General features: G+C 50.7%; 55 protein-coding genes, 1 other RNA gene and 1 pseudogene (2 of these 57 cut by a window edge). 43 read left to right on the top strand and 14 right to left on the bottom strand.

What is annotated here, in order from left to right; translation table 11 throughout:
* Nucleotides 1–582: the 3' portion of an ABC transporter ATP-binding protein gene (locus AC0YOB_RS34005; protein ID WP_475786001.1), read on the top strand. Its footprint begins 300 nt before the window's first position; the window shows 582 of its 882 coding nt (coding positions 301–882); the start codon falls outside the window, past its left edge; the stop codon is at nucleotides 580–582.
* Nucleotides 583–703: 121 nt separating this feature from the next.
* Here the strand turns inward: AC0YOB_RS34005 and pepF are convergent, their stop codons facing one another.
* From pepF to AC0YOB_RS33990, 3 genes are all read right to left on the bottom strand, one after another.
* On the bottom strand, nucleotides 704–2,494 hold the full coding sequence (gene pepF / locus AC0YOB_RS34000; protein ID WP_475796568.1) for an oligoendopeptidase F: 1,791 nt from the start codon (nucleotides 2,492–2,494) through the stop codon (nucleotides 704–706).
* Nucleotides 2,495–2,673: 179 nt separating this feature from the next.
* Complete coding sequence (locus AC0YOB_RS33995; protein WP_210046916.1) at nucleotides 2,674–2,853, bottom strand: hypothetical protein; 180 nt, start codon at nucleotides 2,851–2,853, stop codon at nucleotides 2,674–2,676.
* A 130-nt stretch (nucleotides 2,854–2,983) separates the two neighbouring features.
* Entirely contained in the window at nucleotides 2,984–3,217 is a 234-nt protein-coding gene (locus AC0YOB_RS33990; protein WP_210046917.1) for a hypothetical protein, read from the bottom strand.
* A gap of 193 nt (nucleotides 3,218–3,410) precedes the next feature.
* Here AC0YOB_RS33990 and AC0YOB_RS33985 point away from each other — a divergent pair, with 193 nt between their 5' ends.
* The 4 genes from AC0YOB_RS33985 (at nucleotide 3,411) to AC0YOB_RS33970 (ending at nucleotide 6,025) form a co-directional block, all read left to right on the top strand.
* Nucleotides 3,411–4,112 carry a methyltransferase domain-containing protein gene (locus AC0YOB_RS33985; protein ID WP_475796547.1) on the top strand — a complete coding sequence of 234 codons (702 nt, stop codon included), beginning with the start codon at nucleotides 3,411–3,413 and terminating at the stop codon, nucleotides 4,110–4,112.
* A 74-nt stretch (nucleotides 4,113–4,186) separates the two neighbouring features.
* A complete protein-coding gene (locus AC0YOB_RS33980) occupies nucleotides 4,187–4,384 on the top strand; it encodes a cold shock domain-containing protein (RefSeq protein ID WP_188993153.1) in 198 nt (65 codons plus the stop codon).
* Between the two features lie 190 nt (nucleotides 4,385–4,574).
* Nucleotides 4,575–5,300, top strand: coding sequence for a YebC/PmpR family DNA-binding transcriptional regulator (locus AC0YOB_RS33975; protein WP_210046919.1), 726 nt, complete (start codon nucleotides 4,575–4,577; stop codon nucleotides 5,298–5,300).
* Between the two features lie 218 nt (nucleotides 5,301–5,518).
* Entirely contained in the window at nucleotides 5,519–6,025 is a 507-nt protein-coding gene (locus AC0YOB_RS33970; RefSeq protein WP_475796546.1) for a hypothetical protein, read from the top strand.
* An 85-nt stretch (nucleotides 6,026–6,110) separates the two neighbouring features.
* Here the strand turns inward: AC0YOB_RS33970 and AC0YOB_RS33965 are convergent, their stop codons facing one another.
* Complete coding sequence (locus AC0YOB_RS33965) at nucleotides 6,111–7,304, bottom strand: MFS transporter (RefSeq protein ID WP_475796545.1); 1,194 nt, start codon at nucleotides 7,302–7,304, stop codon at nucleotides 6,111–6,113.
* Between the two features lie 10 nt (nucleotides 7,305–7,314).
* Nucleotides 7,315–8,643, bottom strand: a complete 1,329-nt coding sequence (locus AC0YOB_RS33960) for a multi antimicrobial extrusion protein MatE (RefSeq protein ID WP_475796544.1) — start codon at nucleotides 8,641–8,643, stop codon at nucleotides 7,315–7,317.
* A 211-nt stretch (nucleotides 8,644–8,854) separates the two neighbouring features.
* Between AC0YOB_RS33960 and AC0YOB_RS33955 the strand changes: the two genes are divergently transcribed.
* From AC0YOB_RS33955 to AC0YOB_RS33940, 4 genes are read left to right on the top strand one after another with little or no spacing between them, the layout of a single operon-like run.
* Nucleotides 8,855–9,172, top strand: coding sequence for a hypothetical protein (locus tag AC0YOB_RS33955; protein ID WP_475768803.1), 318 nt, complete (start codon nucleotides 8,855–8,857; stop codon nucleotides 9,170–9,172).
* 26 nt (nucleotides 9,173–9,198) lie between these two features.
* Entirely contained in the window at nucleotides 9,199–10,278 is a 1,080-nt protein-coding gene (locus tag AC0YOB_RS33950) for a tetraprenyl-beta-curcumene synthase family protein (RefSeq protein WP_475796543.1), read from the top strand.
* 31 nt (nucleotides 10,279–10,309) lie between these two features.
* Nucleotides 10,310–11,278, top strand: a complete 969-nt coding sequence (gene pfkA / locus AC0YOB_RS33945) for a 6-phosphofructokinase (RefSeq protein WP_210046924.1) — start codon at nucleotides 10,310–10,312, stop codon at nucleotides 11,276–11,278.
* A gap of 41 nt (nucleotides 11,279–11,319) precedes the next feature.
* The gene (locus AC0YOB_RS33940) at nucleotides 11,320–11,856 is read left to right on the top strand and encodes an NADPH-dependent FMN reductase (RefSeq protein ID WP_475796542.1); all 537 of its coding nucleotides are present in this window, start codon (nucleotides 11,320–11,322) and stop codon (nucleotides 11,854–11,856) included.
* Nucleotides 11,857–12,045: 189 nt separating this feature from the next.
* Here AC0YOB_RS33940 and AC0YOB_RS33935 read toward each other — a convergent pair whose 3' ends face one another.
* The 3 genes from AC0YOB_RS33935 to AC0YOB_RS33925 form a co-directional block, all read right to left on the bottom strand.
* Nucleotides 12,046–13,269 carry a putative glycoside hydrolase gene (locus AC0YOB_RS33935; RefSeq protein WP_210046926.1) on the bottom strand — a complete coding sequence of 408 codons (1,224 nt, stop codon included), beginning with the start codon at nucleotides 13,267–13,269 and terminating at the stop codon, nucleotides 12,046–12,048.
* A 160-nt stretch (nucleotides 13,270–13,429) separates the two neighbouring features.
* Nucleotides 13,430–13,624: a hypothetical protein gene (locus AC0YOB_RS33930; RefSeq protein WP_210046927.1), complete on the bottom strand. Its 195-nt coding sequence runs from the start codon at nucleotides 13,622–13,624 to the stop codon at nucleotides 13,430–13,432.
* A gap of 166 nt (nucleotides 13,625–13,790) precedes the next feature.
* Nucleotides 13,791–14,609, bottom strand: a complete 819-nt coding sequence (locus tag AC0YOB_RS33925) for a YitT family protein (protein WP_475796541.1) — start codon at nucleotides 14,607–14,609, stop codon at nucleotides 13,791–13,793.
* A gap of 179 nt (nucleotides 14,610–14,788) precedes the next feature.
* Here AC0YOB_RS33925 and cshA point away from each other — a divergent pair, with 179 nt between their 5' ends.
* From cshA to AC0YOB_RS33905, 4 genes are all read left to right on the top strand, one after another.
* Entirely contained in the window at nucleotides 14,789–16,402 is a 1,614-nt protein-coding gene (gene cshA, locus AC0YOB_RS33920) for a degradosome RNA helicase CshA (protein WP_210046929.1), read from the top strand.
* 251 nt (nucleotides 16,403–16,653) lie between these two features.
* Nucleotides 16,654–17,421, top strand: coding sequence for a YesL family protein (locus AC0YOB_RS33915; protein WP_210046930.1), 768 nt, complete (start codon nucleotides 16,654–16,656; stop codon nucleotides 17,419–17,421).
* A 67-nt stretch (nucleotides 17,422–17,488) separates the two neighbouring features.
* Nucleotides 17,489–17,672: non-coding RNA, 6S RNA (gene ssrS, locus AC0YOB_RS33910), on the top strand.
* 199 nt (nucleotides 17,673–17,871) lie between these two features.
* Entirely contained in the window at nucleotides 17,872–18,264 is a 393-nt protein-coding gene (locus AC0YOB_RS33905; protein WP_210046931.1) for a DUF1499 domain-containing protein, read from the top strand.
* 85 nt (nucleotides 18,265–18,349) lie between these two features.
* Here the strand turns inward: AC0YOB_RS33905 and tpx are convergent, their stop codons facing one another.
* Entirely contained in the window at nucleotides 18,350–18,868 is a 519-nt protein-coding gene (gene tpx / locus AC0YOB_RS33900) for a thiol peroxidase (RefSeq protein ID WP_475768809.1), read from the bottom strand.
* A 100-nt stretch (nucleotides 18,869–18,968) separates the two neighbouring features.
* On the opposite strand from tpx, the gene AC0YOB_RS33895 reads away from it, so the two are divergent.
* The 3 genes from AC0YOB_RS33895 (at nucleotide 18,969) to AC0YOB_RS33885 (ending at nucleotide 22,507) form a co-directional block, all read left to right on the top strand.
* Nucleotides 18,969–19,580 carry a rhomboid family intramembrane serine protease gene (locus tag AC0YOB_RS33895; RefSeq protein WP_475768810.1) on the top strand — a complete coding sequence of 204 codons (612 nt, stop codon included), beginning with the start codon at nucleotides 18,969–18,971 and terminating at the stop codon, nucleotides 19,578–19,580.
* 35 nt (nucleotides 19,581–19,615) lie between these two features.
* Complete coding sequence (gene gltC, locus AC0YOB_RS33890; protein ID WP_475796540.1) at nucleotides 19,616–20,515, top strand: glutamate biosynthesis transcriptional regulator GltC; 900 nt, start codon at nucleotides 19,616–19,618, stop codon at nucleotides 20,513–20,515.
* A 171-nt stretch (nucleotides 20,516–20,686) separates the two neighbouring features.
* Nucleotides 20,687–22,507: a peptidoglycan D,D-transpeptidase FtsI family protein gene (locus tag AC0YOB_RS33885; protein WP_475796539.1), complete on the top strand. Its 1,821-nt coding sequence runs from the start codon at nucleotides 20,687–20,689 to the stop codon at nucleotides 22,505–22,507.
* Between the two features lie 918 nt (nucleotides 22,508–23,425).
* On the opposite strand, the gene AC0YOB_RS33880 is transcribed toward AC0YOB_RS33885, so the two are convergent.
* Nucleotides 23,426–24,391, bottom strand: coding sequence for a tyrosine-type recombinase/integrase (locus AC0YOB_RS33880; RefSeq protein ID WP_475796538.1), 966 nt, complete (start codon nucleotides 24,389–24,391; stop codon nucleotides 23,426–23,428).
* Nucleotides 24,392–24,561: 170 nt separating this feature from the next.
* On the opposite strand from AC0YOB_RS33880, the gene AC0YOB_RS33875 reads away from it, so the two are divergent.
* Genes AC0YOB_RS33875 through AC0YOB_RS33855 form a run of 5 tightly spaced genes read left to right on the top strand, consistent with a single transcriptional unit; the run spans nucleotide 24,562 to nucleotide 30,443 of the window.
* On the top strand, nucleotides 24,562–25,194 hold the full coding sequence (locus tag AC0YOB_RS33875; protein WP_475796537.1) for an HD-GYP domain-containing protein: 633 nt from the start codon (nucleotides 24,562–24,564) through the stop codon (nucleotides 25,192–25,194).
* 25 nt (nucleotides 25,195–25,219) lie between these two features.
* Nucleotides 25,220–26,293 carry a protein-glutamate methylesterase/protein-glutamine glutaminase gene (locus AC0YOB_RS33870; protein ID WP_475796536.1) on the top strand — a complete coding sequence of 358 codons (1,074 nt, stop codon included), beginning with the start codon at nucleotides 25,220–25,222 and terminating at the stop codon, nucleotides 26,291–26,293.
* Between the two features lie 28 nt (nucleotides 26,294–26,321).
* Nucleotides 26,322–26,750, top strand: a complete 429-nt coding sequence (locus AC0YOB_RS33865; protein ID WP_475796535.1) for a chemotaxis protein CheW — start codon at nucleotides 26,322–26,324, stop codon at nucleotides 26,748–26,750.
* Nucleotides 26,751–26,787: 37 nt separating this feature from the next.
* Nucleotides 26,788–28,800, top strand: a complete 2,013-nt coding sequence (locus AC0YOB_RS33860) for a chemotaxis protein CheA (RefSeq protein WP_475796534.1) — start codon at nucleotides 26,788–26,790, stop codon at nucleotides 28,798–28,800.
* A 47-nt stretch (nucleotides 28,801–28,847) separates the two neighbouring features.
* Nucleotides 28,848–30,443, top strand: a complete 1,596-nt coding sequence (locus AC0YOB_RS33855) for a methyl-accepting chemotaxis protein (protein WP_475796533.1) — start codon at nucleotides 28,848–28,850, stop codon at nucleotides 30,441–30,443.
* Nucleotides 30,444–30,596: 153 nt separating this feature from the next.
* Here the strand turns inward: AC0YOB_RS33855 and ytvI are convergent, their stop codons facing one another.
* The gene (gene ytvI, locus AC0YOB_RS33850; RefSeq protein ID WP_475796532.1) at nucleotides 30,597–31,715 is read right to left on the bottom strand and encodes a sporulation integral membrane protein YtvI; all 1,119 of its coding nucleotides are present in this window, start codon (nucleotides 31,713–31,715) and stop codon (nucleotides 30,597–30,599) included.
* A gap of 227 nt (nucleotides 31,716–31,942) precedes the next feature.
* On the opposite strand from ytvI, the gene AC0YOB_RS33845 reads away from it, so the two are divergent.
* Nucleotides 31,943–33,358, top strand: coding sequence for a polysaccharide deacetylase family protein (locus tag AC0YOB_RS33845; RefSeq protein ID WP_475796531.1), 1,416 nt, complete (start codon nucleotides 31,943–31,945; stop codon nucleotides 33,356–33,358).
* Between the two features lie 133 nt (nucleotides 33,359–33,491).
* On the opposite strand, the gene ilvD is transcribed toward AC0YOB_RS33845, so the two are convergent.
* Entirely contained in the window at nucleotides 33,492–35,177 is a 1,686-nt protein-coding gene (ilvD, locus tag AC0YOB_RS33840) for a dihydroxy-acid dehydratase (RefSeq protein WP_210038056.1), read from the bottom strand.
* Nucleotides 35,178–35,510: 333 nt separating this feature from the next.
* Here ilvD and AC0YOB_RS33835 point away from each other — a divergent pair, with 333 nt between their 5' ends.
* The 8 genes and pseudogenes from AC0YOB_RS33835 (at nucleotide 35,511) to AC0YOB_RS33800 (ending at nucleotide 42,156) form a co-directional block, all read left to right on the top strand.
* The gene (locus tag AC0YOB_RS33835; RefSeq protein ID WP_475796530.1) at nucleotides 35,511–35,819 is read left to right on the top strand and encodes an urease subunit gamma; all 309 of its coding nucleotides are present in this window, start codon (nucleotides 35,511–35,513) and stop codon (nucleotides 35,817–35,819) included.
* Nucleotides 35,820–35,928: 109 nt separating this feature from the next.
* Complete coding sequence (locus AC0YOB_RS33830; protein ID WP_475796529.1) at nucleotides 35,929–36,297, top strand: urease subunit beta; 369 nt, start codon at nucleotides 35,929–35,931, stop codon at nucleotides 36,295–36,297.
* Nucleotides 36,294–38,012, top strand: coding sequence for an urease subunit alpha (ureC, locus tag AC0YOB_RS33825; protein WP_475796528.1), 1,719 nt, complete (start codon nucleotides 36,294–36,296; stop codon nucleotides 38,010–38,012). The genes AC0YOB_RS33830 and ureC overlap by 4 nt, the downstream gene beginning before the upstream one ends.
* A gap of 12 nt (nucleotides 38,013–38,024) precedes the next feature.
* A complete protein-coding gene (locus AC0YOB_RS33820; protein WP_475796527.1) occupies nucleotides 38,025–38,747 on the top strand; it encodes an urease accessory protein UreF in 723 nt (240 codons plus the stop codon).
* A gap of 64 nt (nucleotides 38,748–38,811) precedes the next feature.
* A pseudogene (ureG, locus tag AC0YOB_RS33815) lies at nucleotides 38,812–39,474 on the top strand (urease accessory protein UreG); the annotation flags it as partial.
* 247 nt (nucleotides 39,475–39,721) lie between these two features.
* Complete coding sequence (locus AC0YOB_RS33810) at nucleotides 39,722–40,600, top strand: urease accessory protein UreD (protein WP_475796526.1); 879 nt, start codon at nucleotides 39,722–39,724, stop codon at nucleotides 40,598–40,600.
* Nucleotides 40,601–40,748: 148 nt separating this feature from the next.
* A complete protein-coding gene (locus AC0YOB_RS33805; protein ID WP_475796525.1) occupies nucleotides 40,749–41,198 on the top strand; it encodes a MarR family winged helix-turn-helix transcriptional regulator in 450 nt (149 codons plus the stop codon).
* Nucleotides 41,199–41,388: 190 nt separating this feature from the next.
* The gene (locus AC0YOB_RS33800) at nucleotides 41,389–42,156 is read left to right on the top strand and encodes a TIM barrel protein (RefSeq protein WP_475796524.1); all 768 of its coding nucleotides are present in this window, start codon (nucleotides 41,389–41,391) and stop codon (nucleotides 42,154–42,156) included.
* 111 nt (nucleotides 42,157–42,267) lie between these two features.
* On the opposite strand, the gene AC0YOB_RS33795 is transcribed toward AC0YOB_RS33800, so the two are convergent.
* Complete coding sequence (locus tag AC0YOB_RS33795; RefSeq protein ID WP_475796523.1) at nucleotides 42,268–42,615, bottom strand: hypothetical protein; 348 nt, start codon at nucleotides 42,613–42,615, stop codon at nucleotides 42,268–42,270.
* Nucleotides 42,616–42,873: 258 nt separating this feature from the next.
* Here AC0YOB_RS33795 and AC0YOB_RS33790 point away from each other — a divergent pair, with 258 nt between their 5' ends.
* The 4 genes from AC0YOB_RS33790 (at nucleotide 42,874) to AC0YOB_RS33775 (ending at nucleotide 45,061) form a co-directional block, all read left to right on the top strand.
* On the top strand, nucleotides 42,874–43,149 hold the full coding sequence (locus AC0YOB_RS33790) for a hypothetical protein (protein ID WP_475796522.1): 276 nt from the start codon (nucleotides 42,874–42,876) through the stop codon (nucleotides 43,147–43,149).
* A gap of 622 nt (nucleotides 43,150–43,771) precedes the next feature.
* Nucleotides 43,772–44,323 carry a hypothetical protein gene (locus AC0YOB_RS33785; protein WP_475796521.1) on the top strand — a complete coding sequence of 184 codons (552 nt, stop codon included), beginning with the start codon at nucleotides 43,772–43,774 and terminating at the stop codon, nucleotides 44,321–44,323.
* Complete coding sequence (locus AC0YOB_RS33780) at nucleotides 44,236–44,826, top strand: reverse transcriptase domain-containing protein (RefSeq protein WP_475796567.1); 591 nt, start codon at nucleotides 44,236–44,238, stop codon at nucleotides 44,824–44,826. Before AC0YOB_RS33785 ends, AC0YOB_RS33780 begins: the two co-directional genes overlap by 88 nt.
* A gap of 1 nt (nucleotide 44,827) precedes the next feature.
* A complete protein-coding gene (locus AC0YOB_RS33775) occupies nucleotides 44,828–45,061 on the top strand; it encodes a group II intron maturase-specific domain-containing protein (RefSeq protein ID WP_475796520.1) in 234 nt (77 codons plus the stop codon).
* A gap of 345 nt (nucleotides 45,062–45,406) precedes the next feature.
* Here AC0YOB_RS33775 and AC0YOB_RS33770 read toward each other — a convergent pair whose 3' ends face one another.
* Nucleotides 45,407–46,408 carry a lipoate--protein ligase gene (locus tag AC0YOB_RS33770; RefSeq protein ID WP_475796566.1) on the bottom strand — a complete coding sequence of 334 codons (1,002 nt, stop codon included), beginning with the start codon at nucleotides 46,406–46,408 and terminating at the stop codon, nucleotides 45,407–45,409.
* A 231-nt stretch (nucleotides 46,409–46,639) separates the two neighbouring features.
* Between AC0YOB_RS33770 and AC0YOB_RS33765 the strand changes: the two genes are divergently transcribed.
* From AC0YOB_RS33765 to AC0YOB_RS33725, 9 genes are all read left to right on the top strand, one after another.
* The gene (locus tag AC0YOB_RS33765) at nucleotides 46,640–47,812 is read left to right on the top strand and encodes a sn-glycerol-1-phosphate dehydrogenase (RefSeq protein ID WP_475796519.1); all 1,173 of its coding nucleotides are present in this window, start codon (nucleotides 46,640–46,642) and stop codon (nucleotides 47,810–47,812) included.
* A gap of 57 nt (nucleotides 47,813–47,869) precedes the next feature.
* Nucleotides 47,870–48,094 (top strand): hypothetical protein, encoded by a 225-nt coding sequence (locus tag AC0YOB_RS33760; RefSeq protein ID WP_475796518.1) that lies wholly within the window; start codon nucleotides 47,870–47,872, stop codon nucleotides 48,092–48,094.
* A gap of 885 nt (nucleotides 48,095–48,979) precedes the next feature.
* A complete protein-coding gene (locus tag AC0YOB_RS33755; protein ID WP_475796517.1) occupies nucleotides 48,980–50,326 on the top strand; it encodes an ABC transporter substrate-binding protein in 1,347 nt (448 codons plus the stop codon).
* 124 nt (nucleotides 50,327–50,450) lie between these two features.
* Complete coding sequence (locus AC0YOB_RS33750) at nucleotides 50,451–51,338, top strand: carbohydrate ABC transporter permease (RefSeq protein WP_475796516.1); 888 nt, start codon at nucleotides 50,451–50,453, stop codon at nucleotides 51,336–51,338.
* Nucleotides 51,338–52,171, top strand: a complete 834-nt coding sequence (locus tag AC0YOB_RS33745; protein ID WP_475796515.1) for a carbohydrate ABC transporter permease — start codon at nucleotides 51,338–51,340, stop codon at nucleotides 52,169–52,171. Before AC0YOB_RS33750 ends, AC0YOB_RS33745 begins: the two co-directional genes overlap by 1 nt.
* A gap of 97 nt (nucleotides 52,172–52,268) precedes the next feature.
* A complete protein-coding gene (locus tag AC0YOB_RS33740) occupies nucleotides 52,269–54,059 on the top strand; it encodes a cache domain-containing sensor histidine kinase (RefSeq protein WP_475796514.1) in 1,791 nt (596 codons plus the stop codon).
* Nucleotides 54,060–54,077: 18 nt separating this feature from the next.
* A complete protein-coding gene (locus AC0YOB_RS33735; RefSeq protein ID WP_475796513.1) occupies nucleotides 54,078–54,860 on the top strand; it encodes a response regulator in 783 nt (260 codons plus the stop codon).
* A gap of 6 nt (nucleotides 54,861–54,866) precedes the next feature.
* Complete coding sequence (locus AC0YOB_RS33730; protein WP_475796512.1) at nucleotides 54,867–56,660, top strand: glycoside hydrolase family 35 protein; 1,794 nt, start codon at nucleotides 54,867–54,869, stop codon at nucleotides 56,658–56,660.
* Nucleotides 56,661–56,689: 29 nt separating this feature from the next.
* Nucleotides 56,690–57,164: the 5' end (the start) of a Gfo/Idh/MocA family protein gene (locus AC0YOB_RS33725; RefSeq protein ID WP_475796511.1), read on the top strand. Its footprint extends 677 nt past the window's final position; the window shows 475 of its 1,152 coding nt (coding positions 1–475); it begins with the start codon at nucleotides 56,690–56,692; the stop codon falls past the right edge of the window.

The raw sequence follows: 57,164 nt of genomic DNA, 5'->3' as shown, positions 1-57,164 counted from the left end.
ACGGCGCTGGAGAACGTGGAGCTTCCCATCCTGCTCAAAGGCCGCCGCAAGCGCCTGCGCGCGTTGGAGCTGCTTGATGCTGTTGGACTCAGCCACCGGATCAAGAACCGGCTGAGCGAGCTCTCAGGCGGCGAGCAGCAGCGGGTGGCAATAGCCATAGCGCTGGCTAATGAACCGAAGCTGCTGCTCGCCGACGAGCCTACGGGCTCGCTGGATACGCGGATGTCGGATCAGATTCTGGATCTGTTCCGGGAGCTGAACCGGAAGATCGGCATTACAATCGTTATTGTCACGCATGACCCGCTGCTTGCCCGGAAGGTTGACCGTGTTGTGGCGATCCGCGACGGCAAGACCTCTTCGGAGATCATCCGCCGCCAATCATACGCGGAGGAGCTGGCGGAGCTTGAGAGGGGCGGGTTATTCAAGCAGGAAGCAAGCCATGTCGAGTATGCCGTGATCGACAAGGCGGGGCGACTGCAGATTCCTGCCAATTACCTGCAGGCGGATGAGTTCAAGGAGAAAAACAAGGTGCGGGTGGAGATGGAGGAAGGACGAATCGTTCTGTATCCGCCGGAGGACTAAGGCCTGCTGTTCATACGTAAGAGTCAATCGTAAACCATAGCACCATCGAAAAGAAGTCCCACCATTAAACGGAGGGACTTCTTTTCGATGAATACGTAATAGATAACACGGTGAGCCGTGCTTATTTCGTCAATTCTTCCATCTGCGCGATAAGCTCTTCAAACACGCTCATCGCCTGCTCAATCGGCTCAGGCGTGGACATGTCGACGCCGGCCTTCTTGAGGATATTGATGGAGAAATCGCTGCCTCCGCTTTTCAGGAAGCCAAGGTAGCGGTCAACGGCAGGTGCGCCCTCTTCGATAATTTGCTTCGAGAAGCTGGTGGCTGCAGAGAAGCCTGTCGCATATTTATAGACATAGAAGCTAGTGTAGAAGTGGGGGATACGGGCCCATTCCATTTCGATATCCTTGTCCACGACCATGTTCGGGCCGTAATACTGCTTGTTGAGCTCATAATAGATTTTGCTGAGCTGATCCGGGGTCAGCGACTCGCCTTGCTCGGCTTTCTCGTGAATAATTTTCTCGAATTCGGCGAACATCGTTTGACGGAAAACCGTTGTCCGGAACTGATCCGCATAATAGGTGAGCAGGTACATTTTTTCCTTCGGATCGGTTGATTTCTTCAGCATATAATCCATTAGAAGCGCCTCGTTGAGCGTTGAAGCGACCTCGGCCAGGAATATTGTATACTGCGCATCGCGGTAATCCTGATTGCCGTCGGAATAATAAGAGTGAAGCGCGTGGCCCATCTCGTGCGTCAACGTGAACATGCTGTTCAGATTGTCTTTATGATTGAGCAGCACATAGGGATGCGTGCCGTAAGCGCCCCAGCTGTAAGCGCCGCTGCGTTTGCCTTCATTCTCGTAAACGTCGATCCATCTGTCCTGGAAGCCCTTATCCAGCACCTGCAGATAGTCCCTGCCCAGCGGCTCAAGACTCTCTTTGACCGTTTCCTTGGCCTGCTCGAAGCTGATGTCCATCTTGAATTCATCGACAAGCGGAGCGAACAGGTCATACATATGAAGCTCATCCACCTTGAGCAGCTTCTTGCGCAGCTCCATGTAGCGGTGCATCAGCGGCAGATGCTTATGCACGGCATCGATGAGGTTGTTGTACACCTCTTTGGGAATGTTGTCGCCATAGAGGGACATTTCCAGAGTAGACGGATATTTGCGGGCGCGGGAGTAGAAAATGTTCTTGGTCACATTCGCGCTGAGCGTCGAAGCGAGCGTGTTTTTCAACTTGCCGTAGGTGTCGTACATAGCTTTAAAGCCGTTTTTGCGAACCTCGCGGTTTTTGCTTTCCAGAAACTGTATGTAACGGCCCTGCGTCAATTCCACTTCTTCGCCATTCTCATCCTTGACCTTGGGGAACTTGAGATCTGCGTTATTCAGCATGCTGAAAATCGTGCCCGGCGCCTGGCTCACATTCCCGACCGCAGCGAGGAGAGCTTCCTCGGATTTGGATAGAATATGGGCTTTCTCCCGGCGCATTTCTTCCAGCGTATGACGGTATTTGGCCAAGTCGGAATTGTTGATCATTGCTTCGAGATCGGCATCGGAGAGACTCAGAATCTCAGGCGTTATAAAGGACAACGCTTCTCCTGTTTCGACGCTGAGCTTCTTGGATTTCTCGGATAAAGCCTGGAATTCGGCCTCAGCCGTGTCTTCATGATGCTTCAAATTGGCATACACATAAAGCCGCTCCACATGCTGCGACAGCTCATCCTCAAGCTCAAAGCAGCTTTTCACTTGTTTGGGGTCGGCAAGCTTGCCTTCGAAGGCATTGACTTTCTTCATCAGTTCCTTCGCGTGCGAATATTCCTTGTCCCATGCAGACTGGCTTTCGAACAAATCTTCCAGCTTCCAGCTGTTCTCAGGCGCGGTTTCGGAACGTTTGGGTACGTGGTTCATCGGAATCCCCCTCGGTTGATTAATAGATGACGGAACTGCGGGTACAGAAGCGGGCAGGTGCAAGGACACGCTGCTGGCGGGCAGCAGGGACAACGACAATACAATGGGAAGCCACTTCATGATTGAGGTTCACGCTCCTAGGTACAGTCTGCACCTAGTCTTGCCCGTGAACAGTCTCGTTATGACCCCATCGTAGTTAAACTATAAACAATCAAGAAAAAAGCAAACGCGATAAATACAATTGCGGCGATTGCGAGGCCTCTTCGCAGGCTCGCGGGTATGTTGTTGCGCTGCATAATGATCAGGATGCCCAGCGAAAAAGCCGCGACGATAAAAATAATCGTAGCTGTCGTATCCAATTTCTTTCAAGCTCCCTCCGCACAACCTATTCAGCCGGCAGGCCGGTTATGACCTGCCCTTGTATGTCTTCGATATGCAGGATGAATTTTCCTTCAATCCTACAGGAAGAAACATGCCCCGGCATCTGCACTAGACAGAGCGGAAGCCTTCCATAATCGCTGCAAGCTCTTCCTCGCGGCCTTCAAAGCTCTCGGGCTTAAAGCGGTTCTCGGCCCAGTGGAGCATTTCCGGGCGGCTGACGAATGTGTGGCATTCCTCGCCCCATTGATCGGAAATTTCACGGACGATCAGCGTTTTCCCCTGAACCTCGACGTTCAGCATATTATACTTGTCCGTTTTATAAATTTGTACTTTCTTAAACATACGGTACATTCCCTCCAGCATAGTGGCGTATCCATCAATCATAGCGAATACAGGGGGTAGAAATCAAATAAGTTTCGTGATAAAATTTGTTCACCTTTTTAGCGGAGTACGTGATACTCCTGGTTTTGAAAGGGGAAGAGAGCATGTAGCCGGGTTTTGAGTTGAGATGAGCCGAGCAGAGGAGAGAAGAGAGATGAAGAAAAGGTATGAACAGGTCGGCGTTGCAGTGACATGCCGGGGATTTGAGGAGTATGTGAGGATGTTTGATTTATCTGAGGATGAGCTTAAGGCAGGAGAAATTCTTGACATTGCATCTGGCGGTTCGTCCTTCACAGCGGATGTAAGCGGCTTGGGCTTCAAGGCGATGGCGGTTGATCCGCGGTATGCGCTTGACCCGGCAGTGTTACTCGCCGAAGCTGAGGCGGAAATATCCCTCTCGACGGCTAAGCTTGAGGGTCTCACAGATCAGTTCGATATGTCCTATTACGGCAATATGAGCAATCACAGAGCCGGGCGCGAGAAGTCGCTTGGACGGTTTGCCGCCCATTACGGTGATCCCGAGGCAAGAGCGCGATGTTATGCGGCTGGAAGTCTTCCCGCACTGCCCTTTGCGGACCGGCGTTTCTCCCTTGTTCTGTGCAGCCACTTTCTGTTTTTATATGAAGAACAATTTGATTTTGCTTTTCATAAGCAAGCGGTTCTGGAGATGATGCGGGTTTGCCGTCCAGGAGGAGGCATCCGCATCTATCCCCTAATGTCTCTAAGCGGTGAGATATACCCGCATCTGGATGCGCTTCTTGAAATGATTCAGGCTGAAGGCGGAAAGGCGGAATTGTTCCGGACCGGACTTCCTTTTATTCCCGGCTCCGAGAGCGGATTGTTTATCGGGATGTAATTGCAACTGCCCCATATTAGGTGTATAATGGAAACACACGTCATTTAATGACGTTATTTTAGGAGGTTGTTCAATTGACAGGAACAGTAAAATGGTTTAACGCAGAGAAAGGCTATGGTTTCATTCAAGTCGAAGGCGGAGAAGATGTATTCGTACATTTTTCGGCAATTCAAGGAGATGGCTTCAAGTCGTTGGATGAAGGTCAGGCTGTAGAATTTGATATCACTGAAGGCAATCGCGGAGCACAAGCTGCCAACGTCGTGAAGTTGTAGGAACGGACACAATCGCACAAACACATGTCCCAACGTATATAAAACCCGACAATTTATTGTCGGGTTTTTCTTATGGGAGGCCTGGAATGTTCGCAGACTGCTTGCGCCAATGCCCCGAGCGCTTTGACCCCGAGGCTTGCATGATGATAAAATGAGGGTTGGAATTCACCTTAAGGGGAGCGATTTGAAAATGAAGTTCAAGTTGTTTAAAGACCGCAAAGGCAAGGCCGACCAGGCTAAAAATAATAAATTTGTCAAACTCGCCCGCGAAATCTATGTACATGCCCGCAAGGGAGGACCTAATCCGGAATCCAATTTTGCTCTCAAAACGGCGATAACCGCGGCAAGGGCCGAGCAGATGCCGGTTGATAATATCGAGCGTGCCATCAAGAAGGCGGCAGGAAGTACAGATGGCGTGGATTACGAAGAAATCATGTACGAAGGTTATGGCCCCGGCGGCGTGGCCATTATGGTGCGCTGTTTGACCGATAACCGCAACCGGACGGCTGCGGATGTCCGCTCCATCTTCAACAAGCGGGGCGGCAACATGGGGGAGTCCGGCTGCGTTGCCTACATGTTTGATCAGAAAGGGCTGATCGTCATTGACCGGGAGCAGAATGACACCGATGAAGATACGATGATTATGATGGCGCTCGAAGGCGGAGCGGAGGATGTTATCGTGAATGACGACAGCTATGAAATTCTCACCGACCCGCAGGAGTTTGAGCGGGTGAAAGGGGCGCTTGAGCATGACGGTTACGGGTTCAGCAGCGCCGCTGTCCGCTGGCTGCCTCAAAACACGATCAAAGCGGAAGGCGAGAATGCCGAGAAGCTGCTCAAGATGATGGACGCTTTTGAAGACAATGAAGACGTGCAGGATGTTTTTGCCAACTTCGAAATTGATGAGGATGAATAGAAGCCTCACGGACGGACTCCGATTGTTCCGATTGTTCAAATACGGCTCGTCTTGTTACTGCTTTTATAGTCCAAACCAGCCCCTTCCGGCTTCGCGGCTTTTGATCGCGAACAGCCGGCAAGGGCTTTTTTTATACTTTGTTTAGAACTTATTTAGAAGGAATTATGAACTGAATCCTACAATGGGAAGCATGCGGGATGAAGGAGATGAATACGGACATGAATCGAATTTCGGGAGGTACAAAGAAGTGGCTGCTGACGCTCCATCTGCTTTTTAGCGCCATTATGCTTGGCGTGACGGTAGCCTTCCTGATCTTGAGTCTGGTTGCGGCTTCCACTTCCGATGAGGGGGTGCTGAAGGCGTGCTACGCCAGCATGCTGCTTCTGGCCGAGACATCGATCCGGGCCTCTACAATCGGTGCAGTTGTCACCGGTGTTCTGCTATCGCTGCTTACTCATTGGGGGCTGTTCAAATATTACTGGATTATCGCGAAGCTGCTGCTGACGGTGGCTTCAATCGGTTTGGGCATGGCAGGCATATATATGTGGTCGCTGAAAGCCGCAGCAATGACCGGTGCAGACGGACTGAATGCTCTTGGCCAGTCAGACTTTCTGGTGAATCGGGCATTTCTGATGAATGGCATCATCATGCAGCTGGTGTCTCTTCTGGCATTGTTTATATTGTCGGTATTCAAACCATGGGGGAAACGCGTCCCAAGAAAATGATTTCAGTGCAGGGGGTAAATCAGAAAATAACCCCGGTTCATCAAGGAACCAGGGGCGCTTCGTTTGAATTTGCAGCAGCTTGGCATTAAACGCTGGAGCGGGAGAAAATATGTTTGGCCAAAAAGCTAGCTGCCGCGACCAAGGCCAGTATCATCGCCATATGAAAAAAGGCGCCTTTTCCGTAATGATCAAAGATCGGGCCGCCCACCGTGCCGCTGATAATGCCGGCGATGCCAGCCCATACCACGGTAAATACGGCTTGTCCTGAAGAGCGGTACTCATCGGGAATGATCGTGGAGAGGTATCTGAGCGCCGTCGTAAAATAGATGCCAAAGGTGATGCTGTGCATCGCCTGCACGGGGATAATCCAGATCGGCGACTGGATCTCACTGACCAGCCAGAAGCGGATCGCGTACATGAGGCTTGCGATTGCGAGCAGCGGAAGCTCCTTGAACTTGTGGCCATATTTGCCGAGCAGGAAGAAAACCGGAATTTCGCTGACCGCCGATATGAGCCAGGCCACGCCGACGAGGGAATCGCTTGCTCCCATCTGCCTGAGCGTCACCGCCAGAAACCCCTCATACATCCGGTGCGAAATGGAAATAACGAGAATCAACACGAAAAAAATAACGATATCGGGTTTTCGCAGAATTTTGAACAAACCGGAGAAATCCATCTTTTTGAGCGAGCCCTGATAATCCTTCAGCCCCAGCGAAAGCAAGAAGGAGACTGTTATCGTACATACGCCGACCAGCAGACTTGCCCAAGATCCCGTAAATCTCAGCAACTGCCCCATACAAAACGCCATGAAGGCAAAGCCCAGCGAACCGAAAATACGGACAAGCGCATAAGGGGTGCCTGTATATTGGCTGGACAACAAAATCAGGCTGTCGCTCAGCGGGTTCATCGGCGTCTGGAAGAAATAGAAGATCAGCATAATGATACAGACTATTGTGAAGGTTTGGGTCGTGAACAGCAGCGAGAGCATCACGAGCTGGCCGAACAGAATGACGGTCATAATCTTTTTGAGCGTACGGTATTTGTCGCTGGCCGCTCCGAACAGAAGAGTGGAAAATATCGAAATAAACGGTCCGATGGAATAGATAATACCGATCTGGGAGGCGTTATAGCCATGATCCAGAAAATAAAGCGGTAAATAAGATACGACAATGGCCTGTGTCATAAACATGGCAAAACTGAACATGCGGAGCATAAGGGTTTCTTTTGCTGCGGATTGCGACCGGCCGGCTGCGGTGAGAACCGGGTTTGATGAATTCATGATGTATGTGTCACTCCATATCCAATACTTTTCCGGCTATAATCCGGTTTGATTTGCGGCCTCGCCTGATCGCCAATGCCACAAAAACGCATTCAGCGGCAAGGCCGGCAGATTGCGCGCAAGCGCCGATTGTTCCGTTCCAGCCGGGCGCAAGCGACACCAGCAGAACAATCGTTGTGACGGTGAACAGCAGATTTGAGGCCTGCGAGCCCAGCATCACCCGCGTATGGCCGCGCACCATGATGATGCCGTTGAACATATCCAGCCAGGGCATGGCCAGGGCGAAGAGAGCGAAGGGCTTTAATGCCCGGAGCGTCTCTTCCTTTAATTTTCCCTGCACCCCCATGATATCGCCGACGATAAAGTCGCCTAAGGGCAGGAAGGCGATGCTGCTTACAAGCGCCAGCGGAATGAAGCCGAAGGCCAGCGTGAAGCGGCGGACCGCATCCCGGTCAATTCGATAGAAATTAAGGACGATTTGATGAAAATAGCTGAAAAAGCTGGTGACCAGCTGCACGAGACTCGCAGCGAGCGCGAAGGAAGCTATGGCCAGCGCAGCATCCGAGGTTTTGCCCAGAAATGCATTAATGGAAGGGCCGATCCACACAGCAAGAAAGGTAGAGAACAGCATCGGACGATAGAAAGAGAACACCTGCCTGCCCGACTTAATGGCGTGTCCTTCCGCTTCATCGGGCATCTGGCGGACCAGCAGGCGTCCTTCCGCGTAACTCATAGCGGCCTCCATGATCATGCCGACCAGAAAAATAACCGCCCCTACCGAGCTGCTGTGCACCCCCGTATGGATAAAATACAACGATAACCCGTACATCCCCAGCAGGCGTACGCTCATCCCGATGGTCAGCCATTTGGTCCGCAGATTATAAATGATGACGCCCTGATACAAGCAGCGGATCCCCGAGAACAAGCTCACAAACATCAGCACTTGATAAACATCTATGATGTCGGGAACCTGCGACTCATCAGCCCCGAACACCCCCTGGAAGATCCAGACGCCAAGCGGCGTATAGCAGATGAGCAGGCCAAGCGCCATAATGGCTCCGAACACGGCTTGCCCGACAAGCAGCATGGACCGGAAGGAACGTTTATCCCTTACAAGAGTAGAGCTTGTCTGCCGCAGCAGTACGGCGGGCCGTTCGGTTATAATGAGCAGGCTCATGGCTATCGCATAGCTGGCAATAATTTGTTCGGGGTTGTCCGCTCGCGATAACGTGCTGTTAATAATGACATGCGACAACGTTACGAGACTTGCTGAAATGCCTAGCGGTAAAAAAAAGCGCCACAGCTGTCCCATCGTAACTGTGCCCGGCTGTTGAATCATTTTTGACTCGTCTCCCTGATGTTATTTATTATGGTAAACAGTATAGCATGGATGAACAGGGCGTAGAGGCCCCAAGCTTGCCGTTCGATTAAAATTGTGGGCGGCTGCAAGATTCCGCCTTGTTCCGGGTGGTGGAAACGGGCTGCACGAACATGTTTTCGCGCTGGATTTGTGCGTAATGAAATGGTACATTAGTGGTTGGAGGTTTTCTATGGTGGATGACATTTTTATATGGAACGAACGCCTCGGGATCGCACTGCCTGAACTGAATCAGGAATGGGAAAGCTATAGTGAACAAGTGCGCTCATCCATAGTTACGCAATGGGAAATTATTCGCGGCACGATCCCGGATCGTGTCTTTGCTTATGAACGGTTAATAAATGTGAAACAGGCGGAATTATACGAGGAAGAAGATTTCGAGACTTCCTGCTGCATTAATTCAGAAATCGCGGAGCTTGCAAGCCGGATTAATGATCTGCATATTTGGTATCGCATCAATCAGGAGATTGAGACGCGGAGCCATTTCTGAAGGAAGGGTTCAAGGAGGGCGCTTGAATGAAAATGTTGGCGCACGCTCGTCATGTACCGAAAACACCCGTTTCGCTTATGTACCGGGTGTATAAATATGTACTTCCCGAGGTTAGGGCCGAGCTTGGACGGCTGAAGATGATTGCCGGGCAGATACCCGATGACGAACTGCGGACACAAGCGCTCGCCAGTATGAGAGACAAGCAATTTCATTGCGAGGGTGGAGGAATCTACGCCGCCGCCAATCTTCAGCAGCGGCATGTACTCGTTCCGCTTATCGTAGCGCTTCAGACGATCAGCGATTATTTGGATAATCTGTGCGACCGCAGCACATCGCAGGACGAGGGCGATTTTCGGCTGCTGCATCAGGCGATGCTGGATGCGGTTGATCCCGGAGCTCCCCTGCGTGATTATTACGCATTGCGCAATGAACGGGAGGATGGTGGGTATTTGCACGGGCTCGTGCAGACCTGTCAGAGCTGCATACGGCAGCTTCCTTCCTATAGCAGCGTTCAGTCGCCTGTCTCCGAGCTGGTCGGCCTCTATGGCGATTTACAGGTGTACAAGCATATTGTCAAAAATCGCCGTGAACCCGAGCTGCTGGGGTGGTGGGAGAAGCACAGCCAGAAGGTACCCCATTTGCAGTGGAACGAGTTTGCTGCTGCAACAGGGTCTACACTCGGGATGTTTGTTCTTTTTCTTGCGGCCTCCGAGGAGGGGCTTGCGAAGCAGGATGCCCTGTTGATCCGGAACGCCTATTTTCCTCATGTATGCGGGATTCACATTATGCTGGACTATTTAATCGACCAGGAAGAAGACCGTATCGGCGGGGATTTGAACTTCTGCAATTATTACGAAGATCAGTCGCAGCTTGTGGAGAGAATCGGCGAGATTGCGGCAAGGGCGCGCAAGGATGTGCAGGCGCTGCCAGGCAGGCAGTTTCATACCATGATTATTGAAGGACTGCTCGCCTTGTACCTGTCGGATCCGAAGGTACGGGAACAGTCGGACGTACGTCGCGTTTCCAAACATCTGATGAGACGAAGTCCTCTTGCACGATTATTTTTTTGGGGGAACAGCGTCTGGATCAGAATGCGGCAAACTTAAGATATAGATAAGAGACAGGGAGTGGATTGAAATGTCAGCAGTCAAGTCGATTGCCGTACTTACAAGCGGCGGAGATTCGCAGGGCATGAATGCGGCGGTGCGCGCCGTGGTAAGAAGTGCGCTGTACCATGGTCTTGAGGTATATGGCGTTCAGCGGGGATATCAGGGGCTGTTAAACAATGATTTGCGGCAAATGGATCTGCGCAGCGTCGGAGATATTATTCAGCGCGGAGGAACGATTCTGCAGACGGCAAGATGCAAGGAATTTTTAAGCCCGGAAGGTCAGCAGCGGGGAGCGGAAGTACTGCGTGACCGCGGGATTGACGGTCTTGTTGTAATCGGAGGCGATGGCTCCTACCAAGGAGCGAACAAATTGAGTAAGCTCGGCATCAAGACGATGGGACTGCCGGGAACGATCGATAATGATATTCCGTTCACCGATTTCACCATCGGCTTCGATACTGCGGTGAGCATCGTGGTTGACGCGATTAACAAGCTCCGTGATACAATGACCTCGCATGAGCGTTCTTCGGTCGTTGAGGTTATGGGCCGGCGCTGCGGCGATATCGCATTGTTCGCCGGACTTGCAAGCGGTGCGGAAACGATCATCGTGCCTGAAGTGCCGTTTGACATCGATCAGGTCGCAAACCGGATGAAGGAAAATTTCCTGTCAGGCAAGCGCCACAGTATTATTGTCGTTGCAGAGGGGGCCAGCACCGGAGAAGAGATCGGCCAGGGGATAAGAGAGCGCTGCGACGTAGATCCGCGCGTTACCGTTCTGGGTCATGTTCAGCGCGGCGGCAACCCGACGCATAATGACCGGATTCTTGCCAGTCAGCTGGGGGACTTTGCGGTACGCATGCTTATGGAAGGCGAATCAGGCAAAGGCTGCGGCATCATTCGCGGAGAACTGACTGTAACCGATATCGATAAAGTGGTAAATACCAAGAAGCCTTTTAACATGGATCTGTACAATCTCGCATTGCGCTTGTCCCAATAAGCAAGCCTTAATGATTTCATTGAATCAAAGGAGATACTTATATGAAAATTGTTATTATTGCGGGAAGCACCAGGGCTGGAGCTTCAAGCACAAAAGCGGCCCGATATGCGGCTGGATTGATGGAAGAACAGGGTCACGAGGTTAATATGGTGGATTTGCATCAGCATCGTCTTCCGATTTATTGCTCGGATGATGCTGTCCAGGTTCCAGAGGTAATATCCTTGCGCCAGGCTGTACTTGAGGCCAATGCAATTGTGCTTAGTACGCCTGAGTATCACGGCAGTATTTCCGGCGCGCTGAAGAATGCTCTTGATTTTCTCAGCGCAGAGCAATTTGACAGCAAACTCGTATTGTCCATCAGCTCGGCAGGCGGTGCGGTAGGAGTCAATTCGCTGCAGCATCTGCAGACGATTGTCCGCAATGTGCACGGAATCAACTGCCCGGAATGGATCTCGGTGGGCGGAGCGCAGCGTGAGTTTGGCCCTGACGGCGCACCTGCTTCAGAGGGTGTCCAGCTTCGCATTCATCACGCCGTAAAGTATTTTCTGGAGCTGGCGCAGAAGCTTCTCAAGGATTAACAGATTAGAGACGGCCCTTATAGTTAAAAAAGCCCTGCAAAAAGTCTGGCACCCTGTGAAATTTCATTTTTCACCGCTGCCGGCTGTGCGGGGCATTCTTACAGAATAAGCACAGGAATGCCAAACTTTGCTTATGTATCAGATGTGAAAAACGGCTCAGCTGCCCTTAGGCAGCTGAGCCGTTTTTTCTTATTTATAATCTACACCAGCCGTATATTTGTTGCCTGCGTTCCAGAGCAGAAATTCATCGATTCCGGAATCATGCAGCGCTTTAATCTGCGCCTGTACCTGTTCCTTGCCGTATTGGATGTAGTGGCCTTTGCCCAGCCAGCTGGCGGTGAAATCCTGAATCCACGGCCGGATAACCGGCTTGTAGGAACCGATCGGATCCAGCTTCTTATGCGTATCGGCCATGGAGCCTTTAATGGTTGCATATGGATCCTTGTCGGGGTCCTTCACGTCGAACCAGCCTGTGCTGTAATGACTGGGATACACCATCGGGCAGATCACATCGACATGCTTGGAAATTTTAACAAAATCCTGACCGATTCCTTCGGCTGCCGGAACCGAGGCGGCGTAGCCGAAAATGTCCACGGATACTCGGACGCCAAGCGGCTCCAGCTGTGACTTGGCATATTTGACGAATGCGGCGATGGTATCGACGCGGCTTTCTTTTGTGTGCTGGAATACGAGGGAATCCGCTTTATTCTCAAAGCCCTCGGGGAAACGCACATAATCAAATTGAATCTCCTTGAAGCCCAGCTTGACGGCTTCCTTGGCGGCCTCGATATTGTAGTCCCATACTTCCTTCATATAAGGATTAACGAAGCTGTCCCCGTTGCCGTTCTTCCAGATGCTCCCGTCCTTTTGGCGAAAGGAAAGCTCCGGATGCTTGGTGGCGAGCACCGTATCCTTGAAAACAACGATCCGGCCGATAGGATAGACATTATGCTGCTTCAAACGATCCATCATGGCGGAGATATCGCGGATATACTTCTTGGGCGAGCCCAGCCTCAGAAGCTCCGGATTTTCCGTGGGGTATGTAATGTTGCCCAGATCATCCTTCAAATCGATAACCATACTGTTCAAATCGGTACTGTCGAGCAGCTTGAGCAGCGTTTCCATCCGCTCGCCGCCGGCACTGTAGGCCGTCACATAGACGCCTTTTACCTTGGGAGCATCCGGCTGAGGGTCTTTCTTCACCAGAATCGAACCGGTGGAGGAGTCCGAAGTGCCTGCACCGCTTGAAGCACCCGTTCCGGTTTGTACTCCCTGACCCGTTTGCGCGGGACCGTGACCGGCAAATAAAGTGCTTAGCAGTTGGGAAGTGGAAGCACTCTCTTGCCCGCTCTGAGCCGTTCCTCCGGATAAAACATGAAACAATAACAGCATAATTGAAATAATGGCATCCATTGTGTTCTCTCCCATTTGGCTCTGTACATTAATTATAATTCAGTTATAGAAAGAGGCACAGAGGTATTTTGTAGGATATTAAAGCAATTGGAGAAGATCTAATCGGCGCCGGGCAAAAAAAAAGGCGGGAACGTATAAATACGTTCCCGCCGCCTTTATTTTAATGCAAGTACACTGCTTTTTGATGCTCAACAATACTGTGCTGCACGATTTCCATCGCATCTCCCGGTTCCAATAATGACAGTCCGTCCCGAAGCACAATATTCAGGTTCAATTCCCGCTCCGTGAGAAAAGGCACTAGCTCTGGAACCAGCTTTTCCACAATCATCAACAGTTTGACCGTTTCCATATCCATCAAGCATCACCCTTTCATCGTAATGGAGGGCAAAAACGTATGGCAAGAACCAAATCTGCGGGGTAGCATTATTATAACAGCAGCGAAGCGAAAAACCTAGGGGTATACGGAAAATTCCATATTTGCCGCGCTTTCTGCAGCAGGAGACAAACAACGCTATCTTAGGTCAGGTTCTGCGGAAGTCCCCCATGATACCCAAGGTTTCGACGATATTCACGAAAGCGGCTGGATCCGTTTTTTGGATAATTCTTTTTAGTTCCGGCAGCTCGAAGCGGGTTGTTACAGTCATAAGCATGTCCCTCTCCGCATCCGTGTATCCGCCGCGGGTTCGGATAACGGTAATGCCGCGCTGCAAAGGCAGCAGCTCCCTGCGCAGCTCCTGGGCGCAGTTGGTGATGATGAAGGCGGTAATCTTGACATAGCGGATGTGGATCAGGTCAATGACTTTGCCGGTTGTGAAGATGGAAAGCAGAGAATAGAGGGCGGCATCCCAGTCGCCAGTCAACAAACCAAGCGCAATAATGATGCTCCCGTTCATGACAAAAATAAGCATGCCGATCGATAAATCCCGTTTACGGGTCAATATGGTCGCAACAATATCGAAGCCTCCCGTTGAAGCGCCTTCGCGAAGCGACAACCCGCTGCCGAAGCCCACCACAACGCCTCCGAAGACAGCTCCAAGCGTGAGATCATTCACGACCGCCTCAGTTGGAATAAGCTGGATGGCAATAGTGGTCGTAATGACAGAGAAGATGCTCCAGCCGACAAAACGAAGGCCAAGGATCTTCCAGCCCCAGATCAAAACAGGGATATTGAGCACAAAATAAAGCCAGCTGATATTGAAGCCCGTGGCATAGCCGATAATCATGGTTATTCCAGATACACCTCCGCTGATCATCTTCAGCGGGATAAGGAGCTGGTTGAAGCCAAAGGCGATCAGGGCCGAGCTCAGAAGCATGACAATCGCCGTGCGGAGTCTCTTCATCTGTTGTGATTCACCTCTTATTTGCATGCGCTTGACATCAAGTCCTTTCGCTGCCGCCGCGGGGATTGTGTGTGTAAATAGTATGCGTACTTTCGACTTACTGGTATTCATGCAAGATGTTGTGCTATAATGAACTGTATATTTTCTGTAGAGTGCAGATAGAAGGAGATTGAAAAAGTTTGAAAACATTTGCTGAATTCGGCTTGGAACCTAAAGTTTTGCAAGCCATCACGGAGCTAGGGTTTGAAGAATCCACTCCCATCCAATCAAAAGCCATTCCAATTGCGCTGACCGGTACCGATTTGATCGGTCAAGCTCAGACAGGAACGGGCAAAACGGCCGCCTTCGGAATCCCGCTCGTTAACAAGATTCCGGTAACCGAAGAGCGTATCGTCGCATTAATCATGACCCCGACCCGCGAGCTTGCCATTCAAGTTTCGGAAGAGATCGGTAAGCTTACCCGTTACAAAGGTCTTCGTTCGCTACCGATATATGGCGGACAAGAGATCGGAAGACAAATTCGCTCCTTGAAAAAGAAGCCGCAAATCATTATCGGAACACCCGGACGGTTGCTTGATCATATTAACCGCAAAACCATTCGACTGGACGATGTACAAACTGTCGTATTGGATGAAGCGGATGAAATGCTCGACATGGGCTTTATGGAGGACATTACCACAATCCTCTCTCTTGTGCCTGAGAATCGCCACACCATGCTGTTCTCGGCTACGATGCCGGCCAACATCCAGAGACTGGCACAGCAATTTCTGAAAAATCCGGAACATGTCTCCGTAGTTCCGACCCAGATCAGTGCGCCTCTGATCGAGCAGGCTTACATTGAAGTTCATGAACGTCAGAAGTTTGACGCACTGAGCCGCTTGCTTGATATGGAATCACCTGAATTGGCGATCATTTTCGGACGCACCAAGCGCCGGGTGGATGAGCTTAGCGAAGCCCTGCAAAAACGCGGATATTCCGCTGACGGACTTCATGGCGACTTGTCGCAGAACCAACGTGACAACGTCATGCGCAAATTCCGTGACGGCAGCATCGATGTACTCGTTGCGACGGACGTTGCTGCGCGCGGTCTTGATGTTTCGGGCGTAACGCATGTCATCAACTTCGACTTGCCGCAGGATCCGGAGAGCTATGTTCACCGGATCGGCCGTACAGGCCGCGCGGGCAAAGAAGGAACGGCATGGTCATTCGTCACTCCGCGTGAAATTGACCACATGCATTTCATTGAGAAAGTCACGCGCCACAAAATTGCCAAGAAGCCGCTGCCGAGCATTGCGGAAGCGATTGAAGGCAAACAGCGCCTGACGGCTGAACGGATTCTTGAATTTGTTGAGAGCGATTCGATCAATGAATTCAAAGCGATCACGATCCAGTTGCTGGAGCAATATGATTCCGTCAACCTGCTTGCAGCAGCCATCAAGCTGATCACGGGTGAGAAGAAGGATGTCAGCATCGAGCTGACACCGGAAGATCCTATCCGTGCTAAAAAACGCAGACCGGATGTCCGTTCGAGCGGGCGTCGTTTCTCCGGCGGACCTTTTGGCGGCGGCAACCGCACCGGCAGCGGTCCCCGCGGCGGAAGCAGCAGCGGTCGCAGCAGCGATAGCCGCGGCGGCTACGGCGGCAGCCGCAGTGGCGGAAGCAGCAGCGGAAGCAGCTACAACCGCAGCGACCGTGATGGCCAAGGCGGAAGCAGAGGCTCTTCACAGGGACGCAGCAGCAGCAGCGATACTCGCCGTTCGCGTCAATCTTCAGAAGACTTCAACCGCAACTAATGGTTAACCGGGGCTATCCGTATAGCCGAGCAATCGGGCGGGTGGCCCCGTTTTTCTTGATTTTAATGGAAAATATGGATTCGTATAAGGGTTGAACGAATGAAGAGTTGGCGATTAGGGGCAACCTATTATATAGTTATATAGAATAATGAAATCGCTTGCTGTACACGTTTCTTACGGAAACGCCAAGGCTCATACTTACGATGCAGCGTTTTCTTGCGAAAAACGCCTTTAGGGGGATTCAGGCAATCATGGAAATGAGAGGCTTAATGGGCGGGCTGTACAAGATCTCGGAGTGGATCATGAGATTATCGGTTACGAATGTATTGTGGATTTTATGTTCAATACCGTATATTTTCTTGATCTTCCCAGTCATTATGGCTCAGAACACCGATCAATTTTTGAGCAGTGTTGTCTTGTCAAGTATTATAGCGCCTTTTACGTTGTTTCCGGCGACGGCGGCTATGTTCGGAGTTGCCCGTAAGTGGGTGATGGGGGAAGTGGACGCCCCGCTTCTGCGTACATTTTTCCGGAATTACAAGGAAAGCTATCTGCAAAGCATGATAGGCGGCATTTTGTATGTTATTTTGTTCGCCATTCTGATTGTTGATTTCCAGGTATACTTGAAAGAATTGGAGTATCTTCAGCTGGTTTCTTATTTATTCATTGCAATCATGGCCTTGCTTGCCGTTTCCTTGTTTAACTTCTTCTCTATGGTCGTCCATTACCATATGAAGACGTTTCAACTGCTCAAGAACGCAGTGCTCCTGACTATCGGCCGTCCTTTCCGCTCATTGTCCACCGCCATCATGTGCGGCGTAGTCGTTTATATCAGCTTCAGCTCGCCTAAGCTGATGTTCCTGGTGCCTTTCTTCACAGGCAGTATCGTTGCGGCCATTTCGTTCTGGGGTTTTTATCAGATTTATACAAAGCTGCAGCTGCAGGCGGAGAAAGCCGCTGAAGCCGAAGCTGAGGCTGAATTGATGAATCTCAATGAAGAAGTGAAAAAGGACAGCTAGCGAATGCTCCCTAAATTAGCAGCTGCTTTACGTTTACTTTTGATTCAAAAACCTCTATAATAATGAGTACATCCTGCTTTTGCTCGTTACGGCTTTACGTTGTTTTGAACCAATGGCTGTTTCCCGGGAGACCTAGATCGGAACGCGGCTGACATGCCCTCGAAAGGGGACCTCAAAAACGTTCCTGCGGACACCCACCTGCGAGAGCGGGTTCAGAAGCAAGCGGGTCGGACGGCATTAGCGGGTTTTTTTTCAAAATTAAGAAGAAGCGGCTGAAGCGTCAGGATATGGCATAGTTGCTTTCTTCCCAATAAAGATATCAGATAGGAATGACGCGTTGACTGGTCCTTGCTGATATTTCAAGAAAAGGGGGCAGCCCCTTTTTTTTAATGTGTGAATTATGCTATGATATTGGTTAGCATACATAGACGTTAGAGGGGGAGATCACCTTTGTTGAAGCGAACCCTGATAGGGTTGCTGCGCAGTCATGAGCTGACTGGCGATAAAGCGAAAGATCCATTGCTAAAATCCCATTTTTACAAGTTGTCGAAGGATAAGGCGTGGGAGGAAGTTGTCTCCTTATTGAAGAAAATGCAGGGCTACAAAGTACTGCATGAGGTCGTTTCCGTTGGAGAAATTGTTCTCGAAAAACGTACTATGACGGGTCGCACCATGGACATTACCGTGTCAGTGATTGGTGTGAATCCGGTTACATCCGCTATTGATATCTATTCGGCTTCACGGGGTTCACTCGGCGATCTAGGTTCCAATTATCGTACGATTCTTGATATTTACAGAACGATTGACAAGAAGCTTGCTGCTTATAAAACATCTGGCATATAAACAAAAAGCGAGGAAGGAAAAATCCTTCTCTCGCTTTTGTTGTGAATTGGCGCGCAACCATCGCACCTGTTCACCCGTATGTAAACTATACGAGCGCTTTTACCGCTTCAATTGCGTTCTCATAGTTTGGATGCTCGGTCATTTCGCCCAGCACTTCAACGTATTGAATGGTATCATTGCTGTCAATAACGAAGATGCTGCGGAAATCCAGGCGAAGTTCTTTAATCAGTACGCCATAAGCTTCACCGAAGTTGTTGTTTTTGTAGTCGGACAGCATAACTACATTCTCAACGCCCGCAGCTCCACACCAGCGCGCTTGGGCAAACGGAAGGTCGACGCTGACGGTAAGTACGACCACTTGATCACCGAGCTTGCCGGCCTCTTCGTTGAAACGGCGGGTTTGAGCGTCGCATACGCCGGTATCGATGGAGGGAACAACGCTAACGAGTTTAACCTTGCCAGCGAAATCTTTTAATGAGACGACATCCACCAATGATTTGTTCAGTTGAAAATCTGGTGCTGCATCACCTTTTTTCAGTTCGGGGCCAATCAGTGTAAGCGGGTTTCCTTTGAGAGTAGCCACGCCTGTGCGTTCTTGTGCCATTGGAAAACGTCCTCCTTCTAAATAATTGTATGTTTCATAACAAATTTATTATAATCATAATGAATTGCTGTTGTCCAATATATGAGAAAGAAGGAAAAGGATGATCTTTCTACGATATGAAAGCTTTCGCGGCTATCTGCGGATGTATCCGGTCACAGCGATTATTATTGCCCTGAATTTGCTCGTGTTTCTGATCGATGAGCTCAGCGGCAACCATGCGCTGCTCGAGCGGGGCATATTTTACAGCGATCCCTATGAGAATTATTTCTCCCTGGAAGAACCTTGGCGTTATGTGACGGCGGTGTTTCTTCATCTTGGTTTTCAGCATTTGTTCTTTAATATGTTTGCCATTCTGATTTTTGCTCCTCCGCTGGAGAAGATGCTTGGGCATATCCATTACTCGCTGTTCTATCTGATCAGCGGAATTGTCGGCAATCTGTTCAGCGCCATAGCGGAGGCTCAGACGGCAGGAGCAGGTGCTTCCGGAGCAATTTACGGCATCTATGGCGCTTATCTTTATCTGGCCCTGATGAAAAAATCACTGGATGAGGCATCCCGCAAAACGGTCTATGTGATCTTGATTTTTGGTCTTATATACTCCGTTTTTGTACCGGGAATTGGCATTTGGGCTCATATAGGCGGTTTGTTTGCCGGGTTTGTTCTGGCTTATGGGTTTGACTGGTATACCATCAACAAAAGAAAACGTTACTAAACGTACGGACGGGAACGAAGGAGAAGAGGGAATTCATGGAGCTTCGACAGCTGCATTATTTTGTTAAAGTAGCCAAAAAAGAACATGTGACGCAGGCGGCTGAAGAGCTGCATGTCGCACAATCGGCGGTAAGTCGCCAAATCCATCAGCTGGAGCAGGAGCTTGGTGCAAAGCTGTTTCTGCAAAAGGGACGCAATTTGCAGCTGACTCCGGTGGGGGCGCTTTTCTTGAAACGAGCCGAAGTGATTTTGGCTGATTTGGAACGGGCTGTTTCGGATGTTCATGAATTTCTTGACCCCGAGAAAGGCGAGATCAGGCTGGGCTTTCCGCATAGTCTCGGGTTTTCTCTCATTCCCGAAATCGTCTCGACGTTCCGGAAGCTGCATCCCAATGTTACCTTCCGCTTTAAGCAGGGGATGTATCCTTCACTGATCCGGGACGTGGTTAAGGGCGAAGTTGATTTATCTTTCGTATCGCCGTTTCCCGAGCAGCATGGTCAAGTTACAGGAGAGACGGTACTGACGGAAGAATTGTTTGCCATTCTCCCGCCCAACCATCTTCTGGCCGGAGAAGATATTATCGATTTGATTCAGCTGAAGGATGATAATTTTGTGTTGTTCAGCCAGGGGTACTCTCTGCGTCCGATTGTATGGGATGCCTGCAGGGAAGCGGGCTTCACGCCCCATATCGGGTTTGAGGGGGAAGAGACCGATACGATTCGCGGTCTGGTCGCTGCCGGGATGGGAGTCAGCCTGCTTCCGGAAATGGCGTTGTACCCTTCAGGGCCTTTGCAGCCCGTCAAAGTCAGAGTGAAATCTCCCACTGTGACGAGAACGATCGGTCTGATCTATCGTTCCAACGAAAAGCTGCCGCTTGTAGCCAAAGTATTTCAAAGCTTTCTGCTTGATTATTTCAGCTGCAAAGGTATTAAATAACATTGACGATGGGCCCGCTGAATGGCGGGCTCTTTATTTTGCCTCGATCTTGGCATTGGAGGTTCTTTGTCAGGCATAGGATGAAAAAGCTGCAATAGGAGATAATAGGAGGTATTGTCGAATTCTGCCCTGTAACGGGCAGTTCAGCGTCATGCATGAGGAGGGAAATCGATGAACGGAAGGGAACGCCGGATGAGGAGGAATCGGCGTGTTTTTATCGTTCTGCTTGGTATGAGCGCTGTGCTTGGGATATTTGTGCTGCGGCTTGCCTGGCTGCAGCTGATGCCAGCCGCTCCGGCTACCAGCCGCAGTGTGAATTGGAAGCGGGAGGCGGTCGCACAGCGGGAGCGGGGGCTGCTCCTTGATAGCGGGCGGGGAGATTTTGTGGACCGCAGCGGGCTGGCATTGACTGGTGAGTCGTATCAAGGACTGGCGGTATTTCCTGTGCAGAAGGGAATTCGGAATCACGGGCAGCAGCGGAGCGAAATTGAGAAGCTGGCAGCCGCGCTGGGTGTCAGTACCGGAAAGCTCAAGGTATGGATGGAAGGCTTGAAGGCGCCGTCATTCTGGCAGGTGGCGGGCGAGTCTGCACCGCATAAGCTCAGTAAGCAGCAGCTGGATGCCATTAGCGGCTTGCGGCTGGACGGCGTCCGTATTTTGCCTTACCGGAACCGTTATCCATCCGGGTTCGATGCCAAGCATGCGATCGGCTACATCAGTCAGCATCCCGAGCTGCTTCAAACCCGATACGAGCGTGAACTTAGCAAGCGTAAGATGAAGCTGACTGATCAGGTGGGCGGAGCAGGGCTGGAAAGGTCGCTGGACGGCTTGCTCCGGGGCACCGGTGCAACTTCAGTCTCTTTTTTCACCGATGGTTCGGACAAGCCGCTTAATGGATTGGATATGCGATTAACCAGTCCGGATAATCCCTATTATCCCCTTAAGGTTGTTACGACTCTGGATTTGCCGCTGCAAAACAAGATTGAGGCATATGCCGATGCTCATGGTCTCCGTGAAGGGGCGGTCGTCGTGCTGGATGCCCATACGGGCGATATTGTCAGCATGGTTTCGCGGCCGCTGCTTGCGCCGGATTCTTTGAAAAAAGCAGGAACCGACATGGCTAACCATGCGGTCAGAGCGACAACGCCTGGATCCATCTTCAAGCTGGTTACCGCCGCAGCTGCATTGGAAGCAGGTCTGACGGAGGAGCGGGAAGTGTTCGAATGTGATGGGGATTACGGTCATTATGGCCTCCACTGCTGGAAGGAGGGGGGACATGGCCGACTTACACTTCGTGAAGCCCTTGCCCAATCCTGCAATCTTGCCTTTGCGACAATAGCCGAACGGTTGACGCCTGCCCAGTTGGCTGTGACAGCGGACAAGCTGGGGATTGGCCGCAAAATTGGCTGGTATGATCCCCGGCCCTTCGCGCCGCTTGGAAAGCCGCTGAGGCTGCTGCAGGAGGAAGAAGCGGGGGCGTTGTTCGCAGCGTTCCCCGATCATCGGGATGGCGGGCAGCTGGCGCAAACCGGAATCGGTCAGCGCGATGTCACCATGTCGCCTCTGCAGGCGGCTAATCTGGTATTGACGCTGCTTCATGGTGGACAAGTGATGGAACCGCGTCTTGTGAGTGAGATTCGTTATGCTAATGGACAGCGAATGGCGGTGCTGCCTCGCATGAATTCCTCTTCCCGTTATGGCCGTATAGCGACCAAGACAGCACATGCGCTTTTAAGAGGCATGGAAGCCGTTGTCACTAACGGAACAGGACGGTCAATCAATAGAGGCATGTGGCAGGTCGCGGGCAAATCAGGCACTGCTGAGACCCTCAGAGAGGGCATCAAGCGGAACAACCAGTGGTTTGCAGGATACGGGCCTCTGAAAGCTCCTCGTTACACGGTAGCGGTATTAGCCGAGAATCGTTCTCCCGATTCATCAAATAAGGCGACGGCTTTATTTCGCGGTGTAATGGATATCCTCGCCGAGGGGTAAGCACTCAATCACTATTCTAATGCAATCCTCTCCGACGTTGTTGCGCGGAGGAGGGCAGGCAAACTCCTATCTCCTCCAGCAATTAAGGAGAAGAACAGGGTCTAAGCAGACTCAAAAGTCTGCCTCACAAAACCATCATCTCTGTCCCGCCAACGTTATTATGGGACGGAGTCCGCCAGGCACCCCAGGTGCGCGAAAGAAAGTGTGTCCCGCAAGGGACGTAAACGGGCCAAGCAGGCAGTAACGAGAGAGCGTTTCTGTGTAACTCTGACGTTATCGGATCCGGGTGTCCAGAGGGCCGGCGGCCCTTGGGGTCCCTCCTCTGGAGGGATTTAGGGAGGGAATGGACGAAAGGAAGTGTGTCCCGCAAGGGACGAAAAACGAGCCAGGCTGGCAGCAGCGAGAGAGCGTTACTGTGTAACTCTGACGTTATCGGATCCGGGTGTCCAGAGGGCCGGCGGCCCTTGGGGTCCCATCTCAGGAGGGATTTAGGGAGGGAATGGACGAAAGAAAGTGTGTCCCGCAAGGGACGTAAACGGGCCAAGCAGGCAGTAACGAGAGAGCGTTACTGTGTAACTCCGACGTTATCGGATCCGGGTGTCCAGAGGGCCGGCGGCCCTTGGGGTCCCTCCTCAGGAGGGATTTAGGGAGGGCGTAATAAACAAAAAAGCCGGCAACTGATCATCAATAACCAGCGACCGACTTTCCAGTTTTAACCTGTAGAAGTTTCAAATAAAAGAATGCAGTATAATAATTAGGACATATATTTCATGTTGTATTTGATGTCGTACAATAGTAGTTATGCGACATAATTCACTCAAATTCGCCAATATTCGACGACTGCTTTCAAATAGAATTATAGGATATTAATCCCATTAAAACAAGCGAAAATAAATCATGCCTATTACAAAAGGACTATTATTCTGGGATATAATCATGCAGATAATCCATTACAAAGTCAGGCGCGGCTTTTTTTAATTGCTCTACAGTATGCAAATAACGTTGGGTTGTATTCATATGGGCATGCCCCAGCGTTTCCTGTACTTGCTGGAGTGAGGCTCCATTCAATAAGGCCAATGTAGCATAGGTATGCCGAAGCCAATGCGGAGTAAGTTTCTTATTGGCGACGCATCGGTCACCGGTATCGCGTATAATACGTTCAATTTGTCTCGTTGTCACAGGAAATAACACAAGCTCCGGCGCTGGTAAGCCAGGCGCAGAAATGGCTTCCACATAGCGAATGCTCAGTGTCCACAAACGATTAGGGACTTTAACCTCGCGGGATTTTCCGCCTTTTGCCTTGTTGATTGTAAGCCAAATGGAGGTTTCAGAAGAATCCGCATAGAAGTCCTTCCACTTAATCCCCGTTAATTCCGACACCCTCAATCCGAGCAGGACCAAATACAACCCGATCAGATAATTTCTCATGTTTTGCCGCTTCAAGGCATTCAGCAGCTTCCCAACTTCGCTTTTGGTCAAAAAATGCTTGCGGCTGTTCATGGGAACCGCGGGTAAACGAATGGATGTGGTCGGATTATGCACGAACAGATCTATATTGGAATCGCTTCCCCATTTATACATGGACTTCAGCGGTGCAATAAAGGCAGCCACACTGGCTGGCGCCAAAGGCTTTCCGGTTGCTCCCCATTTCCCTTCAATTAACCCTGTTTTAAAAGCCTCTACTTCCTGCCAGGTCACATTCTTTAGCGACTTGTACGAAATGAATTGCCGGAACCGTTCAATCGCCCGGCTGTAGTTTCTCTTCGTATTCTGGGATCTTACACAGGCGACCAGAAACATATTTATAATTTGGTCATCGCTGTAGCCGGAACTATAGGGTAAAACCACTAATTCGGTTGCTTTTTCCTCTGAGACTTTCCTCATGCTGATGCAAGCTCCTCCTCTTTATGTCGCATAACTACTATTGTACGACATCGGTTATATTTGCAATAATAATATCCTCCTAAAGTCTTATTTTTTTATAAAGACAGCTATTCGGAATACTAATCCTCATACGATGGTTCTACTGACAGCAGACAAGGATGGTGCATAGCGTGAAACGTCTATATGAGGCGGATATGGAGTGGGATGTCCGCCCTAGCATTAAAGCGGAAACGATACATTGGATGAATTCGCTTGAGATCAAAAGCCCGCGGACTTATCAGCATGGTGTGAGGGTGGCTTTTCTGGCAGAGAAGTTCGCTCCGGCGCTGCAATTGGATACCAGTGAGAAGGAGATGCTGATCAGAGGCTGTTTCCTGCATGATATAGGCAAACTGTTCGTTCCATCGAGAATCCTTGAGCAGGAAGGGCCTTTGTCGGACCAGCAGTGGAAGATTATAAAGCTGCATCCTGAGCTGGGAGCGGAACTGCTGCTGGAGCAGGTATATACGGAGCAGGGAATTGTTGATCTGGTGAAGCATCATCATGAGCGGTGGGACGGCAAGGGCTATCCGAGCGGGTTAAAAGGCAAGGAAATCCCCTTTCAGGCCAGGGTATGTGCGATTCTTGATGCGTTTGACTGCATGCTGACCACCCGTTCTTACCGTAAGCCGGTCACCTTTGAAGAGGCGAAGAAGGAGCTGATTTTGCACAAAAATACACAGTTTGACGGAGAAATCGTTGATCTTTTTCTATCCTTGTCCGAGCAAATGTCCGATCTCTATTATTTCTTTCGCAAACGTTAAACTTGGAATGGATGAGGTGCTGGCATTGGCCATTAAAGTATTGGTCGTGGATGACTCCGCTTTTATGAGAAATATGGTCAGCAGGTACATTAGTGAAGACACTGCGCTGGAAGTCATCGGCACTGCGCGGAATGGACTGCAGGCGATTGAGCTGACCAAGCAGCTTGCCCCGGATGTCATCACGCTCGATATCGAAATGCCGGTTATGAATGGTTTGGACGCATTGAAACGAATAATGGCGGAGAAGCCTACACCTGTTCTCATGCTGAGCTCGCTGACGGAGACCGGAGCAGCGGCCACCATCAGAGCGCTTCAGTATGGGGCAGTTGATTTTATACATAAGCCCTCGGGCGCATTATCGATCGATCTGTACAAGGTCAAGCAGGAATTGTCGGAAAAAATCAAATCGGCCGCGCAGGTTTCGTTGCGAAATTTGCTTAAGCTCAAGTATTCCCCCCTCCCCAAAAACCAGATCCCGCCTTCTAAACCAAATTTGCCGCCCGGGCAGCTTATTGCAATTGGTGCATCGACCGGCGGTCCGCAGGCTTTATTGGCGGTACTCCAGGGCTTAGCTGCCGATTTTCCCCATGCCATTGTCATTGTCCAACATATGCCGTCGCCGTTCACAGCGTCGCTGGCGGAGCGTTTGAATCACAACTGTTCCCTCACGGTAAGGGAAGCGGAGCATGATGCCAGGCTGGAGGGCGGGTGTGTCTATATTGCCCCAGGCGACCGGCATATGAATATTGCGGAAACCGGAGGTGTCTGCCGGATTAAGCTTCACCAGCGGCCAAGCAAAGGTCTGCACATGCCGTCCGTGCATGAATTATTCACTTCGGTCTCGGCGCTGCAGGGGTTGAAGCGGCATTTGGTCATGCTGACGGGGATGGGGAGCGACGGAGCTGAAGCATTGGCTGAGGGCAAGGCGGCGGGAGCAGCCACAACGATTGCCCAATCGAAAGAATCCTCGGTCGTATTCGGGATGCCGCGCGCGGCAATTGAAACGGGGGCGGTGGATTACATCGTAGACCTGGAAGATATCGCAGCGAAGCTGAGGGAGGTGACAGGACTGCCATCTTTATCGTTGTCAAGAGAATAACCCACATCCTACGGATCGGAGCTATGCGATGCGAGTTTCAGATGAGCAGTTTGTCGAATTTGAGCTGGGCCAAGAGAATTACGCGATTACAATTTCAGCTATTCATGAAATCATTCGTATGCAGGATATTACAGAAATCCCGAACGGCCGCAATTATGTGAAGGGCGTAATCAATTTAAGAGGGAAAATCGTTCCGATTATCCATTTAAGCCGGTTGTTCGAGCTTCAGGAAACGCCGGCAGGGAAATCAACCCGAATTGTGGTCGTCAATCACACGCTGGAGTATATAGGCCTTATTGTGGATCGGGTCAATCAGGTGACCACCTTCACCGACATTCAACCTCCTCCCGAGCGAATAGGGGGAATCAACGGCAGTTATTTTGCCGGTATCGGCATTTCAACTGCAGGCTTGGTCGGCATTCTGAAAATGGATGAGGTATTGATCCAGGATAGTTAAGGCTCCCGAAACGGAAAACCCCTGAGGAGGAGCGGCGATGGACGATTTGTCAGAATTTCGGGCCGTTTATTTGGAAGAGCTCGAGGAACAGCTCCAGTGTATGGACGAAGAGGTGCTGCGCCTCGAGAAGGAAGGGCAATCCGATGCTGCGATCAGCCGGTTGTTCCGCGCAGCTCATACTCTGAAAGGCTCATCAGCGGCGATGGGCTATGAAAAAATGAAAATATTGACGCATGAGATGGAGCATTTGCTGGATAATGTGAGAAACCGCAAGCTTGCCGTTACTAAGGCGATGACCAATTTGTTCTTCAAATGCTCGGATGGCATGAAGAGGCTGCAGGCCGAAATTATATATACGAATAGCGAGCGCTCGAATATGGAGCATCTGATTCGGGAGCTGCAGTCGTTCGGCGGCATATCCCATCCAGCGGAGCCATCCGGGGTTCAGCCTCCAAATGTTACGCATGAGATATTGCGGTCCTTACAGGAGCAGGCTGAGCTTGGACGCGTATTGGCATGGGTGAGCGTCACCATCTGCCAGAGCTGTGAGATGAAGCTGGCCAGGCTCAGTCTGATCGACTGCAAATTGCGAGAAACCGAAAACGTCTATTGGTCGGATACGGCATTCGAAGGCCCCGATATGGAAGAAAATGTGATTCAGAACCGATGGCTGCTGTCCACAGCGCTGCCGCTTGATGAGCTGGAGAGCAGAATCGGAGAAATGATGGATGTGGACGAGGTGCTCGTTGATGCTTGCGATTGGACAGAACTGCAAGCGGCGGCATCACTGGACGAGCAGGACGAGCAGGTCGGGGCCGAGTCCGAAAGCATTGCTCCGCCGGGGCATTTCGAGAAAGCCAAGGGACAGACGATCCGCGTCAATGTGGAGCGGCTGGAAAATATGATGAACCTGGTAGGGGAGCTTGTCATCGCACAGACGCGCATCCAGCAGATGGAGAAAGCCTTCTATCAGAAATTTGGTCCTGATGAGGCAGTGGAAGAGCTGGGGCATTTGTCCGATCATCTGACCCGGACCATCGGCGAGCTGCAGGAAAGCGTAATGAAGGTGCGCATGCTTCCCATCGAGCAGCTGTTCAACCGCTTCCCCCGGATGGTGCGGGACTTGGCTCATATCCTGCATAAAGAAGTGGAGCTCGTCATTGAGGGAAAGGAAACAGAGCTTGACCGCACCTTGATCGAAGACATTGGAGATCCGCTTATCCACCTGATCCGCAATGCCATTGATCATGGTATCGAGGAGCCTAACCAGCGTCTTGTCGCCGGCAAGCCGGGAAAGGGAATGCTGAAGATCAGCGCTTCTCATGAGGATAATCAGGTGCTCATAACCATACAGGATGACGGAGCGGGCATTGATCCGGAGCGCATCCGGCAATCGGCTGTGGCAAAAGGTATTATTCATGCTGCGGAAGCGGCTCTGCTGAAGGATCAGGAGGCGGTACATCTCATCTTTCATCCCGGATTTTCAACCGCTCAACAGGTAAGCGATGTATCGGGCCGCGGCGTCGGTATGGATATTGTGCGGACGGAAATTGAGCGAATGAACGGATTAATCCAGATTGAGACGAATATCGGCACAGGAACCTTGTTCAGGATCCGGCTGCCGCTCACGCTGGCTATTATTACAGGCCTTCTGGTCGATATCGGCGGCCGGATTTTCATTATTCCGATGAGCAGTGTATCGGAGATTGTACGCATCGCCCCAGAGCATATCAGCACGGTCGGAGGAATCCCCGTAGTGACGATCCGCAATCAGGTCATCCCTGTCAGCTGGCTGCATGATTACTTTCACTATGAGCGCAGGAACCATCGGAACAGGCAAATTCCAATTGTTATTGTTGGACGCGGAGACAAGAGGATCGCGCTGGCGGTTGATGAATTGATCGGCAATCAGGAGATAGTCATCAAGTCATTGGGCCGTTACATGGGGAATATTGAGGGGATTTCGGGCGGGACGATTCTGGGGGACGGCAGAGTGGGCCTGATCCTGGAGATTGGCGGAATTATCAAGCTGGTGACAAGAAGCGCGTGACGGTACATCAATAGCGGAAACCATTAAAATCATCGGGGTGGACATGTATGAAATGGTTCTATAACTTAAAAACCAGCATAAAGCTGATCTCCTCATTTCTGGTCATTGCCTGTATTCTCGCTTTTGTTGGGCTTTATGGATTAAGCAATCTGGGCAGCTTCAATACGAATCTCCAGGCCATGTATTCGGATAATTTACTGCCCGTCAATTATTTGGCGCAAACCGAGGTGGATGTGATGGAAATTCGCAAGCTTGCCCGTGATTTGTACATTGATGAGACTGCAGCCGACCGAAAACAAAACCAGGATAGCTACGAAGCCATCAAGGATAGGGTTACCGATCGGATGGAATTATTCAAAAATACGATGATGAGCGATGAGTCCAGGACGGCGCTTGCCCCGTTTGACGGTGCGTGGGCCGCCTATCAAAACAATTTCGCGCATCTGATTGAGCTTGCCGACGCCGACAAGAATGATGAAATGCTTGAATTTACAGAAGGAGTGCTATTGGAATCAAGCACAGCGCTTGGCGCAATATTGGACAGGCTGAACGATTTGAATATCGCCCATGCGGACCAATCAAATAATCAGAACGTCGAAATGTTCAATCAGTCGCGCAATCTGACAATCAGCATCATTATTGCTTCCATCCTACTTTGTATTGCCTTTGGATATTATATCGCGCAAATTATTTCAAGGCCATTAAACAAGCTGGTTCAGCTGGTTGATAAGGTGGCGGTCGGCGATTTGCGCGAGAAGAATAACATCCAAACAAAGGATGAGGTGGGCAGGCTTGCGGCGGCGGTCAATGATATGATGGATAATTTGCGGAATATTGTGAGAAGCATCACTTCCTCCTCTCATAGTGTTGCGGCGGCGGCCCAGCAAATATCGGCCAGCACTGAAGAAATTGCCGGAGGAACGACGAATCAGGCGACCTCTGCACAGACTATCAATGAATTGTTTATCGAGCTTTCAGCGGCCATTCACTCGGTCGCACGGAATACGGAAGAAGCCTCCGAGCTTTCGGATCAAACCATCGATATTGCCAGAGAGGGAGGAGAAGTGATCACGTCCTCCATCGAAAGCATGCGGGCTGTCAGCTCCCAAATGTCCCGGCTGGAGGATGATTCACAGAAGATCGGCGAGATCATCGAGGTCATTGAGGATATTGCGGATCAGACGAATCTGCTTGCCCTTAATGCCGCTATCGAGGCTGCCCGCGCGGGTGAACAGGGACGGGGCTTTGCGGTGGTTGCCGATGAAGTCCGCAAGCTTGCGGAGCGCAGCGGAGAGGCGACCAAACAGATTGCAGGTATCATAAAAGGCATGCAGGATAATACGAAACGAAGCGTTACGGCCGTTCAGGCCAGCTCCGACCTGTCGCGTCAAACGGGAGAATCTTTCCGGAAAATCGCGGCAATGGTGGACCAGGCCGGACAGAAGGTAACGGAGATTGCAGCGGCGAGCGAAGAACAAGCGGCACAGGCTTCAACGGTACTATCGGCGGTGGAGAACATCTCGTCGGCAACAGAGGAAGCGGCGGCAAGCAGCGAAGAAACGGCCGCTACCGCTCAATCGCTCGCCCAGCTGGCTGAAGAATTGCAAGCTGCCGTCGAAGTCTTTCGATGGGATGGCAGATAATAGCGGACTGTGAATGAACACTGCCGGATATAAAGTTCAGATCTATAAGCACCTGAATCGTTTGCCAGGAATCCCAGCCCTCACGAAAAAGACCATGTCCCTTTCAATCATGAAGGAGACATGGCCTTTGCTTATTTATGCATCTTTTTTTCGTCAAGACATCGTCTGGGGCGGTTCTTGAGACGTCTGATCATATTCTCCCTTGGGCAAATGAATCCACCGGTGAAAATATCCCTGATCGTATAAGGCCTTGATTAAAATCATTAAAATCGGCGACAGGATCACGCCCGCTATGCCGAACAAAGAGAGCGAAATGATCATGAAAGCGAGCATGGTAAAAGCGGAAACACCAAGCGTATCTCCGGTGATTTTCGGCTCAAGGATCTGTCTGGTCAGCACAACGACCAGGAATAATACTGTAAGCCATATGGCCAAAGTCGTTTGGCCAACGATGAACAAATAGATGATCCAGGGAATGAAGACCGTTCCCACGCCGAGAAGAGGGAGAACATCAAATACGGCGGAAAGCAAAGAGATAGAAAACGCATTGTCCACGCCAAGCAGCAGGAGACAAACGAATATTACGCAAAAGGTGATGGAAATCAGCTTGCCCTGCGCCTTGAGATAACCGCTTATTCCGGCAAATACATTATTGCGCAAAAAATAATAGGCGGTTTTGAACGTTCGGGGTGTTTTCTCGCTGGCCATTTTTTTCCAATCGGCAATTTCGAGGCTGAGAAAATAAGCAAGAATGATGCCGATGGCAAAATTTAAGATGAAGGCGGAGACCGATTTCAGGTAACCGCCCAGGGAAAGCAGAAAAGTAGTGGCGATTTTTTGGCCCCAGTTTGTGATGTAGCCTACAACCTCGGTTGCTTTATCGGTTAAGCCAGGCGGAAGCGCCTGCATTTTGTCTGCAAAAAATGCCGAATTTTTCTGGAATTGATCCGTGAATAATTGCTGATAATAAGGAAGCTTTTCAGCAAGTCCGGTAATTTGGGATGTCATAATGAATCCTGCCCCTACAAACGCTCCAAGAATAATAAGCGTGAAAATAAGCACGGATATGGCGGCTGCAATTGATCTTCGAATACCGATTCTGGTCATCCATCTGGTTGGCGGTTCAATAAACATAAAGATAACGAAGCAGAGGAATATCGGAGTGGCAATGCGGTACACATAACTGAAGGCCAGCATGATCAGGTACACGGTGAGCACGATCAGCGCAATATCAAAAGCAGTGCGCCAATATTTTTGGTAGAAGGAAATCATTTTTTTACTCCTTTACACATATGATGCTTGAATATCCCTCATGATTGTACACTAATTTTCTAGAGTTTCCCAATATTTCTTTCAATTAGTCACTAGGAAAAAACAAAGGCTTAACATCAAACCATAGCCGTTTTCGTCAGCATTATGTTACAATGAAATGAGGGAACATTAGTGCTCCGTCTACCAGTATTAGCAGGGATATAAACTAGGGTGGTGGGGATAGAGATATGGAAAACTTCCTGCTATGGGGCTTTTATATTTTGACGTTTTATGCTTTTCTTCCGGGGATTATAAGCCGAACCTTCGGCTTTCGAGTGTTCAAGAAGGGACTTGCCAGTCATGAAATTGCTCTTACATTCGATGATGGACCGGATCCAAAATATACCCCTTTACTGCTTGACTTGTTAAAGCGTTACAATGCAAAAGCCACATTTTTTGTTGTCGGCATTCATGCGGAGAAGCACCCAGAACTGCTCAAACGCATGCATGATGAAGGTCACATTATCGGGATTCATAATTATGTTCATAAGTCCAACTGGTTCATGCGTCCAAGAACGGTTACAAGACAAATTCACCGCACGTCGGAGCTGATCAAACAGGCAACGGGAGCTCCTTCCGCGTATTATCGGCCTCCCTGGGGAATCGTGAATTTATTTGATTTCTCCAATATGGGACATTTGCAGATTATATTATGGTCCTCCCTGTTCGGCGATTGGCGCAAAAGAGTTGGTGTCAGACGCTTGAAGAAGCGGCTGATGAAAAAACTCCGCCCTGGCGAGATCATTCTGCTGCATGACTGCGGCGCAACATTCGGCGCGGATCTTGAGGCTCCGGCCAATATGCTGGAAGCTTTGGAGACTTATCTCGAAGAGGGCGTGAACCGGGGCTACAGGTTCGTGGCCATTAATGAAATGATCGCCATTACGGACCGGCACAAAACAAGCCGCCGCGCTCTTGGATGGCTGAAGCGTTCTTCCATTGCCTGCTGGATGGGCTGGGAGAAAATTTTTCATTTCCTTTTCCGGGTAAAATCCGGCGGAGAGGATTCCATCTTTCATATCCGGGTTGTTCCTTACCGCGGAGAGCCGCTTATGCTTTCAGACGGGCAGGTCATCAAGGATAAGGATGAGGTTATCGAGCTGCATTTTGACAACAACAAGCTGTTCCAATTGATGACGGAAGCCCGCTCCATGATGCATGTTGCCATTCGTCTTATCCGTGAAGTGGAGAAGGGAATGCCCAAGCTTGCCGCTCAAATTGCAGGACGACAGGAATTTGAGCATGTTCAGGGCTTGTATGGAATCAGCATGATTAACCGGGGTGCAGAGCAGTTCGGGTTTAGCGTGCTGGATCTGCCCAAGGGCTTATTCGACAAAATGACACGGATTTACTTAAAGCTTCTTCTGAGGGTGCTACATCCTTCAGGGAAACGCAGAATCAAAGAGCAAGGCAGCAAGCTGACACCGCGAATTATTGCCATGTCGATGGAGGAGTTCTGGCATCGATACGGCAAGGGGGATGATTTTACTCCCAAGTGGACTGCTGCAGCGGACTTCGATGACAAGCTGCAAACGCCGGGTCGGCCGGCAGTATCGCATGCCGTCTACGATAATGGAAATGCCGCCAGGGAATATACTCCTTGACGGCATTTCTTTTTGTTTTTGCTGCCAAGAGAGTCATGTATGCAAAAAAACGCTTTGCTTCTGGCATTTAAATGCCGGAGGCAAAGCGTTTTTTCAATAGCGAGGAAAGCTTTAGAGCTTTCCTCTGCGCAAGCTACATTTTCATGACGCCGCCGGTGCTGGCATTAGTTACAAGGTAGGAATACCGGGCCAGGTAACCTCTTTTGATTTTTTGCTCGAAGCCTTTCCAGTTGGCTTTGCGCTGCTCGAATTCTTCATCGCTGATAAGCAGATTCATCGTACGGTTGTTCATATCCAGCTCAATGAGATCACCGTCGTTGACGAAAGCAATCGGGCCGCCTTCGGCAGCTTCCGGTGACACATGGCCGATACTGATGCCGCGCGAGGCGCCGGAGAAGCGTCCGTCCGTTACGAGACCTACTTTGGCGCCAAGTCCCATACCAACAATTTGCGAGGTTGGAGCCAGCATCTCGGGCATGCCCGGTCCGCCTTTAGGACCTTCATAACGGATTACGACTACATGGCCTTCCTTGACCTTGCCGCCCGCAATGCCCGCAAGTGCTTCGTCCTGGGAATCAAAGCAGATAGCCGGTCCCTTCAGATAACCGCCAACCGATTTGTCGACTGCGCCTACTTTGATAATCGCGCCGCCTGGCGCAAGATTGCCGAACAGAACGGCCAGTCCGCCGCGTTCGCTATGCGGGTTGTCCAGGGTGCGGATGACATCCTTGTCCAGAATCTCGGCTCCGGCTACATTCTCGCGAAGGGTTTTGCCGGTAACGGTGATAACGTCGCCAGTAAGGGCGCCTTCTTTCTTGAACAGCTCGTTGATAATGGCGCTTACGCCGCCGGCATTATGCACATCTTCAATATGGTAATCGGAAGCGGGAGCAACCTTGGCCAGATGGGGAACCCGGCTTGCCACTTCGTTGATACGTTCGATCGGATATTCGATTCCTGCTTCATGTGCGATAGCCAGAGTATGGAGAACGGTATTGGTGGATCCGCCCATCGCCATATCCAGCGCAAAAGCGTTATCGATGGATTCGATGGTGACGATATCGCGCGGCTTGATATCAAGCTCGATAAGATTCATCAGCTGACGGGCAGCTTGTTTGACGAATTCCTTACGTTCTGGGGAGACCGCCAGAATCGTTCCGTTGCCTGGAAGAGCAAGTCCCAGACCCTCGGCCAGACAGTTCATGGAATTGGCTGTGAACATGCCCGAACAGGATCCGCAGGTTGGACAGCCGTATTGCTCAAGCTCCTGCAGAGCGGCATCGTCGATTTTACCCGCTTGGTGCGCGCCTACGCCTTCAAATACGCTGGAGAGTGAAATCGAACGGCCGTCCGCCGTTTTACCGGCTTTCATCGGTCCGCCGCTGACGAGCATGGTCGGGATATTGACGCGCAGGGCGCCCATGATCATGCCTGGCGTGATTTTGTCGCAGTTGGGAATACAGACCATGCCGTCGAACCAGTGGGCATTAACGACCGTTTCTACGGAATCGGCGATAATCTCGCGGCTTGCCAATGAATAGCGCATACCGATATGGCCCATAGCGATGCCGTCGTCGACGCCGATCGTGTTGAATTCAAACGGCACTCCGCCTGCTTCGCGGATCGCTTCTTTTACCAGCTTGCCGAATTCCTGAAGATGCATATGACCTGGAATAATATCAATATACGAGTTGCATACTGCAATAAACGGTTTGTTGAAATCTTCTTCCTTAACTCCGGCAGCGCGCAGCAAGCTGCGGTGAGGAGCGCGGTCGAACCCCTTTTTGATCATATCTGAACGCATTTTTTGTGTCGCCATGCATGTCCCTCCAATGTGTAAGTAAGTGCCGTTTTTGCGGCTGTTTCAGCCAGCAAAAGCTTCTTCCGTAAAGGCCAATTTGCGCAAGATCAATGCCTTTAAGTTTATCACAATGCAAACGCTATGACTAGTATTGGCAAGGCCTGGGCAAAAAGAGGGATGCTATGAAAGCTGTGCAATTTAAAGAGAGGAACATGAGAGTCAACCGTTAGTTAATGTCATTAAATCTAACATCGAATGTTTACTTGATGCCATTCGGCCGTTATAATGTAAGAAAGCTTAACTGCTTGTTGATGGATTGAGGAAGAGATACTACATTTATGAGGTGAACCCATGCAGTTGACAGAACGCGAGAAGGAAAAATTGCTCATTACTATCGCTGCTGATTTGGCGCGCAGACGTCTCGGGAGAGGGGTTAAGCTGAATTATCCGGAGAGCGTGGCGCTCATTACTTCCGAGATCATGGAAGGCGCCCGCGACGGGCTGACTGTGGCCCAGCTGATGGAACAAGGCACCCGCATCCTGTCTTACGAGCAAGTCATGAGCGGCGTGGCTGAAATGATTCATGAGGTACAGGTGGAAGCTACCTTTCCTGACGGCACGAAGCTTGTGACGATTCACCATCCCATTGCCCATCCATGAACTCATTCCCTTTTCTGAAAAGATTGATTTTTAACAAAAGCAATAGTTGCAATCGTATATGAACATGAGATGTTTGCCCGGCAAACCTCAAGCTAGGGAGGGTGATGTCATGATACCTGGAGAATACCGTACTCTGCCTGGCGGAATTGAATTGAATGCAGGCAGAGCCAGAGCGGAGCTTGTAGTCGTAAATACAGGCGACAGACCGGTGCAGGTCGGATCGCATTTTCATTTTTTTGAGGTGAACCGCGGGCTGGAGTTCGACCGCGAGGCGGCGTTTGGCATGCGGCTTGATATTCCGGCAGGAACGGCTGTCCGTTTCGAGCCCGGTGAAGAGAAGCCGGTTCAGCTGGTGGAGCTCGGCGGGCTGAAACGCTCGTTTGGCTTGAATGGTCTGACGCATGGACCTGCTGTTCGGGGAGAAATGCCGGACGAGGTTCGGGCAAGGCTGGCCGTATGGAAGGGAGAGCCGTCATGACCCGTATGGATCGCAGAAGCTATGCGCAAATGTTCGGACCTACCGCCGGCGATGCCGTACGCCTTGCAGACACGGAGCTGTGGGCGCAGATTGAACAGGATTATACGGTCTATGGAGATGAATGCAAATTCGGCGGAGGCAAGGTCATTCGTGACGGAATGGGACAATCCAGCGGGGCGCTCCGCGATGATGGCGTATTGGATACCCTGATCACCAATGCGGTCATCATCGACCACTGGGGCATCGTAAAAGGCGATATCGGCATTCGCGACGGTCTGATTGTCGGAATAGGCAAAGCGGGCAATCCGGATATTATGGACGGTGTGATGCCGAACATGGTCGTCGGCGCCAGCACGGAAGTGATCGCCGGCGAAGGTAAAATTGTTACGGCGGGCGGGATTGACTCGCATATCCATTTTATTTGCCCGCAGCAGATTGAGACGGCGCTTTCCTCCGGCGTGACGACGATGATCGGGGGCGGGACGGGACCGGCTACGGGGACGAATGCCACCACCTGCACGCCGGGAGCCTGGCATATGCGGCGCATGCTGGAAGCGGCAGAAGCGTTCCCCATGAATCTGGGATTTACCGGGAAGGGAAATGCATCCTTCACCGGTCCGCTGATCGAGCAGATTGAAGCGGGCGCGATCGGACTTAAGCTGCATGAGGATTGGGGAACGACTCCGGCGGCGATTGATACCTGTCTGGCAGCAGCCGAGCAGTATGATATCCAGGTCGCCATTCATACGGATACGCTCAATGAGGCGGGTTTCCTGGAGGATACGCTTGGAGCGTTCAAAGGAAGGACGATCCATACCTATCATACGGAGGGCGCCGGAGGCGGCCATGCTCCGGATATTATCCGCGCTGCCGGAGAGCTGAATGTGCTTCCGTCCTCGACGAATCCAACCCGGCCTTTTACAATCAACACCATTGAAGAGCATTTGGACATGCTTATGGTATGTCATCACCTGGACAGCAGCATTCCCGAGGATGTGGCCTTCGCCGATTCACGGATTCGTCCGGAGACGATCGCCGCAGAGGATATTTTGCATGATATGGGCGTCTTCAGCATGATCAGCTCCGATTCCCAGGCCATGGGGCGGGTAGGCGAGGTTATCATCCGGACATGGCAGACAGCGGATAAAATGAAGCGGCAGCGCGGACCGCTTGCTCCGGATATGACAGCCGAGGCGGACAACTTCCGCATCAAACGGTATATTGCCAAATATACGATCAATCCGGCGATCACGCATGGCGTTTCACATTTGGTGGGCTCCATCGAACCGGGGAAGTTCGCCGATCTGGTGGTTTGGAGTCCCATGTTCTTCGGCGTTAAGCCGGATATGGTGCTCAAGGGCGGAACGATTGCTTTTGCCCAGATGGGCGATCCCAATGCTTCCATCCCGACACCTCAGCCGGTTTTCGGACGAATGATGTTTGGCGCTTTCGGCAAAGCCAATTCGAACAGCTCCATCACATTTGTTTCGCAGGCCGCTTATGACCGCGGAATTGCCCGTGAGCTTGGCCTGTCCAAGCGGGTGGAACCTGTACGGGGCTGCCGCAGCGTGACGAAGAAAGACATGATCCATAACGATGCGACGCCGAAAATCGAGGTGGATCCCGAGACGTATGAGGTGAAGGTGGACGGTGTTCCCGCAACTTGCGAGCCTGCAGAGGTTCTGCCGATGGCGCAGCGGTATTTCTTATTTTGATGAGGTGAGGGCATGAATATTGAGGAAGCTCGGATCGGGGGCGGTTCTGGAATTCTGCCCTGGCTGGCGCTTCAGCAGCTGCTGGATTCGGCGCTGCCCATTGGCGGCTTCTCCCATTCATTCGGTCTTGAAACCCTCGTACAAGAGGGGCAGCTGATCACGGGCGCGCAGCTGGAGGCTTATGCGACCGCGATGCTGTACCAAAGCTGGTCGACGGCAGATGCTATGGTGATTAAGGCGGTTTACCGCTACGCGCCTGTCGGTGACTGGGAGCCTCTATGGGCGGTTGAACATCTTGTACATGTGCAGCGTGCCGCGCAGGAAACCCGCACAGGCGTGCAAAAGATGGGCCGCAGGCTGCTGCAGCTCACAGCCCAGGTCTATCCGCAGCTGGATTGGTCGCCGCTTACTGAAGGCCTGCGAGGGGGCCGCTGTCTGGCTACGCACCCGCTTGTTTTCGGCTACGCCTGCAGCAAGCTTGGGATAACGCTGGAGCAGTCCGTACAGGGCTATCTGTATGCCTGTGTGGTGACCTGCATCAACAGCGCGCTTCGGCTGATGTCCATCGGACAGACGGAAGGGCAGAAGCTAATCGCGCGCCTTGCGCCCCATACTGGCCGTGCCTGGTCTGCTGTGAAGGGAATGGAGCCGGAGGACGCCTGCACAAATATGCCAATGGCCGAAATTGCGATGATGAGGCATGAGACGCTCTATTCCCGATTGTTCATGTCTTAACAGGGTAAGCTCAAGGAACGCTTAGTCAAACAGGATTTACTAATCATTCTGGGAGGTATGTGCAATGTGTCAAGGACAAGGTCAGGGTCATCATCATCATGGATGGGAACAGCCGGCGATCGATCGTTCCCGTCCCATACGGATCGGTATCGGCGGGCCGGTAGGGTCGGGCAAGACAGCGCTTGTAGAGCGGATGGCAGGAGCGCTTAAAGATAAATACAGCGTTGCCGTTATAACCAATGATATCTATACAAAAGAGGATGCCCGCATCCTGGCGGCTACCGGCGTACTGCCAGAAGAGCGCATTATCGGCGTGGAGACAGGGGGCTGCCCGCATACGGCCATCCGCGAAGACGCTTCGATGAATTTCGAAGCCGTGGATGAGCTGACCAGCCGGTTCGAAGGGCTTGATCTGATCTTTATCGAGAGCGGCGGCGATAATCTGGCGGCTGCCTTCAGTCCGGAGCTTGTCGACCGTTTTATTTATATTATTGATGTGGCTCAGGGAGAGAAAATCCCGCGTAAAGGCGGTCCCGGCATCATGCGGTCCGATTTGCTCGTGGTCAACAAGATTGACCTTGCTCCGTATGTCGGCGCCAGCCTGCAGGTTATGGAAGACGACACAAAACGAATGAGGGGAGACCGCCCTTATGTGTTCTCCAATCTGTTCGGAAGCGTTGGCGTGGAACAAATTGTCGGTTGGCTTGAGCATGAGCTCGCTCATGCCCAAGGCTTGGATCATGATCATCTGCATGCAGATCAGCCGCAGGCACACAATCATAATGAAACTCATGGCCATAATGATAATGTAGCTCAAGACCATAATCACGATCATAATCACGATCATAATCACGATCATAATCAAGATCACAATCACGATCACAATCACGATCATAATCACGATCATAACCATGACCATCATACCCGCGATCATGGGCATGTGAAAGCTTCAGAACCGGCGGCTGAGCATAAGCATGAACCAGGCACCGTACACACCCATAATCACGTTTAAGCATATGCAGGCAGCGAGGGTATCCCATCTGCGGGCCGCCTTCGAGCGCCGGGGCGGCCAAACGCAGGTGGAGTCGAAATACCACACCGCTCCTGTGAAAATTGCGAAGACCTTCCCTATGGGAGGACCTGTGGGGGTTATGGTTATGGACGTCTCGCCGGGACTCTTGGCCGGTGACCGGTATGAATTTGACTGGACGGCTCATGAAGATGCTCACGTTTATGTGACTAATCAATCCTTCACCAAGGTGCATCCATGCCCGGACCTTGCCGGCGGGTCCTCCATGAGGCAGACCTTTGCGCTTTCGCCCGGGGCTGTCTTGGAAAATATGCCGGAGCCGGTCATGCTGTATCGGGATGCCGCTTTCTCAAGTGAAACAGTGGTCAATCTTTCGCAGGCTTCTGTCTGGATGCAAGCTGAGGTATTGTGTCCCGGCAGGACGCTCAGAGGCGAGACATTCGCTTACCGTATTTACCGCAACCGATTGAAGGTCAGCTATGAGGACGAGCTTATTTTCGCCCAGCATCAATTGATCGATCCGGCATCGGATATGCTGAGCGCTCCAGGCTGCTTCGGCGGCTTGACGCATACCGGTGCATTTTATGCCTTCTCCGATCAAATCACGGCCAAGCACATTGAGGCAGTCCGCGATGCCGTGTCAGGACTGCGTGTCAGAGAACAGCACCCGGTCATTGCCGGTGTAACGGAAACACATAAGTATGGTTTTGCCGTGATGGCGGCAAGCACGGCGGCATGGCCGCTACAGGAAGCGTTGGCAGCTGCCTGGGAGGCGACGCGCGCTGCTCTCCTGGGGATTGGGCCGCTGCGGCTTCACAGCTGAAGGATGACGGATGATCCACTGCGGATTATCTGTCATCCTTTTATTTGTGGTATAGTAAGAAAGGGTATCTCTTTTAGATATAAATACTTTACAACTAAAATATATTGTTCTAAAATAATAGAAGATTGAATAAAGGATGTGGGCCATCATGAAGGAGCAGCGTCAAAAGGATTTTCTTTCGTTAGAGAATGCGTTTATTCAAATGAAGCGGCGCATGGATTCGGAATGGACCAAGACGAGCAATTTCGGCTTAAATGCGATGCAGGCCCGTATCCTCATCAGACTTGATGAAGATGGTTCCCAGAAGGCTTCGGCGCTTGCCGAGCAGCTGCTGATTACGGCGGGTGCGATTACGGGCATCGCCGATAAGCTCATCGATATGGAATATCTGGAGAGAGTACGCGATCTGGAGGACCGCCGCGTCGTTTATCTGGTGATAACGGATAAAGGGAAGGATGTCGTTCAGAAGCTGAAGGACAAGCGCGCGGAAATTTCGGAAATGATGTTCACAGGTCTGTCGCAGGATGATGTGCGTGAGCTGACCCGCCTGTTTAATCAGGTTATTGCCAATATGGATAAGGCGAGAGAGCGGGAATAACAATATTTGTGCAATCTGAAGCCTTGAATGAGGATCGTATACAGACCGTTATTGCCTTTGGCGATAGCGGCTGTTTTATTTTTGCCGGGTTAAAGTGGAGAATAGAAGGGAATGCCTGGACTTTTGGCGGAAATATGGCATACTCGTTAGTAAGTCTGATTTTGATATGAGCTGGAGGGAACCTTGGATTATGAAATTTTCATTATGCATTGGAGCGTACCCGGAAAAAGATCTTATTTATCATTTGGAGAAAGTAAACGAGCATGGATTTGCCGGTCTGGAGTATTATGCCTGGTGGAACATCGAAGATTTGAAAGCGGTTGCGAAAGAGCAGCAACGGATTGGCTCCGGCATAACGGCGACCTGCACAAAATCATTTAATCTGGTGGATGACCGCAAACGGGATGTTTACATCGAGGATCTGAAGCAGACCATTGAAGCCTGTCATACGCTGGGGACCAAATCCATCATTACGCAAACCGGCCAGGTCATAGACGGCCTGCCGCGTGAATATCAGCGTAAAGCGATGGTTGAGACTTTGAAACGGTGTGCGCCGCTTTGTGAACAGGCTGGAATTGTACTCGAGGTGGAGCCGCTGAACGGGATCGTGAACCATCAGGGGCATTTTGTCCAATATTCATACGAGGCTGCGGATATTATCGATCAAGTGGACAGTCCATATGTCAAGCTTGTGTTCGATGTGTATCATCAGCAAATTACCGAAGGTCACGTTATTGCCAACGCGACGCGCTACAAGGATCGTATCAACCACTATCATATTGCCGACAATCCGGGACGCAATCAGCCGGGCACGGGCGAATTGAACTACCTGAATATTCTGCAGGCCATTCAGAATACCGGCTATGAAGGCATCGTGGGGCTGGAATGCGGCTATACGATCGATACGGATGAGGCGCTGCTGCAGTTCAAACAGGAGATTGCCGCAAGACTCGAATAGGGATTGAAAAAAGCCTTGATGACATCAGGAGATTGCTCTCTTGACCATCAAGGCTTTTCTTCTGCGGAAGGGCTGTGTCTAGTGATGGAGTTTACTATATGTCCTGCCCGATTACATCGCCATTGGCTTGCGGGCGGCAAGCAGATTCTTGATCTGGTGCTGTCTCCACTTGGATACCGGAACCTGCTTGTCATCGCTGCCGCATCCTTGGAAATGAATAATTCCATCGGTGAGCGACATGATTTTCCCGGAATTGACGTAGCAGTTTGCGTTGACCTTCACGAATCGTCCGTCAGCGATATAAGCGTTTAGTTGATCAGCAGACATGCTTTTTTTTATGTTATAATTTCTGCCGTGGAAGCTAACGAGACCCAGACGGCCGACGTTGAAATAAAGAATATCTGTCTCCACCTCAAAGTTCTCATACACATTACGCTCGCTCAATGCCACATTCATCATGTAACGCGCCCCCTTAATAAGATGAATTTGTTAGCGCTTTCATGATATCATAAAATTATACGTAAGGGAACGGTTTTTTTGTGAGAAATGAAGAAAATTTTTGGAGGAAATGCAAAAATTCCGGACAATCTATTTACATTTGAGTTGGAATCAGATTCATGCTTAAAGTCGGAACCCTTTTCTTTTTCAGGTTTATCATGTACATTTTAGGTAGACAAGTTATCGTTTCTCTGCTGAGGAAATAAGGGGGATTTAAGCGTGAATATTAAGATTATAAGTGCCAGCATGACCCATGACGCCGAAGAAGGATATAAAGGGAATGTAATCTTCGAGGTTGAGGGTCATAAATATCCGTATGAGGTGACTCTTCTCACTAAAAAAGGGAAAATGTGGGAATACAGCTTGAGCTTTAGCTCGGAATCGGGATCTGAAGAAGAGATCTTTGCGGTTGAGCAGGCGATTGAGGAAGACGATGAGATCTTCGACCGTATCGTGGAAGCGGCTGAGGACAGCTTGCCGCAATCGGAAGAATAAGGTCAAGCATGGCAGATTAAGGGACCACTATTGGTTCCTGAAAGGAAGATGAAGAGAGCAGAGCCGCCTTGATGGCGGACTGCTCTTTTTTGCGTTTGGCGTGCCCAGAGGCACGCATTATCTAGTTGGTGAAAGTCCAACCAAGGGAGGGACCAAGCCACCCTTGTAGCTAAGATGCTTGCGCATGGCGAAATCTGTGCGTAAAAGCGCATCGACAAAAGTACTTGTCGGAGACAAGGCGAGCAACATACCAGGCCGTAACATGAAGTGAATCCTGCCGCATCGTCAAAAAGGCCTCGCGAGAGGAAAAAGGGGAAGCCGAGTCTTGCAAACGTAGACGAAGGCCAAGGAAGCTGTGCAGAACTTGGAACAACAGCGAAGGATCTCCCGGTGTAATGGGATCGGCATGGTAGGAAAGATAATGCAGTGAACTGGGGAGACCCTCCCCTGCACGAAAGCTTTTTTTTTCGTAGCGAGAGACTCTATAAGTCAAAAAGACGAAGTGAGCCATCTGCAGGAAGGGAGTCCGAGGGGTGCATAGTACCGAAGAATGCAGGACAACACAACCTGCGGGAGGAAAGGCGCCCTGCTTTGTTCAAGCTTTTCAAGGAGGTACGAGTGAGTGAATGCCAAATGGCTAACGACACCTAGGGAAAAAGTTCAACAACTCCAAGAGAAGCTAGGTCATGCTGCCAAGATTAGCAAGCGGAGAAAATTTCATGCACTGTACGACAAGGTTCATCGACTGGATGTCCTTCAGGAAGCGTGGCGAAGAGTGAGGGCAAATAAGGGTGCGGCAGGCGTAGACGGTGAGACCATGGCTGATATTTCAAAGATAGGTGAAGATCAATTCGTCGCACAATGCCAAGAACAACTGTTGAAGAATAGCTACCGTCCCCAGCCCGTTCGTCGCCACTACATTCCGAAGAAAGATGGACGAAAACGTCCGCTGGGCATTCCGACGGTGAGAGACCGCGTCGTACAAATGGCAACGAAACGGATTGTCGAACCGATCTTTGAAGCGATTTTCTGGAATGCTCGTATGGCTTTCGACCAAAGCGCGGCGCAAAACAAGCGCTCGAGCGAATCCGCAAAACATGCAACCGTAAAGGCAATTGGGTGGTCGACGTCGACATCCAAGGCTACTTCGACAACATTAACCAAGAAAAACTGATGAAGCTGGTGGAAATGAGAATCAGCGACAGACGTATACTCAAGCTGATCCGGCAATGGCTCGGAGCAGGCGTGATGGAGGAAGGGCAAGTAAGACGGACCGACCTTGGCACGCCGCAAGGCGGCGTGATATCGCCGTTACCTGCGAACATCTACCTGAACTACTTCGATCTATTGTGGGAGAAACATGGCAAAGGAGTCGGAAAATTGACGCGGTACGCAGACGATTTCGTCGTGGTATGCAAGACAAGGAAGGACGCGCAACATGCGTTTAAGCTTATACAAACGATTATGGCGCGATTGGAACTGACCTTGCATCCGGAGAAAACGCGGATTGTGGGGCTATGGACGGGAGAAGAAGGGTTTGACTTCCTCGGCATGCACCACCGGAAGACAAAAGCGGAAACGGGACAGAAACGTGTATTACACGACCCAACAATGGCTCTGCGTAAAAGCAGAGAAGCATGTACGGGAAGTCGTAAAAGAACGACTCGCTCCGCCTAAGATGCGGCACGTTTCGTTCGAAGAACACGTGAGATGGCTCAACCTGAGAATACAAGGCTGGAAGAACTATTATGCGACGCCGTACAGCACGAAGTGGATGACGAAGCTAGATTGGTACATTCGGCAACGGTTAACGAAGTGGTACGCTAAGAAGCGCCAACGTAGCAACTGGCGCAGTTCCGAACAAGAAGTGAAGTTACTTAGCCACATGCATAGATTAAAGGCGCTTGCGTAAATCGCATGCACATGAATGACGAACATCGGAAAGCCGTATGAGGGAAAACCTCACGTACGGTTTGATGAGGAGGGGCTGAAATTATTCAGTCCCTTACTCTAGCATATGGCTCGAAGGATGGCATACGGTCGTTCCTGTTTGACATGTAGAAATTATATAGTCTCACAGCTGTTTTCTGACCTTGTGAGCGAAGAAGCCGACTTTGCCGCCTGAGGGCGGCGAGATCCGGTTTTTCGACAGATCCTTATGAGTGTTCGAAAAAGCTATTTACGGCCGCTTGTACAAAATGAAGTTACCCGTTGTTAAATATGCGGCATCCGGAAAATTGCAGCTATGCAATCTTCTCTAATCCTGGGGCAGCAGCAGACTTGTCAGTTCATCAAGGGTTAAGGCGCCGAAATAGCGGCTGAGCTCGACAGATGCAAGTGCTTGGCGGATGGATGCTTCATCATAAGGAATGCCTGTTAGCAGTTGTTCAACCTCCGCAACATCATAGGCGCCAAAAAAGTCACCGAATATCTTGATGCCTTTTATCCGGCCGCTCTCCACGTCAAGGCGGACATCGATGATGCCTGAGGCGAATTTGCGGATATTCTGAATGTTGGATTTGGGCGAACGGCCGTAATTCCAGTCCCAGCTGCGGTAACGCTCGTCCGCCAGCCGCTGGGCAGCCGACCAATCCTCGTCACTGAAGCGGTATTCGGGCACATCCTCAGGCTCACAATGAAACAGCTCCCGCAGCAGGGCGGAGCGGAATTGCCCGGTTGTCATAGGCTGCTCGAGAAATTCAGAGATATTGGCCACCCGGCCACGGACCGATTTGGTCCCTTTGGACTCGATTTTAATCGATTTGACCCGCAGGGCTAATGCTACATTTTCCATCGCAGAATTAAAAAGCAGTGTCCCATGAGTGAATAGTCGACCCTTCGAGGCAAATTGGGCATTCCCGGAAATTTTGCGTTCTCCCACCTGGATGTCGTTGCGTCCGGTCAGCACTGCGTTGACGCCAAGCTTATGCAGCGCATCGATTACGGGCTGGGTGAACTTGGCGAAATTATGAAAGGAGCTGCCGTCATCCTTGGTAATGAAGCTGTAGTTCAGATTGCCAAGGTCATGATAAACGGCTCCCCCTCCGGATAGTCGCCTTACGACATGGATTCCTTGTTCACTGACATATTCCGCATTGATTTCCTCCACAGTATTCTGGTTCTTACCTATAATTATCGACGGCTCATTGATATAGAAAAGCAAATAGCTGTCGTCCATCGGCAGATTGCGCAGCGAATATTCCTCCAGCGCGAGATTGAACGCGGGATCCGTTATACCCCGGTTATCCAGAAAAAGCATCATGATGGGGACCTCCCTATAGGTGAATGGTGAATGGTGATTGGTTGTTCTTCCATTAGAGCAAGGAAGAGGGGGAAAGTCAAACTCATGTGGACATGATTTTATATAAGCAGAATACTTATTTTGAATCTCGCTCCTTAATCAATTGAAGATTTTGAAGGAAATGATAGGGTTTGTGAGAAGAGTTCGTTATAATTAAGAAAATACTGAACCCTGCAGAGGAGATATAATATGAGTGATTCCATGGTTAAAATCAAGCATGCCGCCAGGCAAATGGGCTTCGCAAACGGGGAAGGGTTATTTCCCGACCCCATTCTTATTGAAGCCGGTGCCATGGCGCAGGCGGCTCCTTATATTGTTGATAACGGATACAGAAATATCGTCATAGTGGCAGATGATAATACATACCGGATAGCAGGACAGCAGCTAGCAGACAATTTGCAGCAGCTTGGTTTGACGGCGGCTGTCACATTGATCAAGCCCGACCAGCAGGGAGATGTGATTGCCGATGAAGCATCCATCATCCAGCTGATTCTCGACATTCAGCGCACTGCTGCTGATCTGGTTCTGGCTGCCGGCAGCGGGACGCTGCATGATATAGCCAGATACGCCGCATATACGACGAAGCTGCCTTTCGTATCCGTCCCGACGGCTCCGTCTGTAGACGGCTTTACCTCCAAAGGCGCGCCGATCATCATCCGCGGCGAAAAAATAACGGTCCCGGCAATCGGGCCTGTGGCGATTTTTGCCGATCTGGATATTTTGCGCGCAGCGCCAGGGAAGATGGTTGCTGCAGGATTCGGAGATATGCTGGGCAAATACACCTCGCTGTTCGACTGGAAGGTAGGCAAAATTACCGCAGACGAGCCTTATTCGACGCTTGTTGCCGACATCACGGAAGAGGCGCTGGAAGCCTGTGTCCGGCATGCCGGAGAGATCGGGAACCGGACAGAGAAAGGAATTCGCGTTCTGATTGAGGCGCTCATCGATTCGGGATTGGCGATGCTGTTGTTCGGGCAGTCGCATCCCGCTTCGGGAGCGGAGCATCATCTGTCCCACTATTGGGAAATGGAGTATATCCAAACCGGTAAAAGGCAGCTTCTCCACGGCGCGAAGGTTGGAGTAGCCTGCGCTGAAATTACGGCATTGTATCATAAATTCGCTGCCGGACAACAAGCGCAGACGGTGACAGGATGGAACGAGATCAGCCCCGAGCTTGCGAAGCTCCCGGATGAGGCTGAAATTCGCCGACTGCTGCAGACGGTCGGAGGACCTTCCACAATCGCTGAGCTTGGTCTCGATCCGCAGCTGCTGGAGCGGAGCAAGCGGGAAGCGTATCGCGTCCGCTTGAACCGGCACACGCTTCTGCGTGCAATCAGTGAATATCCGCAAGCTGGACAATAAGGAAAGCAGGCTGGAGCCTCATTATAATACGGGCAGCACCAGACGGTGCTGCCCGTAATGGCAAGCTCGCGCAATGGCAAGCTCGCGCAATGGCAAGCTCGCGGAATGGCAAGCTCGCGCAATGGCAAGCTCGCGCAATGGCAAGCTCGCGCAATGGCAAGCTCGCGCAATGGCAAGCTCGCGCAATGGCAAGCTCGCATAATGGCAAGCTCGCATAATGGCAAGCTCGCGCAATGGCAAGCTCGCGTAATGGCAAGCTCGCGTAATGGCAAGCTCGCGTAATGGCAAGCTCGCATAATGGCAAGCTCGCGTAATGGCAAGCTCGCGCAATGGCAGCTCGCGTTTGCACTATGGCACTGGGACAATGGCTGCTGCAGCAAATAGAGGGAGCGCAGCACGCCAGCTTCCTCCCCCGGTTGCGGTTTTTAGCAGGATAATTACAGCCATTGCATACCAAAAAAAGCCTCCTGGAGCACTTTGAAAGTGCGCTGGAGGCTTTTCGCTCTAATGGTAAATGTGATGGGAATAATTCAGCATAAGCAGCAGGCTGCTCCCGCAATGACTATTTATCTGCTGCGTTTTTTGCTGTGTTTTTTTACGGATTTGCGTTTGCTGGATACTCTGCACATGATATCTTTTTCGCTATAAGTGTACATATGCTGAGGTACAGGCACGCAGTGATGCTGATTAATGACTTCAATCTGGTGAATAACAGGCTGTACCTGCGGATGGTAGTAGTCGTTCACAATATATTGCGGTGGATCAAAGATCGCAGGCAGTGGAGGACAGCATTGGTCTTCACATGGATTACCATGATTAGTCGACATGGTTCAAACTCCCTTCATGGTTAGGATTGGTTTTCTGTATATTCTATGTTCGAGTACAACCAGATGATTGTACACTTGCCTCATAGACAGTTGTCTGCGGTACAGATAACTGATAGAACACAACATCTCTTTACCTGCAGTTACCAATAAATTCAATTTATTATGTTATGAAATATGACATAGTAAATGGGCTTGATTCTTTTTGTGATAATAAACACGAATATATTTATAACAAACAAAATGCAGACAATAAAAACAATATATAACCATTTTAATGTTATGTTAATTAACATAATATTTATGTAAGCGATAACGCTTATATGGACTGGAGGAATCGGACATGAAGAAAACAGCGTCTTATGTATTGCTGCTGACTTTGATCATGGCACTCTTGGCAGGGTGCGGCAGCAACGCGAACAATGGCAGCACAGGGGGCAACACGGCAGCAAAAAATGCAGGCAACACGGCAGAGGGCGACAACGCGGCTCCGGGCGATGACGCAGCCGCAGGCGGCAATGCCGCTTCCGGCGACGAAGAAATCAAAGGCGAAATTACGTGGGCGACGCACAGAACCGAATTGGTCGACACGGATCTCAAGAAGTATGTAGAGAAGTTCAAAGAGAAATACCCTGGCATCACGGATGTGAAGATTGAAGGTCTGAAGGATTACGAGCAAACGATCCGCGTACGTATGGCGGCGAATGAGCTGCCGGACGTGTTGTCGCTGGTTGAGACGAAGCAGGAGGATCTGCCTAAGTTCTACGAGCCGCTTGACGATCTGGGATTGAAGGACAATATCTACTTTAAGGATTTCAGCTCGTACGAGGGCAAGCTTTACGGGATTTCCCAGCAGGTAGCCATCAATGGACTGGTTTATAACAAGAACGCTTTTGAAAAAGCGGGCATCACAGAACCGCCAAAAACGCTCGATGAGCTGATGGCTGATTCCGAAAAGCTGAAGGCGGCTGGAATTGTACCGATGGCCACCGCATTCAAGGATGCCTGGACGCTTCAATACTGGACTGATCCGGCTGAATTCATTTATGGAAGCACGAAGCTGCGCAATGATAAATTAAAATCGGATGCACCATTTACAGTAGACGGCGCATATGGACAAGGACTTGGCATTCTGAAACAAATGAACGACAAAGGATATTTGGAGAAAGATGTCTACTCCGCAAGCTGGGATCAAACCCAAAAAGACCTGGCAACCGGCAAAACAGCGATGATGTATATCGGGAACTGGCTCTTCTCTTCCCTGATCACCAACGGGTTGCCGCTGGAGGATATCGGATTTGTGCCGCTGCCTTATGACAACAGCGGTACTTACAAAGGCATGATGCGCAATGACTGGGCATACGCCGTCAGCAAGAACAGCAAAAACAAGGCAGCTGCCAAAGCGTTCGTTAAATTCATGCTGGAAGAATCCGGCGATTATGCTGACCATATGATTATTTCGCCAATCAAGGACAAGCAGCAGGATCTGCCGCAAATCACGCAGTTTATGAGCTATAATCCGACGATGATGGAAGCGGAGCCCGTTAGCGCGGATGTTACGGCAATCGAGCAGAAAACGCAGTTCGATCCGTTTAAATTCATTCAGGAGGTGGTCGTCAAGGATATGAAAGAGGTATTCGACGGCTATAACAAGAAGTGGGCTGCGGCCAAGGCTGCGCTGAATAAATAAGCGGCTTGCAGATGGATGGTTTGGTTAACGGCTAGAACAGACAAAATGGATTATCGGTCCAGGCGGATAATCCATTTTGTTTTTTCCTCGCAAACCGGGCTATCTGCGAGAAAGAGGAGTGAGAATGATCAAAACTTTATCCTACAAGCATCAAAGAACGATCATTATCGTTGCGTTTCTGATCCTTCCCTTGGCGCTGCTTGCGGTTTTTTCGCTGTATCCGGCTATTTATCTGTTTTATATGAGCATGATGACCTGGGATGGATACAGCCCGGAGAAAACCTGGGCAGGCTTCAGCAATTTCAATGAGCTGTTTCATAATAAGGAAATACTGTCTGTTTTTCTGCATAACTTTGTCTATCTGCTGTGGGGGCTGCTCCAGAATGCGCTTGGTTTATGCTTCGCCCTGCTGCTGAATTCCAAGCTGCGCGGGCGCAATGTCTACCGGGTGATCTTGTTTATGCCTTATATTATGAATGGCGTGGCAGTTGCGTACATGTTCAATTATGTATTTAATTCCGAATATGGCTCGCTTAACACTTTATTGCATGCCATTGGGCTCGATGACTGGGCGATCAGCTGGTTCGGGTCGGTGAAATTCGTCAACCATGTGCTTGGATTTATTACATTATGGAAATTCATGGGCTTCAATATGGTCATTTACCTGGCAGCACTGCAGTCCATTCCTTCCGATATTATTGAAGCTTCACGAATCGACGGCGCTTCGCGCCTGCAGATTATCTGGCATATTATTCTGCCGAATATGGTGAGAGTCATTGAGCTGAACTTGTTCCTGACGATTATTGGCGCGCTTGAAGTGTTCGATCTGCCGTTCCTGCTGACCAAGGGCGGTCCGCTGGGCGCAAGCGACACCTATGTGACAAAAACCGTTGATACGGCTTTCTCGTTTAATAATTTCGGGCTGGCCTCAGCCATGAGTGTGAGTTTGATCGTGGCTGTTATTGTGATTCTGGGCGTTCAAAGAGCCGTTATCCGGAGGTGGGAGAAGTAATGAGCAGCAGACGATTTCAACCGATGGCCCTGATCAAGCACGCCTGTATCTGGGTGGCTGTGTTCCTGATCTTCTTCCCGCCGTATATTCTCGTTCTTAATGCCTTCAAGACCAAAGAGGAATTTACGCAGACGAGCGTATTCCAGCTGCCGAAAAATTTCTTCAACTTCGATAATTTTATGACGGTGCTGGAGCGGGCCAATCTGGACCGCGCTTATCTCAACACGCTGTTTATTATTGTTGTGGCGGTCATCGGCAACGTGGCGCTCGGTACCATGGTTGCCTATATTCTGGGACGCTTCGATTTCAAGCTGAAAAAAGTAATATTTGGCGCCTACATCGCGGTCTCCTTTATCCCAATGATTACGACGCAGGTGGCGACGTTCACGGTCATTAACAATCTGCATTTGTTCAACACGCTGTTCGCTTCGATTATTTTGCATCTGGGCACCGATGTGCTGCAAATCTTCATCTATCTGCAGTTTATCCGCAATATACCGGCCGAGCTGGATGAAAGCGCAATGATGGAAGGCGCTTCGCTGTTCAAAATCTACCGGACCATCATCTTCCCGCTGCTTGCTCCGGCGACGGCGACTGTCGTCATTATCAAGACGATCAACATCTATAACGATATGTTTATTCCGTTTCTGTATATGCCGGATCAGAAGCTGGCGGTCGTCTCGACCAGCCTGATGAACTTTTCGTCCGAGCGGAGCACGGAGTGGGAACTTATGTCAGCGGCCATATTAATGATTATGGTTCCGATCATTGTTCTGTATCTGTTCTTTCAAAAATATGTGTTTGCGGGTATCGTGAGCGGTGCTGTAAAATAAGCAGTATTTCCAAAGGGCAGGAGTATTGTGCTCATGCCCTGGAATTCAGCTTAGGGGGGAACAGGGCATGCGCAGTCCGTTCAGGGGAAAATGGAAGATGAGAGTGGATAAAAGCTGGATCGCTTTCGCCAATCTGAGCATGCAGCAGAAGCTGCTGATTGTGTTCCTGTTTCTGGTTTCCCTGCCGATCATTCTGGTCAGCTACGCTTCTTATTATTCCTACTCGCGTTCCATCCAGACCAACACGGAAGCGTATGCTGCCGAAATCACGTCCAAAATGATGACAAAGCTGGATGATTACGTGACCGATCTCTATAATATGTCAGCGATGCCCCTTTATAATGAGGTATTCTTGCGGTGGCTGTCTCAGCCGGGCGTAGAACTGGACAAGCAGCGGTCCCTGGACTTATATGTGGCCAATCTGAACAAGATCAAACCCGATACCGTATCCGTCTATGTGTTCGACCGCTATGGCAATGTGTTCTATAATATCAAATCCGGCGGCAAACGAAGCAATTTTGACGAAGTGAAATCCGTCTGGGAGAAGATAGCCGCAGAGGGCGACGGCCGGCCGGAGCTTGTGAGCACACAGGAAGTCGCCTCGGACCGCTCCCCCACCACTTATTACGCCTTCTCCGTCATCCGCGAGCTGAAAGGCACATGGGATATGGAGCCGGTCGGCTATATCGTATTCGATACGAATATAAGCGCGATCAGCCGCCAGATTGAGAGTGCGGATGATGTGACCAAGGGAAAAACGCTGCTTGTGGACGAGAATAATGTGGTCGTGTTCGACAGCGAGAGGAAGCTGATCACGCATAATATCTCGAGCGACGAGAGCATCAGGCGGGCAGTCGACGATAAGGGGTCTTTTCAAATCCAAATGGATGGCGAGCCCTATATCTGCACGTACGTCATCTCCAATCTGACCCATTGGAAAATGCTCGTCTATATTCCGCTGGAGGAAGTGACCCGGCAGGCATCGGTAACACGGAATTTCACATTGACGATAACAGCAGCGTTTATCGCCTTTGCCCTGTTTATTGCGATTGCCATCTCGTTCGCCCTTACGCGTCCCCTGCGCAAAATCAAGCTGCTCATGCAGGAGGTTCAGCGCGGCAACCTCGATGTCAGCTTTAATCTGAAATACAGCGATGAGGTCGGGATGCTGGGCCGCCATTTCAATATGATGGTTTCCCGCGTCCAGACCCTGATCGAAGAGGTGGAGTTTACCCAGGCAAGGAAGAAGGAAGCGGAGCTGATTGCGCTGCAAAGCCAGATTAACCCGCATTTCATTTATAATACGCTTGAAATGATCCGCATGACGGCGGAGGTCAATGATGACGATGAAGTATCCGAGATGACCTATATTCTGGGCAAGCTCCTTCGTTACGGGGTCAATCACGCCAACCGCAGTGTCACGATCAGGGAAGAAATCGACCATCTGCAAAACTATGTGGCGCTCCAGAATATGAGGTTCGCCGACAGATACAAGCTGATTATTCATATTCCCGAAGATATTTATGCGCTGCCCTGCATCAAGCTGATATTCCAGCCCATCATTGAGAACGCGATTCATCATGCCTTCAGAGACAAGCCGGAATCCGGAACGATTCAAATCGCAGCAGCTCATGACGGCGAGGACATCGTGATTCATCTGTCCGACGACGGGGCAGGGATGAACGAACAGGCGTTAAAAATTCTCAGGGATCATATTTCAGGCGTCCAATTGATTGATTCGGGACGGGGCATCGGTCTGCGCAATATCAATGAACGCATCAAGCTTCAATTCGGCGAGCGTTACGGTCTGAAGGTCGACAGCAGAGAAGAGATCGGCACCATCGTGACCCTGCGTCTGCCTGGTTCATCAAGCAAGGATCTCAACTGACGAGCGGGGGGACCAGATATGTTGAATGTGATGGTTGTGGACGATGAGGAGCGCATTCGTATTGGCATTGAGAAAATATTATCCAAATATCCAGGCGAGCTCCATATTGCCGGTTCTTATTCCAACGGTCTTGAAGCTCTGGTCGGCATGTCGGAGATGAAGCAGGGGGAGCTTGATGTCATCATTACGGATATTGAGATGCCGGTCATGGACGGCCTGAGGTTCATCGAACAGGCAAAATCCAAAATGCCGGAAGCGTTTATCATTGTATTGAGCGGCTATAACGACTTTGAATATGCCAGGCAATCGCTTCGCGGCGGGGCGGCGGATTATCTGCTCAAGCCGATGGATAAAAGCGAGGTGTTCCGGCTGCTCGGTTTATGCGAGCAGAAGAAGCAGGCTGAAAGGGGAGGCTCCGATAAGAGGATTCCATCTCCCGGTTATGCCGCTTCAGGGATTGAGAACGGGGCGGTCGAACAGATCAAACGATTGATTGAAAAAGAATATAACCGCAATCTCGAGTTGAAATATATCGCTCAGAAGGTCGGCTTCAACGCAAGCTATCTGAGCAAGATCTTCAGTCTCGGTACGGGCGAGACCATCACCGATTACATCAACCGGGTGCGCATCGACAAGGCGAAGCAATTTTTGCTGGATCATCCGGGACTTAAAGTATATGAGATCGCCCATTTGGCCGGATACGGCGATAAAATCTATTTTCAGAAGCTGTTCAAGAAAATGACCGGCTTGACCCCGAGGGAATTCAGGGATCATGATGTCCTGCCGGTTGAAGGGGAGTAGCGTAAAGTGGCCTTGTTTACAGCTGTTGGCAATCAATTTATGTACGATGGAAAACCGCTGCGGATCATCAGCGGAGCCATGCATTATTTTCGGATTGTGCCCGAATATTGGCAGGACCGGTTATTGAAGCTCAAGGCCTGCGGTTTCAATGCTGTTGAGACCTATGTTGCCTGGAATATCCACGAGCCGCAGGAAGGCCGCTTCTGCTTCGAGGGCATGGCCGATCTTGTCCGTTTCATCCGGTTGGCGGAGGAAGCGGGACTGCATGTCATCGTGCGGCCAAGTCCATATATATGCGCGGAATGGGAGTTCGGGGGCTTGCCGTCATGGCTGCTGCAGGACAAGGATATGATGCTGCGCTGCAGCTACCAGCCTTTCCTGGATAAGGTTGACGCTTATTATGATGTGCTGCTGCCGATCTTGAAGCCTCTGCTCTGCACGAACAGCGGACCGGTTATCGCCATGCAAATTGAGAACGAATACGGCAGCTACGGCAATGATGCTGCCTATTTGAGTTATTTGCGCAAGGGCATGATCGACCGCGGCATCGATGTGCTGCTGTTCACATCGGATGGCCCCGAGGATTTCATGCTGCAGGGCGGCACGCTGCTGCCGGATGTGCTGGCAACGCTTAATTTTGGCTCCAAACCGGAGCAGGCCTTCGCGAAGCTTGCGGAATACCAGCAGGACAAGCCGGTGTTCTGCATGGAATACTGGAACGGCTGGTTCGATCATTGGGGAGATGAGCATCATGTCCGGGGACATGATGAGGTGGCGGATGTGCTGGACCGTATTCTGAAATCGGGAGCGTCCGTCAATTTCTATATGTTTCATGGCGGGACGAACTTCGGCTTCTATAATGGCGCCAATCATATCGACTTCTATGAACCGACTGTGACGAGCTATGATTACAATGCCATGCTCTCGGAATCGGGAGATATAACGGATAAATATAAAGCGATACGCGAGGTTATCCTGCGATATGTCGAACCGCCGGAGACCGAAGTTCCGGCTCAGCCGGCGAAGCGCAGCTACGGGCCGATCCGGATGACGGAGCAGGCGGCTTTATTTGAATCACTCCCGCGGCTCGGCGAAGCGGTCGGCAGTGCCTACCCGCAGACGATGGAGCAGCTCGGTCAGGACTACGGTTTTATCTGGTATGAAACATTTATTTCCGGTCCCAGAAGCGGCTGCGAAATCATTGTGCAGGATGTTCATGACCGGGCGCTTGTTTATTTGAACAAGGAATACAAGGGCGTCATCGAGAGATGGGGCGCCAATTCCGTGAAGCTGGACATTCCGGCAGAAGGCGCTCTGTTGGGTCTGCTCGTGGAGAATATGGGTCGGATCAACTATGGCGCAAAGATGAAGGACCGCAAGGGAATCACGGAAGGTGTCAAAGCAGGCACGCAGCAGTATAATCAGTTCCTGTTCAACTGGAGCATTCAGCCGCTGCCGTTAAAGGATTTGTCCGCTCTTATTTATAAACCGGTTATGGTTGAAGCCGACGCGGCGGAGCATGCCAGCAGTAATGTGACTGCAAGCGGCCCGCGTTTTTATCGTGCGAAATTCCTGGTTGAGGAGCGCGGAGATACTTTTCTGAAGCTTGCCGGATGGACCAAGGGAATCGCGTATATCAACGGGTTTAATCTTGGCCGGTATTGGGATAAAGGACCTCAACGGACGTTATATGTACCGGGACCTCTGCTTGTGGCAGGCGAGAATGAGCTTGTCATTTTCGAGCTGCAGGATGTCAGGGAGCCGGTGGTCACTTTGCAGGATTACCCGGAGCTTCATTAGAAGGGGGCAGAAAGGAGAGTGAGGGAGCTTTGAGAATCGGAATTATCGGATACGGGACAAGAATGGATTATTTTTTGAACCGATTGCTGGAATTGGAGCTGGGGGCAGAGCTTGCGGCTGTTGCGGACATTGATCTGGCGAAAGCAAGTGCGCTCCTCACGGCAAAAGGCCTGGATGTAACCCGCATCGCCCTGTATACGGATGCAGATGAGATGCTGGCAGCGGAAAAGCTTGATGGCGTCATGATCGGAACACGCTGCACGCTGCATACCGCGATGGCAGCGAAGGTATTGGAGAACAATATTCCGTTGTTTCTGGAGAAACCGGTGGCGATCACGCTGGAGGATCTGAAGAAGCTGCGCGCGGCTGCGCAGGCATCGGACAGCGAGGTTGTCGTTTCCTTCCCGCTGCGCTCCACGCCGATTGTGAAGCTGGTCAAGGAGATTATTGATTCCGGCAAGCTGGGCGCGATCGAGCATATACAGGCCGTTAATAATGTGCCGT

The organism is Paenibacillus sp. JT31N17 (assembly GCF_056269255.1).
Note: the sequence above shows the minus strand (reverse complement) of the source record. Positions and strands in the feature narration are given on the sequence as shown.

Excerpts from the sequence above, each read along its gene's own strand:
- pepF (WP_475796568.1), bottom strand. The coding sequence starts at position 2,494 with ATGAACCACGTACCCAAACGTTCCGAAACCGCGCCTGAGAACAGCTGG.
- AC0YOB_RS33990 (WP_210046917.1), bottom strand. The coding sequence starts at position 3,217 with ATGTTTAAGAAAGTACAAATTTATAAAACGGACAAGTATAATATGCTG.
- AC0YOB_RS33985 (WP_475796547.1), top strand. The coding sequence starts at position 3,411 with ATGAAGAAAAGGTATGAACAGGTCGGCGTTGCAGTGACATGCCGGGGA.
- AC0YOB_RS33975 (WP_210046919.1), top strand. The coding sequence starts at position 4,575 with ATGAAGTTCAAGTTGTTTAAAGACCGCAAAGGCAAGGCCGACCAGGCT.
- AC0YOB_RS33970 (WP_475796546.1), top strand. The coding sequence starts at position 5,519 with ATGAATCGAATTTCGGGAGGTACAAAGAAGTGGCTGCTGACGCTCCAT.
- AC0YOB_RS33965 (WP_475796545.1), bottom strand. The coding sequence starts at position 7,304 with ATGAATTCATCAAACCCGGTTCTCACCGCAGCCGGCCGGTCGCAATCC.
- AC0YOB_RS33960 (WP_475796544.1), bottom strand. The coding sequence starts at position 8,643 with ATGATTCAACAGCCGGGCACAGTTACGATGGGACAGCTGTGGCGCTTT.
- AC0YOB_RS33955 (WP_475768803.1), top strand. The coding sequence starts at position 8,855 with ATGGTGGATGACATTTTTATATGGAACGAACGCCTCGGGATCGCACTG.
- AC0YOB_RS33950 (WP_475796543.1), top strand. The coding sequence starts at position 9,199 with ATGAAAATGTTGGCGCACGCTCGTCATGTACCGAAAACACCCGTTTCG.
- pfkA (WP_210046924.1), top strand. The coding sequence starts at position 10,310 with ATGTCAGCAGTCAAGTCGATTGCCGTACTTACAAGCGGCGGAGATTCG.
- AC0YOB_RS33940 (WP_475796542.1), top strand. The coding sequence starts at position 11,320 with ATGAAAATTGTTATTATTGCGGGAAGCACCAGGGCTGGAGCTTCAAGC.
- AC0YOB_RS33935 (WP_210046926.1), bottom strand. The coding sequence starts at position 13,269 with ATGGATGCCATTATTTCAATTATGCTGTTATTGTTTCATGTTTTATCC.
- AC0YOB_RS33930 (WP_210046927.1), bottom strand. The coding sequence starts at position 13,624 with ATGGATATGGAAACGGTCAAACTGTTGATGATTGTGGAAAAGCTGGTT.
- AC0YOB_RS33925 (WP_475796541.1), bottom strand. The coding sequence starts at position 14,609 with ATGAAGAGACTCCGCACGGCGATTGTCATGCTTCTGAGCTCGGCCCTG.
- AC0YOB_RS33915 (WP_210046930.1), top strand. The coding sequence starts at position 16,654 with ATGGAAATGAGAGGCTTAATGGGCGGGCTGTACAAGATCTCGGAGTGG.
- tpx (WP_475768809.1), bottom strand. The coding sequence starts at position 18,868 with ATGGCACAAGAACGCACAGGCGTGGCTACTCTCAAAGGAAACCCGCTT.
- AC0YOB_RS33895 (WP_475768810.1), top strand. The coding sequence starts at position 18,969 with ATGATCTTTCTACGATATGAAAGCTTTCGCGGCTATCTGCGGATGTAT.
- gltC (WP_475796540.1), top strand. The coding sequence starts at position 19,616 with ATGGAGCTTCGACAGCTGCATTATTTTGTTAAAGTAGCCAAAAAAGAA.
- AC0YOB_RS33885 (WP_475796539.1), top strand. The coding sequence starts at position 20,687 with ATGAACGGAAGGGAACGCCGGATGAGGAGGAATCGGCGTGTTTTTATC.
- AC0YOB_RS33880 (WP_475796538.1), bottom strand. The coding sequence starts at position 24,391 with ATGAGGAAAGTCTCAGAGGAAAAAGCAACCGAATTAGTGGTTTTACCC.
- AC0YOB_RS33865 (WP_475796535.1), top strand. The coding sequence starts at position 26,322 with ATGCGAGTTTCAGATGAGCAGTTTGTCGAATTTGAGCTGGGCCAAGAG.
- AC0YOB_RS33860 (WP_475796534.1), top strand. The coding sequence starts at position 26,788 with ATGGACGATTTGTCAGAATTTCGGGCCGTTTATTTGGAAGAGCTCGAG.
- AC0YOB_RS33855 (WP_475796533.1), top strand. The coding sequence starts at position 28,848 with ATGAAATGGTTCTATAACTTAAAAACCAGCATAAAGCTGATCTCCTCA.
- ytvI (WP_475796532.1), bottom strand. The coding sequence starts at position 31,715 with ATGATTTCCTTCTACCAAAAATATTGGCGCACTGCTTTTGATATTGCG.
- AC0YOB_RS33845 (WP_475796531.1), top strand. The coding sequence starts at position 31,943 with ATGGAAAACTTCCTGCTATGGGGCTTTTATATTTTGACGTTTTATGCT.
- ilvD (WP_210038056.1), bottom strand. The coding sequence starts at position 35,177 with ATGGCGACACAAAAAATGCGTTCAGATATGATCAAAAAGGGGTTCGAC.
- AC0YOB_RS33835 (WP_475796530.1), top strand. The coding sequence starts at position 35,511 with ATGCAGTTGACAGAACGCGAGAAGGAAAAATTGCTCATTACTATCGCT.
- AC0YOB_RS33830 (WP_475796529.1), top strand. The coding sequence starts at position 35,929 with ATGATACCTGGAGAATACCGTACTCTGCCTGGCGGAATTGAATTGAAT.
- ureC (WP_475796528.1), top strand. The coding sequence starts at position 36,294 with ATGACCCGTATGGATCGCAGAAGCTATGCGCAAATGTTCGGACCTACC.
- AC0YOB_RS33820 (WP_475796527.1), top strand. The coding sequence starts at position 38,025 with ATGAATATTGAGGAAGCTCGGATCGGGGGCGGTTCTGGAATTCTGCCC.
- AC0YOB_RS33810 (WP_475796526.1), top strand. The coding sequence starts at position 39,722 with ATGAACCAGGCACCGTACACACCCATAATCACGTTTAAGCATATGCAG.
- AC0YOB_RS33805 (WP_475796525.1), top strand. The coding sequence starts at position 40,749 with ATGAAGGAGCAGCGTCAAAAGGATTTTCTTTCGTTAGAGAATGCGTTT.
- AC0YOB_RS33800 (WP_475796524.1), top strand. The coding sequence starts at position 41,389 with ATGAAATTTTCATTATGCATTGGAGCGTACCCGGAAAAAGATCTTATT.
- AC0YOB_RS33795 (WP_475796523.1), bottom strand. The coding sequence starts at position 42,615 with ATGATGAATGTGGCATTGAGCGAGCGTAATGTGTATGAGAACTTTGAG.
- AC0YOB_RS33775 (WP_475796520.1), top strand. The coding sequence starts at position 44,828 with ATGCGGCACGTTTCGTTCGAAGAACACGTGAGATGGCTCAACCTGAGA.
- AC0YOB_RS33770 (WP_475796566.1), bottom strand. The coding sequence starts at position 46,408 with ATGCTTTTTCTGGATAACCGGGGTATAACGGATCCCGCGTTCAATCTC.
- AC0YOB_RS33765 (WP_475796519.1), top strand. The coding sequence starts at position 46,640 with ATGAGTGATTCCATGGTTAAAATCAAGCATGCCGCCAGGCAAATGGGC.
- AC0YOB_RS33760 (WP_475796518.1), top strand. The coding sequence starts at position 47,870 with ATGGCAAGCTCGCGCAATGGCAAGCTCGCGCAATGGCAAGCTCGCGGA.
- AC0YOB_RS33755 (WP_475796517.1), top strand. The coding sequence starts at position 48,980 with ATGAAGAAAACAGCGTCTTATGTATTGCTGCTGACTTTGATCATGGCA.
- AC0YOB_RS33750 (WP_475796516.1), top strand. The coding sequence starts at position 50,451 with ATGATCAAAACTTTATCCTACAAGCATCAAAGAACGATCATTATCGTT.
- AC0YOB_RS33745 (WP_475796515.1), top strand. The coding sequence starts at position 51,338 with ATGAGCAGCAGACGATTTCAACCGATGGCCCTGATCAAGCACGCCTGT.
- AC0YOB_RS33740 (WP_475796514.1), top strand. The coding sequence starts at position 52,269 with ATGAGAGTGGATAAAAGCTGGATCGCTTTCGCCAATCTGAGCATGCAG.
- AC0YOB_RS33735 (WP_475796513.1), top strand. The coding sequence starts at position 54,078 with ATGTTGAATGTGATGGTTGTGGACGATGAGGAGCGCATTCGTATTGGC.